The sequence below is a fragment of the Butyrivibrio sp. NC3005 genome, assembly GCF_000424545.1.
GTDB lineage: Bacteria > Bacillota > Clostridia > Lachnospirales > Lachnospiraceae > Butyrivibrio.
Genome location: NZ_AUKC01000004.1, coordinates 115,343 through 162,699, shown reverse-complemented (window position 1 = coordinate 162,699; position 47,357 = coordinate 115,343). Strand labels below are relative to the sequence as shown.

At 35.5% G+C, this 47,357-nt stretch carries 47 protein-coding genes, 2 pseudogenes and 1 riboswitch (1 of these 50 cut by a window edge); of the genes and pseudogenes, 43 read left to right on the top strand and 6 right to left on the bottom strand.

What is annotated here, in order from left to right:
- A pseudogene (locus tag G634_RS21930) lies at nucleotides 1–190 on the bottom strand (transposase); the annotation flags it as partial.
- A gap of 159 nt (nucleotides 191–349) precedes the next feature.
- On the opposite strand from G634_RS21930, the gene G634_RS21480 reads away from it, so the two are divergent.
- From G634_RS21480 to G634_RS0101670, 8 genes are all read left to right on the top strand, one after another.
- Nucleotides 350–694: a hypothetical protein gene (locus G634_RS21480; RefSeq protein ID WP_026503840.1), complete on the top strand. Its 345-nt coding sequence runs from the start codon at nucleotides 350–352 to the stop codon at nucleotides 692–694.
- 71 nt (nucleotides 695–765) lie between these two features.
- Complete coding sequence (locus tag G634_RS21475) at nucleotides 766–1,020, top strand: hypothetical protein (protein ID WP_242826744.1); 255 nt, start codon at nucleotides 766–768, stop codon at nucleotides 1,018–1,020.
- A 229-nt stretch (nucleotides 1,021–1,249) separates the two neighbouring features.
- Nucleotides 1,250–1,975, top strand: a complete 726-nt coding sequence (locus G634_RS0101695; protein WP_026503838.1) for a MerR family transcriptional regulator — start codon at nucleotides 1,250–1,252, stop codon at nucleotides 1,973–1,975.
- Nucleotides 1,976–2,107: 132 nt separating this feature from the next.
- Entirely contained in the window at nucleotides 2,108–2,287 is a 180-nt protein-coding gene (locus G634_RS0101690; protein WP_026503837.1) for a hypothetical protein, read from the top strand.
- Nucleotides 2,280–2,453: a hypothetical protein gene (locus G634_RS21470; protein WP_242826743.1), complete on the top strand. Its 174-nt coding sequence runs from the start codon at nucleotides 2,280–2,282 to the stop codon at nucleotides 2,451–2,453. The genes G634_RS0101690 and G634_RS21470 overlap by 8 nt, the downstream gene beginning before the upstream one ends.
- Nucleotides 2,450–3,385 carry a DUF1848 domain-containing protein gene (locus G634_RS0101680; protein ID WP_026503836.1) on the top strand — a complete coding sequence of 312 codons (936 nt, stop codon included), beginning with the start codon at nucleotides 2,450–2,452 and terminating at the stop codon, nucleotides 3,383–3,385. Before G634_RS21470 ends, G634_RS0101680 begins: the two co-directional genes overlap by 4 nt.
- Before the next feature lie 70 nt (nucleotides 3,386–3,455).
- Nucleotides 3,456–4,799: an O-antigen ligase family protein gene (locus G634_RS0101675; RefSeq protein ID WP_026503835.1), complete on the top strand. Its 1,344-nt coding sequence runs from the start codon at nucleotides 3,456–3,458 to the stop codon at nucleotides 4,797–4,799.
- The gene (locus tag G634_RS0101670; RefSeq protein WP_026503834.1) at nucleotides 4,796–6,205 is read left to right on the top strand and encodes an NlpC/P60 family protein; all 1,410 of its coding nucleotides are present in this window, start codon (nucleotides 4,796–4,798) and stop codon (nucleotides 6,203–6,205) included. The genes G634_RS0101675 and G634_RS0101670 overlap by 4 nt, the downstream gene beginning before the upstream one ends.
- An 85-nt stretch (nucleotides 6,206–6,290) precedes the next feature.
- On the opposite strand, the gene G634_RS0101665 is transcribed toward G634_RS0101670, so the two are convergent.
- Both G634_RS0101665 and G634_RS0101660 read right to left on the bottom strand, forming a co-directional pair.
- Nucleotides 6,291–6,764, bottom strand: a complete 474-nt coding sequence (locus G634_RS0101665; protein ID WP_026503833.1) for a UPF0236 family transposase-like protein — start codon at nucleotides 6,762–6,764, stop codon at nucleotides 6,291–6,293.
- A gap of 30 nt (nucleotides 6,765–6,794) precedes the next feature.
- The gene (locus G634_RS0101660; RefSeq protein WP_026503832.1) at nucleotides 6,795–7,469 is read right to left on the bottom strand and encodes a hypothetical protein; all 675 of its coding nucleotides are present in this window, start codon (nucleotides 7,467–7,469) and stop codon (nucleotides 6,795–6,797) included.
- Nucleotides 7,470–7,706: 237 nt separating this feature from the next.
- Between G634_RS0101660 and G634_RS17580 the strand changes: the two genes are divergently transcribed.
- Together G634_RS17580 and G634_RS0101650 are read left to right on the top strand one after the other, a co-directional pair.
- Nucleotides 7,707–8,735 carry a dicarboxylate/amino acid:cation symporter gene (locus G634_RS17580; protein ID WP_051233620.1) on the top strand — a complete coding sequence of 343 codons (1,029 nt, stop codon included), beginning with the start codon at nucleotides 7,707–7,709 and terminating at the stop codon, nucleotides 8,733–8,735.
- Nucleotides 8,736–8,818: 83 nt separating this feature from the next.
- A riboswitch (Fluoride riboswitch) is annotated at nucleotides 8,819–8,896 on the top strand.
- A gap of 45 nt (nucleotides 8,897–8,941) precedes the next feature.
- Nucleotides 8,942–10,117 carry a cation:proton antiporter gene (locus G634_RS0101650; RefSeq protein ID WP_026503831.1) on the top strand — a complete coding sequence of 392 codons (1,176 nt, stop codon included), beginning with the start codon at nucleotides 8,942–8,944 and terminating at the stop codon, nucleotides 10,115–10,117.
- 51 nt (nucleotides 10,118–10,168) lie between these two features.
- Here the strand turns inward: G634_RS0101650 and G634_RS0101645 are convergent, their stop codons facing one another.
- Entirely contained in the window at nucleotides 10,169–10,714 is a 546-nt protein-coding gene (locus G634_RS0101645; protein WP_026503830.1) for a hypothetical protein, read from the bottom strand.
- Nucleotides 10,715–10,891: 177 nt separating this feature from the next.
- On the opposite strand from G634_RS0101645, the gene G634_RS0101640 reads away from it, so the two are divergent.
- From G634_RS0101640 to G634_RS17570, 10 genes are all read left to right on the top strand, one after another.
- Nucleotides 10,892–11,893 (top strand): HD domain-containing phosphohydrolase, encoded by a 1,002-nt coding sequence (locus tag G634_RS0101640; protein WP_026503829.1) that lies wholly within the window; start codon nucleotides 10,892–10,894, stop codon nucleotides 11,891–11,893.
- 14 nt (nucleotides 11,894–11,907) lie between these two features.
- Nucleotides 11,908–14,847: a response regulator gene (locus G634_RS20030; protein WP_051233619.1), complete on the top strand. Its 2,940-nt coding sequence runs from the start codon at nucleotides 11,908–11,910 to the stop codon at nucleotides 14,845–14,847.
- Nucleotides 14,844–16,145 (top strand): ABC transporter substrate-binding protein, encoded by a 1,302-nt coding sequence (locus G634_RS0101630; protein WP_026503828.1) that lies wholly within the window; start codon nucleotides 14,844–14,846, stop codon nucleotides 16,143–16,145. The genes G634_RS20030 and G634_RS0101630 overlap by 4 nt, the downstream gene beginning before the upstream one ends.
- Nucleotides 16,146–16,516: 371 nt before the next feature.
- Nucleotides 16,517–16,942, top strand: a complete 426-nt coding sequence (locus tag G634_RS0101620; RefSeq protein WP_026503827.1) for a hypothetical protein — start codon at nucleotides 16,517–16,519, stop codon at nucleotides 16,940–16,942.
- Entirely contained in the window at nucleotides 16,930–17,667 is a 738-nt protein-coding gene (locus G634_RS0101615) for a GH25 family lysozyme (protein WP_026503826.1), read from the top strand. Before G634_RS0101620 ends, G634_RS0101615 begins: the two co-directional genes overlap by 13 nt.
- Nucleotides 17,668–17,749: 82 nt before the next feature.
- Nucleotides 17,750–18,907, top strand: a complete 1,158-nt coding sequence (locus tag G634_RS0101610; protein ID WP_026503825.1) for an MFS transporter — start codon at nucleotides 17,750–17,752, stop codon at nucleotides 18,905–18,907.
- 183 nt (nucleotides 18,908–19,090) lie between these two features.
- Nucleotides 19,091–19,543, top strand: a complete 453-nt coding sequence (locus G634_RS0101605; protein WP_026503824.1) for a GNAT family N-acetyltransferase — start codon at nucleotides 19,091–19,093, stop codon at nucleotides 19,541–19,543.
- Between the two features lie 65 nt (nucleotides 19,544–19,608).
- Nucleotides 19,609–20,259 (top strand): CatA-like O-acetyltransferase, family 3, encoded by a 651-nt coding sequence (locus G634_RS0101600; protein ID WP_026503823.1) that lies wholly within the window; start codon nucleotides 19,609–19,611, stop codon nucleotides 20,257–20,259.
- A gap of 138 nt (nucleotides 20,260–20,397) precedes the next feature.
- Complete coding sequence (locus G634_RS0101595) at nucleotides 20,398–20,994, top strand: histidine phosphatase family protein (protein WP_026503822.1); 597 nt, start codon at nucleotides 20,398–20,400, stop codon at nucleotides 20,992–20,994.
- 259 nt (nucleotides 20,995–21,253) lie between these two features.
- A complete protein-coding gene (locus G634_RS17570; protein WP_035798496.1) occupies nucleotides 21,254–22,021 on the top strand; it encodes a hypothetical protein in 768 nt (255 codons plus the stop codon).
- Nucleotides 22,022–22,388: 367 nt separating this feature from the next.
- Here the strand turns inward: G634_RS17570 and G634_RS0101585 are convergent, their stop codons facing one another.
- Complete coding sequence (locus G634_RS0101585; protein ID WP_026503820.1) at nucleotides 22,389–23,900, bottom strand: DUF6056 family protein; 1,512 nt, start codon at nucleotides 23,898–23,900, stop codon at nucleotides 22,389–22,391.
- A 259-nt stretch (nucleotides 23,901–24,159) separates the two neighbouring features.
- On the opposite strand from G634_RS0101585, the gene G634_RS0101580 reads away from it, so the two are divergent.
- The 4 genes from G634_RS0101580 to G634_RS0101565 all read left to right on the top strand — a co-directional run bounded on the left by G634_RS0101580 (nucleotide 24,160) and on the right by G634_RS0101565 (nucleotide 27,856).
- On the top strand, nucleotides 24,160–24,978 hold the full coding sequence (locus G634_RS0101580; protein ID WP_035798493.1) for an MBL fold metallo-hydrolase: 819 nt from the start codon (nucleotides 24,160–24,162) through the stop codon (nucleotides 24,976–24,978).
- A gap of 252 nt (nucleotides 24,979–25,230) precedes the next feature.
- Nucleotides 25,231–26,271: a hypothetical protein gene (locus tag G634_RS0101575; protein ID WP_026503818.1), complete on the top strand. Its 1,041-nt coding sequence runs from the start codon at nucleotides 25,231–25,233 to the stop codon at nucleotides 26,269–26,271.
- 61 nt (nucleotides 26,272–26,332) lie between these two features.
- Nucleotides 26,333–26,668 carry a DUF3784 domain-containing protein gene (locus G634_RS0101570; protein ID WP_026503817.1) on the top strand — a complete coding sequence of 112 codons (336 nt, stop codon included), beginning with the start codon at nucleotides 26,333–26,335 and terminating at the stop codon, nucleotides 26,666–26,668.
- A 24-nt stretch (nucleotides 26,669–26,692) separates the two neighbouring features.
- Nucleotides 26,693–27,856 (top strand): macrolide family glycosyltransferase, encoded by a 1,164-nt coding sequence (locus G634_RS0101565; RefSeq protein ID WP_026503816.1) that lies wholly within the window; start codon nucleotides 26,693–26,695, stop codon nucleotides 27,854–27,856.
- 582 nt (nucleotides 27,857–28,438) lie between these two features.
- Here G634_RS0101565 and G634_RS0101560 read toward each other — a convergent pair.
- Nucleotides 28,439–29,566: a tyrosine-type recombinase/integrase gene (locus G634_RS0101560; protein WP_026503815.1), complete on the bottom strand. Its 1,128-nt coding sequence runs from the start codon at nucleotides 29,564–29,566 to the stop codon at nucleotides 28,439–28,441.
- A gap of 452 nt (nucleotides 29,567–30,018) precedes the next feature.
- Here G634_RS0101560 and G634_RS0101555 point away from each other — a divergent pair, with 452 nt between their 5' ends.
- The 19 genes and pseudogenes from G634_RS0101555 to G634_RS0101460 all read left to right on the top strand — a co-directional run.
- Nucleotides 30,019–30,588 (top strand): transcription termination/antitermination NusG family protein, encoded by a 570-nt coding sequence (locus G634_RS0101555; protein WP_026503814.1) that lies wholly within the window; start codon nucleotides 30,019–30,021, stop codon nucleotides 30,586–30,588.
- A gap of 198 nt (nucleotides 30,589–30,786) precedes the next feature.
- Complete coding sequence (locus G634_RS21745; protein ID WP_026503813.1) at nucleotides 30,787–31,248, top strand: carbamoyltransferase N-terminal domain-containing protein; 462 nt, start codon at nucleotides 30,787–30,789, stop codon at nucleotides 31,246–31,248.
- Nucleotides 31,223–31,966, top strand: coding sequence for a carbamoyltransferase N-terminal domain-containing protein (locus tag G634_RS21740; protein ID WP_081676410.1), 744 nt, complete (start codon nucleotides 31,223–31,225; stop codon nucleotides 31,964–31,966). The genes G634_RS21745 and G634_RS21740 overlap by 26 nt, the downstream gene beginning before the upstream one ends.
- A gap of 24 nt (nucleotides 31,967–31,990) precedes the next feature.
- Nucleotides 31,991–32,578: pseudogene (locus G634_RS20010) on the top strand (carbamoyltransferase C-terminal domain-containing protein).
- A gap of 321 nt (nucleotides 32,579–32,899) precedes the next feature.
- Nucleotides 32,900–33,079, top strand: coding sequence for a hypothetical protein (locus tag G634_RS0101530; protein WP_196805270.1), 180 nt, complete (start codon nucleotides 32,900–32,902; stop codon nucleotides 33,077–33,079).
- Between the two features lie 13 nt (nucleotides 33,080–33,092).
- Nucleotides 33,093–34,067 carry a hypothetical protein gene (locus G634_RS0101525; RefSeq protein ID WP_026503808.1) on the top strand — a complete coding sequence of 325 codons (975 nt, stop codon included), beginning with the start codon at nucleotides 33,093–33,095 and terminating at the stop codon, nucleotides 34,065–34,067.
- Nucleotides 34,068–34,129: 62 nt separating this feature from the next.
- The gene (locus G634_RS21070; protein ID WP_155830486.1) at nucleotides 34,130–34,288 is read left to right on the top strand and encodes a hypothetical protein; all 159 of its coding nucleotides are present in this window, start codon (nucleotides 34,130–34,132) and stop codon (nucleotides 34,286–34,288) included.
- 82 nt (nucleotides 34,289–34,370) lie between these two features.
- Entirely contained in the window at nucleotides 34,371–35,768 is a 1,398-nt protein-coding gene (locus G634_RS0101515) for a hypothetical protein (protein ID WP_026503807.1), read from the top strand.
- Nucleotide 35,769: 1 nt separating this feature from the next.
- Nucleotides 35,770–36,846 carry a Gfo/Idh/MocA family protein gene (locus tag G634_RS0101510; RefSeq protein WP_026503806.1) on the top strand — a complete coding sequence of 359 codons (1,077 nt, stop codon included), beginning with the start codon at nucleotides 35,770–35,772 and terminating at the stop codon, nucleotides 36,844–36,846.
- Between the two features lie 2 nt (nucleotides 36,847–36,848).
- The gene (locus tag G634_RS0101505; protein WP_026503805.1) at nucleotides 36,849–37,988 is read left to right on the top strand and encodes a DegT/DnrJ/EryC1/StrS family aminotransferase; all 1,140 of its coding nucleotides are present in this window, start codon (nucleotides 36,849–36,851) and stop codon (nucleotides 37,986–37,988) included.
- Nucleotides 37,989–38,003: 15 nt separating this feature from the next.
- Nucleotides 38,004–38,573 carry an acyltransferase gene (locus G634_RS0101500; protein WP_026503804.1) on the top strand — a complete coding sequence of 190 codons (570 nt, stop codon included), beginning with the start codon at nucleotides 38,004–38,006 and terminating at the stop codon, nucleotides 38,571–38,573.
- 193 nt (nucleotides 38,574–38,766) lie between these two features.
- Nucleotides 38,767–40,041 carry a radical SAM/SPASM domain-containing protein gene (locus G634_RS0101495; protein WP_026503803.1) on the top strand — a complete coding sequence of 425 codons (1,275 nt, stop codon included), beginning with the start codon at nucleotides 38,767–38,769 and terminating at the stop codon, nucleotides 40,039–40,041.
- Between the two features lies 1 nt (nucleotide 40,042).
- The gene (locus G634_RS0101490) at nucleotides 40,043–41,473 is read left to right on the top strand and encodes a hypothetical protein (RefSeq protein ID WP_026503802.1); all 1,431 of its coding nucleotides are present in this window, start codon (nucleotides 40,043–40,045) and stop codon (nucleotides 41,471–41,473) included.
- A gap of 126 nt (nucleotides 41,474–41,599) precedes the next feature.
- Nucleotides 41,600–42,166 (top strand): formyltransferase family protein, encoded by a 567-nt coding sequence (locus G634_RS20005; protein ID WP_196805269.1) that lies wholly within the window; start codon nucleotides 41,600–41,602, stop codon nucleotides 42,164–42,166.
- Between the two features lie 53 nt (nucleotides 42,167–42,219).
- Nucleotides 42,220–43,641, top strand: a complete 1,422-nt coding sequence (locus G634_RS0101480; RefSeq protein ID WP_026503801.1) for a glycosyltransferase — start codon at nucleotides 42,220–42,222, stop codon at nucleotides 43,639–43,641.
- A 5-nt stretch (nucleotides 43,642–43,646) separates the two neighbouring features.
- Nucleotides 43,647–44,060, top strand: a complete 414-nt coding sequence (locus G634_RS0101475) for a hypothetical protein (protein ID WP_026503800.1) — start codon at nucleotides 43,647–43,649, stop codon at nucleotides 44,058–44,060.
- Between the two features lie 18 nt (nucleotides 44,061–44,078).
- Entirely contained in the window at nucleotides 44,079–45,995 is a 1,917-nt protein-coding gene (gene asnB / locus G634_RS0101470) for an asparagine synthase (glutamine-hydrolyzing) (protein WP_026503799.1), read from the top strand.
- The gene (wecB, locus tag G634_RS0101465) at nucleotides 45,988–47,070 is read left to right on the top strand and encodes a non-hydrolyzing UDP-N-acetylglucosamine 2-epimerase (protein ID WP_035798488.1); all 1,083 of its coding nucleotides are present in this window, start codon (nucleotides 45,988–45,990) and stop codon (nucleotides 47,068–47,070) included. The genes asnB and wecB overlap by 8 nt, the downstream gene beginning before the upstream one ends.
- 177 nt (nucleotides 47,071–47,247) lie before the next feature.
- Nucleotides 47,248–47,357: the start of a nucleotide sugar dehydrogenase gene (locus tag G634_RS0101460; RefSeq protein ID WP_026503797.1), read on the top strand. It continues 1,210 nt past the right edge of the window; the window shows 110 of its 1,320 coding nt (coding positions 1–110); its start codon is at nucleotides 47,248–47,250; its stop codon lies off the right edge, out of view.

Sequence of the window (47,357 nt, the reverse complement as noted above, 5' to 3'; positions counted from 1 at the left end):
ATTTGAGTTTTGGGAGAGGTTCTTCGACAATAGGCAACTTGTCTATTTTAAACTTCTGGTACTTCGGGGAATGTGCATCATCAAAGGCCCATTGCTTTAACGGTATATATTTGCATATAAAGTTAATAAGCCAGCAATTCTGCTGATAAAGTTGGTGGATGATTTGAAGTAAATAAAGTATAATGTTCATGAGCATTGTTTCCTTTTTGGAGTGTTTTCTTGGTCGTTAACATTATACCAAAAGGGAGGTCAATGCTCTTTTTATTTAAACCTCCCGAAAATAAAGGTTTTAGTAACAAAAAGGGGGTGTCAGATTTGACACTACCCATTCCTAAGAGGAGGCTTTTTAATGACGAAAGAACAACTTCATAAATACGTTTCTGAAAGCACCAGAAACGAGAGTAACATTTGCCAGATTTATGCGATTAAAGAAGGGCTGGATGTTTATGACGACTGCTGGCACGGATTTAAGACCTTAAATGCTATGAATGTCAATTCTGTTACCAAAGGAATTATGGCGTTACTTGTGGGAATTGCGTTGGACAAGGGCTTTATCAAAAACGTGGATCAAAAGGTGATAGATTTTTTCCTTGATTACATTGTAAAGCGTGGGGAGAAGACCATATATGAAGTCACAATCAGGCATCTGCTCACTATGACAGCTCCAAAGAAGATCAGTTTGAGTTTTTCATGAATAAGAATCCAAGGAAATATGAATGGTACAGCGACCCTCGGGGCTGCGTTACTGCGGGCTGGGGTTTATGTATGTCAGCGAAAGATATGGCTGTAATCGGCGCTATGGTGTTGAATGATGGCCTGTATAACGGAAATAGAATAATCTCAGAAGAATATCTGAAAGATATGCTCTCTCCCCATCTCAAGCTAGGCGAACGGTTTGGCTTTATGAACTATGGCTACTTATGGTACAAACCCTATGATGATAAAGAGGTATATGCGGCGATTGGTGACAGCGGAAATATCATCTATATAAACAAAGAGAAAAAGTATCTGTTGGAGTGACAGGTACGTTTAAGCCGAGGATATTTGACAGAGTGGATTTTATCGAGCAAAAGGTATTGCCTGCCATTGGCGTAGGATGACAATTTTTGAATTCGAAGTTAAAACTCCGATGCAAGGAATTCAGAAATGGATTTGAGGCCGATCTTTTTTGCAAAATTATTTATTTTTGCTTGACTATGACGTAACGTAATAGTTTATGATGTAATCACACGTGAAGGAGATGATAGCCATGAAGACAGTAAATGAAGTGAGTAAACTGACTGGAGTGAGTATACGCACGCTGCAGTATTACGATAAGATAGGACTTTTAAAGCCGGCGGAGTATACCGAGTCCGGATACAGGCTGTATGACGATGCGGCGCTGGAGAGACTTCAGCAGATTTTACTGTTTCGTGAGCTTGAGTTTCCTCTTAAGGATATCAAGGATATCGTAACCAGATCTGATTTTGACAAGAGATTGGCACTTGACCAGCAGATAGAAATTCTAGAATTAAAGAAGGAACACATCGAAAATCTGATTATTATGTGCCGTGGTTTAAAACTGAGAGGAGTGAGACATTTGGATTTTACAGCATTTGATTCAAGTAAATTAGACGAATACGCCAAGCGCGCAAAAGAACTGTGGGGTAATACTCCGGAATATAAGGAATTCGAAGAGAAGAACAGGAAGAGTTCAAAGAGCGAGGAAGAAAGTATGATGGCCAATTTCATGAAAATCTTTGAAGAGTTTGGATGTATGAAGGATCAGGATCCTGCTTCTGCAGAAGTACAGAATCAGGTAAGGAAGCTGCAGAGTTTTATTACCGAGCATTTTTATAAGTGTTCTAATGAAATTCTTTCCGGACTTGGTAAGATGTATGCCGGTGGCGGAGAATTCACCGAGAACATTAATAAGATGGGTGGAGAAGGAACTGCTGAATTTACTCACCGGGCGATACAGATCTACTGCGGATGATGCATTTCCGGTTTCAACGGCTATGATCCTTGGAGTCGCCGGTGGAAATGGCTTGGCTATAAGATTTTTCGTGATGATGGCAACAGATATTGGATGAAGAAAGATGAGATTCCTGTTGCGGGATAACATATTATGAGCGATATAAAGAAAGGGAAGTTCATTTATAAAAATGAAGACAGCATGAAGAAGATGCATGAGTTCTATGATAAGACTCTTGCATCTAATGAGAGGGCTGCAGAGATCGCGGTTCAGAAAGTTCGTGATTACCGTACGGAAACAAATAGCAGCATCGAGGTGATATTTAATGTTTGAAAGGATATCGACTATGAAATCTACCGGCAATTACTCGGATGAGATAAAGAAACTGAAGAAGGCTATTGAAGAAGCAGATGCTATTGTAATCGGGGCGGGAGCAGGCCATCTGTATCGATGGGGATATCGGTACGGTAATAGACGAATTGAGGAAGTGATTTCATGATCATAAATACGGGGATGCGAACGGACATACCGGCGTTCTACCATGAGTGGCTGATAAACAGAATAAAAGAAGGCTTTGTGCTGGTGCGTAATCCCTACAACCCGTCTCAGGTGACCAGGTACAGCCTGTCCCCAGAGGTTGTGAATCTGATTGCATTCTGTACGAAGAATCCGGCACCGATGTTGCCTCATATGGATACATTAAAGCCATACGGACAATACTGGTTCGTTACTATTACGCCGTATGGGAAAGATATCGAGCCTAATGTTCCGGACAAGCAGAAAGTGATGGAAGACTTTAAGAAGCTTTCTGATATCGTCAGTATAGACAGCGTTGGTTGGCGATATGATCCGATCTTTGTGGATGATAAGCATTCTGTGGATTGGCATATAGATCAATTCGAGCAGATGACCGCAACACTGTCAGGATACACGAAGACCTGTGTGATCAGCTTCATCGATATCTATAAGAAGGTGGAGCGGAACTTCCCGGATGCAAGAGAGGTTTTTAAGAAGGACAGACTGACGATTGGCAAAGCTTTTATTGAGATCGCAAAACAGCATGATATGATCATCAGACCGTGTGCTGAGGGAAATGATCTTGCATCATATGGTGCAGATTGTTCCGGCTGTATGACGGTAAAGACTTTTGAGACTGCTCTCCATGCAAGACTCGATGTTCCTAAACGAAGCAGGAATCAGAGGAACAATAAATGCGCCTGCCTTATGGGGGCAGATATCGGAGCATATGATACTTGTGGACATCTTTGCAGGTACTGCTATGCCAATACGAATGCGGCACTTGTGAAAGAGAACGTAAAGAACCACGATCCTAAGTCGCCGTTCCTGATCGGGAACAGTCAGCCCGGGGATGTGCTACACGGTCTGTTCTTAACATCTAAATATCTGTTACGTTATCAAAGTAAAACGTAATATTGACAACATTATTATAATATAGTTAAATAAAAATTGGACGAAATTTGGTTGGGGAAGGGTTTCTATTATGATAACTGCTATGAGAAACACGGGGTTACTACAACGCGTAGTAGTTGTTTTTATCAGCGTTATAGTCCTTATCTATTCTTTTGAAGGCATCTGGGGTACAAGAGATGTTAGACTTTATTTATATATGGCACCGATTGGCGCTATATTAATGATTACAGGTGTAGTGTTGAAACGTTTGTATCAGAATCTTGATACATGTCTTATTGTCTTATTTTTAGCTCTATCTTGGATTTCAACGATTTTCAGCCTGGGACTTTCTGCAGATTTTTTTACATCGCGCTTTTTTTGCGCCTTTATGATATTTCTAGGGTTGTATTTTATCATTCAGATTGTTCCTGATCCAATAAAAATTTTCAAATATTTTTCAGAAATATATACGTTAGGTATGAGTTTGATGTGTCTGTATGTACTAGCTCATGCAAGTTGTTTCTTGCTGTCCGAAGAGCCATGGGTAGATTTGGCCAAGGGATGTATCAAAAACGGAAGATTATGTGGTCTTAACAATGCCAACAGCATGGGAATAGCCAGTGCTTCCATGATTATAGTGGCTATTTATGGATTGCTTGTTTCAGAGAAAAAGATAAGGTGTTTCTATGTCCTTGCTTCTTTTCTGGGATGGTTTTGTCTGGGACTTACAGGCTGCAGAACAGGTACAATAGGGATTTGTTTTGTAGCCGGTATTTATTCTTTTGTGCTCTTATATAAGAAACTGGATCGTATTAGGATAAGATACAGGTGGGGCAGAATTTTAGCTTTAATGCTGCTGTCTATCACGATAATGGTGGTAGTTCTTAAATCTTTTCTTTTACCAACATATATTTATAGAATAGTCATGATTGCAATTGCCAGGATTACAGGCAGATGCTGGGCGATTCCCGCTATATCAGGTCTTGCAGTTAGAAAAATTGTAGATGATGATGGAACCTTGTCTGACAGAACGCTTATCTGGTCTTCGTGCATCAGGCAGTGTACTAGGACGCTTAGGCGTTTTCTTCTTGGAATCTCGCCTCTTAGCAGGGAAAGTGTCTGTAACATATATAACGGGCGCCATGATATCAAAGCACCTCATGCTCACAATATGTATCTGGAACTTTTTAGAAAACATGGGCTTTTGGGTTTTGCAACATGGATGATGTTGATTGCTAGCTGGTGCATTGCTGGGATTAGAACTCTCTTTTCAAAAAATGAAAGAGAATCGTTGAAGTATCTGTGCATTGGTGCAGCGGCGATTCTTTTGATGGGGATGGCTGAGCCTGTGCCATTTTTTCCTTCTTTGTGGTGTTATTCGGGAATTCCTTTTTTTATGATATGTGGATATTGCATTAGGGTGAGGAGATCATGAGTTTGAAGATGAAGAAAAAGACATATATTGCAGTCTATGGCGCTGTTGCGGTGCTTGTCCTTGGTGCTGCTTTTTTTCAGATATATAGTACGAACAATAACGCTGCGGGGAGTATGGCGACCATGGATGTTGATACTTATAGCAGCGATTTGGTTCAGACGATTGATGGAACAAATGTGGATATGCTTGCACCGGAGTTTTGGATAAGGGACAGAGGAAGTGAGGTTCTCTTTTCGCAAGAGGAGATTGAAGATTACAACAGTAACAATCCATCTTACGTTGAGTATTATAGCAAAGAAGATTCCAGAAATTATAAGCTGTTCATGTACAATCTTCCAGATAGTATCCCAGGCAATGTTGTTAAGGCACTTATGTATTCTGGTATGGATGAGGAAAAAGATTCGAATCTGGACGTGGATATACCGGATACTGTAATTCCCAAGTATGCCATTTGCATAGACAGATCTGTTGCCAAAAAGCTTCCAAGTGATGAGTTCGTGTCTGATGATGAGGATGAGATTTTTTTCAACGATTTGATAAGTGCTGAAGTTATGCCATTTACAGGAGTGGTCGTTTTGGGTGAAAGTAGAGACGGTGAGTGGGTTTATGTTCTTGATGGTTCCTATCTTGGATGGGTGAAAAAAGATACTCTTGCTATATGCACAGACAAAAAGCAGTGGAGTAGTATATGTCAGCCGGAGGATTTTCTTGTTGTAACGGGGAGTGAGATTGTGATGGATGAAACAGCAGTTTCAACTAATTCGTCAGGGAAGATACTGCCTATGGGAACAAGGGTGAAGCTTTCCAAAGGCAATGGAAATATAAACGGCAGGAGTAGCCTTGGCGCATACGTGGTCGAAATCCCATATCGCGGCGAAAATGGATATGTGCAGATGGAACAGACGCTTATACCTGTATCAAAAGATGTTCATGCTGGTTTTATGACTATGACTTCCGAGAGTGTCATAAGGCAGGCTTTTAAGTTTCTGGGACGAGTTTATGGCTACGGTGGATCTCTTTCATCAAATGATTGTTCCGGATTTATACGTCAGGTATATAGCTGCTACGGTTTAGACCTTCCGAGAAATGCGGCAGCAATCGCCCAAAGGTCAGATCTTGGGAGCATAGAGTGCAGTCTAATGACTCCTGATAAGAAAAAGAGCATCATGGCAGATATGACACCAGGGCTACTTGTGTACATGGAGGGACATATCATGATGTACCTTGGTATGGAAAAAGGGGAGCCTTATGTTATAAGTTCTTGTGCAACCTGCATAGAACCTGGGCATGATACGGAAGATATTGTGGATACGTTCTGCGTTTTTGTTTCAGGGCTTAATCTTGTAAGAACAAACGGTAATACATGGCTTGAAGATATAAATTATATACTGTGGAAAAAGTATTGAAATTAATGAAACAGAGCTGTTTCTTCGGAAATTTCTTGAGGTTGAGTTGAAATACTTACTCGACTGAGAGGTCGGAATTTCTCAATTAAGAGAAATTCCCCCTACTCGATTGTAGCGTAAAATTTACAAGAATGTTATAAAGATAGCCTGGCAGATTTACCAGTTTGTTACGTTTGCTTCTAGGAGCTTCGGGCTCAATCCCCTCATAAACATAAATCATTTTTGTCATGGCTCCATTATTCTTTCTACCATTTTCATCTATTTTAATGTCACCAAGTTTTTCTCTAAACTGTAAATGATAGTGATCTTCATCTGCATCAATGTACAGATAATCCACCTGTTTCTTTTTCTCTGGAATTTGAAAACTCTTAGGGAATTGTGTGTTGTGAAGAAGATTCTTTACAGTCTGTTTTGTTATCCCTTCTGGAGTGCTTTCAACACCAGCTTTTCGATAAGATGTTTCGACTGATTCCTCATATATTTTGGCAACTACATCCTCAGTCATAGATTGATTCTCTTCCAGTTCCAGGAATTTATCATTTATCTTATTACGAATCATATGACTTCTTGCTGAGATTTAGGATAATCATCAGCAAGGATTCTGCTTTGCAGGACAAAATTTCTTTCTTATTCTTGCAAGTATTCCTATGATTATTACAGCACCTACTATTGCTAATATAGAATTAGCTTTAATCTGTTTATACTCTGACTCGCTGAGTTCATTCACAGCATTATATATTTCATTCTTTATATCAGACATACTCTCATATATTTCATCCGGAGTTCGATTACATTTTTTGTAAAAATACTGTTCATCACACTCTTCCAAATCCCCTTCGCCTTTCTTATAAATATAATCGAAAGGTTTTTTCTTGAATTTATCTAGTTCGAACAATGAACAACTTACGTAAATATCATCCACAATATGATAATTTATATTGATATATTCCGGTAATAACTCATTATTATAACAAGTTATTTTGTAATCCTCAGTTTCAAAACCATAATAAAACGTCGGATTGATAGGATCATCAACATATTTGGTATATCCTACTTTGGTACCTGTCCATAAATTGCTCTTAGGAAGCAGATACCAGAATTTTTTCTGAGTATTGCTCTCCTTTGTTGAAAGCATCACACTTTTTATCTTCCATATAGGCTTATCTCCACCAGGTGCATCAATCATAAACACAAACCTATACAACACCGACACTGCAATAACCAAAAGTATTGCTGATAGAACATTTAACTTTTTTACTGACATTTTTCCTCCACCTTTCCATACTAATCTCCCAGAATCTTTAAGACTATAACATTAATACTTTGAGATTCCTTTTTTTAATCTCCCGCTTTTCTACCCCAAAAAGCTTATCATTCCACTTAAATAATGCGGAACTTCATGTTTCTCCACAAAAAACACATTACGTCTTTCAAAAATGCTTGTCAAGAGCCTTTTCCCTAATTTGCTAAGTAAAATGTGATAGGAAATCTTTATGAGAAAATGATTAGAAGAGCAGAAGATGATGGCTTCGAAACTCTTATTGAAAAAACGGTTGATGATCTTGAATCTGAGATGTTTTCTATTATCACAGAGGGGTACATTGGATTTGCTCCAGAAAGTCAAAAGCTGGCTGATTATGGAGAGGTGATTCTTGTATTTGGAATTATAGTAGCCATTTCTTACAACAAGGTTTATAGAAAAGATGAGTCAGTAAAGCCTTTCAAAGTATTTGTTGATGCTGCAAATAAAGTTCTTGGCAGAGCAGTTGCTTTTCTTGTTGGTCTTACACCATATGCAGTTACATCACTTATTGCAAGAGCAGTAGGGAGAAGTCAAGTGGCAGATTTATTGCCATTACTTGGTACTTTGGTTTTGGCATATGTTCTTTGCGTTATTCAGCTCTTTGGAGTAGAAAGCATACTTGTAGCAGTTATTGCAAAGCTTAACCCTGTTACATTTATTAAGAAAATAGCACCTGCAGCTGTTGTGGCATTTACTTCACAAAGTAGTGTTGGTACACTTCCGGTTACGGTAAGTAAACTAAAAGATGATATTGGTGTAGATGGGGATGTGGCAGCATTTACAGCCGGTCTTGGTGCAAACCTTGGTATGCCGGGATGTGCAGGTATTTGGCCGGTTCTTCTTGCGGTATTTACAATAAATCAGCAAGGAATCCATTATTCAATCGGTCAGTTTGCTCTTCTTATTGTTTTGACACTTCTTGTATCAATTGGAACAGTTGGTGTACCGGGAACAGCCACTATCACTGCAACAGCACTTTTTGCAGCGTCAGGACTTCCAATAGAGTTTATAGTTTTATTTGCTCCAATTTCATCAATTGTTGACATGGCTAGAACAGCTACAAATGTAGTTGGTGCAGCTACAGCTACAGTGCTTACTGCCCAAACAGAAGGCCTTCTTAACAATGATGTTTACAATAATTTTGTGGTTGAAGAAAAAGAAGAGAAATTAGATAAAAATGAATCAGGATTTATAAGAAAAACGGTTTTGACTTTACTGGTGAGGTGAGATTACAGTGGAAGATGACTGGATTACTTTGAAAAAAATGGCCATTTAATGTTGCGGTAAAAGAATCAATATGATACCATATTTCTATATAAGGGAATGAAGTTCTCCCTAAGTAATTATTACTGAAACCGCTGATTAAAGCTGATGACTTCTGCGATTATAATTACGCAGAAGTTGTCAGTTTTTTTGTGTCTAAAGGAGGGCAAATGTTATTTAGTATTTCATTAATTTTTATTATCGGTATGCTACTGGGCTATTTTTGCAAGAAGCTGAAACTTCCAAGTCTTATAGGACTTCTTATAACGGGAATACTATTAGGACCGTATGTATTTAATCTTATTGACAGCAGTATTCTTGGTATATCAGCCGAACTGCGAAAGATTGCTCTTATTATCATTCTTACAAGAGCTGGATTGGGGCTTGATTTATCTGGATTAAAAAAGATTGGAAGACCGGCGGTTTTAATGTGTTTTGTTCCGGCAACTTTTGAGCTTATTGGAATGCTGATATTGGCACCGGGATTACTGGGATTAACGCGCCTGGAAGCGGCTGTTTTGGGGGCTGTTCTGGCGGCAGTATCGCCTGCAGTCGTAGTGCCTAGAATGGTTAAACTTATGGATGAGGGGTATGGAGCCAAAGAAGGCATTCCTCAGTTGATATTGGCGGGAGCTTCTGTTGATGATGTGTATGTAATAGTGCTGTTTACTACCTTTACAGGAATGATGCAGGGACATGGGGTATCAATTATAAGTTTTGTTAATATACCGGTATCAATTATTTTAGGAGTTGTTATTGGGCTGGCAATAGGAATAATACTGACAGTCTTTTTCCAAAAATTTCATATGCGAGATACGACAAAGGTGCTGATAATACTGTCTGTTTCCTTTGTTTTGGTATCTGCTGAAGATTCTTTGAAAACGCCTATTACATTTTCCTCTCTCATAGCCATTATGTTTATTGGTATCGGTTTACAGAAAAAGAGAGAAAATGTAGCCAAAAGACTTTCAAAAAAATATGAAAAACTTTGGGTTGCCGCTGAAGTACTCTTGTTTGTTCTTGTAGGAGCAGCTATTAATATTAGTTACATTGGAAAAGTTGGAGTAGTAGCTGTTTTGCTTATCATTGGAGCGCTCGTATTCAGAATGCTTGGTGTATTTCTTTGCCTTGTTGGAACAAATATTACAAAGAAAGAGCGATTATTTGTAATGATGGCATATACACCAAAAGCCACTGTTCAGGCTGCAATTGGAGGTATTCCTCTTGCACTTGGATTTGCATGTGGTGATACTGTTCTTACTGTAGCAGTTTTGGCGATAGTTATAACAGCGCCTATAGGAGCATTTGCAATCGATAGAACATATAAGACTTTATTATCGGTATAAAAATATCATAGAATAATTATTATCATTAGATATTTTTGTTTGATTAAGTAGTCACACAGACTTTTTTATTTTGTTTGCCAAAGTCCTGGCCTCGTCATAGTCCAGTTCATTTACCAGGTCGGAAAGCTGCTTAAGTTTTTCATAAAACTCCTTATCGCATTGATAGGTAAGGAGTTTTTTTGTTGCCGTTTCGGCTCTTAATATATCAAAGTCCGCAGCAGATAATTCAACTTCCTCAAGGAGAGAATAAATTTCAGAAGCAGAAAAATGCAAAGCGGGTTCGCTATCTGTATTAATATATGGCATTAGTTCTAATTTTAATTTTCTAAATCTGTCAAGTATATTAGGTGTAAGTTCACGTACCTTACTTAGTGCATCATAGGTTTCAGACTTTCCCAGCATTTCCAATTCCAGAAAGTCCTCCGATAGTTTCTTTTCTCCCATCATTCTGCAGGTGGTTTTTAAGGAATGAACTACAATGGTGAAATTCTTAAGGTCACCATTTTCAAGGTGGCTTTCTACTTCGGCACATTTTTTATCAATAATCAAATAAATATCAGAAAGAAGTTCAGTATCCATATCATTGAATTTTTTCATTGAAATATCATCTCCTTGTTACCATTTTGATTATAGTTATCTAGTGAAAAACACTATATATAATCTATTATAATATATTTAGAGATTTTGACTGTTTATATTCAAAAAAAGCGTGTCTGAGACGAAATATACAAATAGCAAAACGTTTTATGTTGTTCTGTGAGGAGATAAATATTTATGGCCGAGAGGATTATCGTTATTGATGACGATCCTGTTATTTTAAAAGAAGCTTTAAGAAGCCTAAAAGGTGCAGGAATGAAGACTGTTGCACTTAAGTCCGGAGAGCAGCTTCTTGAATATATATCCCAAAATGAGAGTCCAGAGCTTATTCTGTTAGATATTAAAATGCCGGGTATGGATGGCTTTGAAACCCTTATCAGACTTAGAAAAATGGAAAATAAGGGAAATGAAACACCAGTTATCTTTTTGACGGGACAAGAGGATGAGGAGGCAGAGATTCGAGGCCTTTTACTTGGAGCTATGGATTTTATATCAGGAGTTCTTAATCTTCGGGTAAGACATGCAGTAGAGTTGATTAAACTTCAGAAAAATCTTGCCAAAGAGGTTGAAAAGAAGACTAAAGAAAACGAGGAATTATTTCTGCAGGTAGTGGCATCACTTGCAGATGCAATCGATGCTAAGGATGCATATACTAAAGGTCACTCAGGTCGTGTGGCTGCTTACGCCAGAGAAATAGCAAGAAGATGCGGTTATGACGAAGCACAGCTCGATGCTGTCTATATGATGGGATTACTGCACGATGTGGGAAAGATCGGAGTCCCTGACAATATCATTAATAAAACAGGCAGGCTTACCGATGAAGAATTTGCAAAGATCAAGAAGCATCCGGAAATAGGCGGTCGTATTCTTGAGAATATTCAAAAAATGCCTGAACTGGTATGTGGTGCCAAATGGCATCATGAGAGATTTGATGGGAAAGGATATCCTGACGGATTATCAGGGTTTGACATTCCTGAAACTGCACGTATCATAGCTGTGGCAGATGCTTACGATGCTATGACTAGCAACCGCAGCTACAGAAATGTACTTCCACAGGCAAAGGTACGAGCTGAGATTGAGGAAGGAATGGGACGACAGTTTGACCCTCGTTTTGCCGGAATAATGCTTGAAATGATTGATGAAGATAAAGACTACACTATGCGGGACAGACCTGATTAAAGAAGAGGTGCCTAGTGAAAAGAGGATTTACAATTATTGTAAATATAATCATTATTACCTTCATTATCTGCTTTATTGTTGAGCACACATCAAATAAACGGGAAGATAGCAATGATCATGAATTACAGGTATTTCAAAACACTGCAGAGACTGCAGGGCAGATTATTGCCAATTATCTTGAAGATGAACAGCATTTATGTGATATTTGGGCTAGCTACATAAATCACTATGCCCTAGATGAAGGAAAGCCTATGACTATAGAAGAGGCAGTTGACTTTACTCGCAGGGCATCAATTTCTGATAAAGTTGATGCACATATTATTTTTTATGATGATAAATCTTTTGCCGGACTTTCACGGTGTGAAAGTCTCAAAGAAGCAGGGAATTATTCGGTTTCCTATAAGAACTATTCTCTGTTTTCCGATTTTTGCGAAGAAAATCTAAATAATGAAATCAGACAGACGAAGGCTTTTGCAAATCCTCAAAATGGCGTTCTTTCGATGGCATTTTTAAATACTCTAACTTTATGTGAAAAGGATTCGTCTAAAATTAGAAAAGCGCTATTAATGCGTATCATCCCTATTAGTGAACTTAGTAGAAAGCTTGTATATTTAAAGGGTGAGTATGAGGATGTAGATCTTGCTATTATCGATAATGTCGGCAACTATATGGTTCATGGGAGTTTACTGAAAAATTCTAATCTATTCGAGTATTTTAAATCCTATAATAATACAAACTATATGAGTCAAAAGGAATTTGAGGAGAAGGTAATAGGTGAAACAGGACTTGTAGAATTAACAGATTCTAAAGGGAGGGGGTGCGTTGTTGCGCATACTCCGGTAACCTTGGATAAAGACTGGTTTCTTATTAATGCTATTCCCAAGTCAAGCCTTATTTTAGATGTTGTGGACTGGGTCCTTCTAGGCGGTACAATTGGTGCATTGGCTGCTTTGCTCATTTTTAATATGGCTGCGATGATGCTCTTTAACCGCAGGCTTGCAATTACAGCACAAGAGGCCAAAAAGGCAAATGCCGCCAAGTCAAATTTTCTTTCAATGATGTCACATGATATTCGCACACCTATGAATGCTATTACCGGATTCAATGAAATGATTGGTCGTGAAAGCCATGATCCAAATATTCTTAGATATTCTGAAGCTATTAGGATGGCTGAAAATACGCTTCTTGGCCTTATTAATGATATTTTGGATTTCTCCAAGCTGGAGGCTGGTAAGCTAGATATTGTGCCTGTGGAATATGATCTCGTAAATACGTTAAATGATCTTGTAAATATGATTCGTATTAGGACAGATGAGAAAAAGCTTAAGTTAAATGTAAATATATCCCCAGATATTCCCCGAAGGCTTTATGGAGATGAACTTAGAATTAAGCAGTGTATTTTGAATATTCTTTCCAATGCAGTGAAATACACTGATGAAGGATCTGTTACTTTTAATGTTACCTATGAATCTTTGTCAGTTGAAGAGAAAGAGATTTTGCTAAAGGTTAGCATTGCTGATACGGGAAGTGGCATTAAAGAGGAGGATATTCACAAACTCTTTATTGCGTTTAAACGTCTAGAGGAAAGCAAGAATCGGAATATCGAGGGAACAGGGCTTGGGATAAGTATTACGCAAAGCCTTCTAACTATGATGGACTCTAATCTGGAAGTATTCAGTGAATATGGTAAAGGCTCAGAGTTTTCATTTGCTGTTAGGCAGGGCGTTATGAGCAATGAAAAGGTTGGGGACTATCAGGAAGCGTATCTTCTTGAAACTGAATTAAAGAAAGGATATAGACAAAGCTTTATTTCGCCTTCTTCAAGAATTCTGGTAGTGGATGATACTCCGCTTAATATCAGCGTTTTTATAAGTCTTTTGAAAGACACCAGGATGAATATCGATACCGCATCAAGCGGTGCTAAAGCTTTGGAAAAGTGTACAAAGAATGCGTATGATATGATTTTTCTAGACCATATGATGCCGGATATGGATGGCATCGAAACTCTTTACAGGATGAAAGAAATTAAGAACAGCCCAAATAAGGACACACCTGTTATATGTCTTACCGCAAATGCAGTATCAGGTATGCGGGAGATGTTTCTTGCAGAAGGTTTTACTGATTATTTGGCAAAACCTATAGATTATGAGCGCCTTGAAGTGATGCTGTTAAAATATCTGCCGCATGAGAAGGTTGTTGTGGAGTATATAGCCAATGATAGTAGCAGTGATGTTAATGAGTGCATAAATCTTCCTAAGGGTATTGAAAAAGTGACAGGGTTAGATGCAAAGGAAGGCATTTCTCATTGCGAATCTGCAGAATCATATCTTGATACGTTAAAGCTGTATGAAGAGACTGTGAAAGAAAATAGTGCAGAGATTAGAGTTATGTGTAAAGATTTATTGCTCGATGATTTAACTATTAGACTACATTCTTTAAAGAGTACATCCTCTATTATAGGAGCCAAAGAGATAAGCCAACTTGCCAAAGAGCTCGAACGTTCAGGTAAAGATGGGACACTTGCAATTAGAATTGGAGATGTAGAGAAACTTTTAGAAATGTATGAATTATTGGGCAAGGAACTGGCAAAATTTTTTGAACCTCCAAAAATTCTTCTTGTTGATGATGACCCTATTTATCTAAAAATGTTAAGAGGGTGGCTTTCTGATAAATATCAGATTACTGCTGTTAAATCGGGAAAACAGGCTCTTTTGTTTCTGGAAAAGAACAAGGCGGATTTGATACTTTTAGATTATGAGATGAAAGATATGAATGGCTCTAAGGTTCTTGAACATTTGAGAGAAAATCCTGCTACAGAGAATATTCCGGTGGTTTTTTTAACAGGTGAAGATGATGAAGAGACGATTCATAAGTTGATGAAGCAAAATCCTAGAGGATACCTTTTAAAATCAATGGATAAGGAAACGATATTACAGGAGATTGGAAAAATATGAAACAAAAAGTGTGGTGTAATATTTTGGGTGTGATCCTTACTGTCTTTATAATTGTTACTGCATCAGGATGCAGAGATGTAAAAAACGATGATTCTTTTGTGCCAAAGCTTGATAAATCGCAAAGTTGTTCTATAAAGGTATACGGAAGCTATTCGAATTTTGAGGCTTTGGAAAGCGAATTTGACCGCTTCAATGAGTATTACCCAAATGTTGAGTTAAGCTATATTTATCTTGACGGCTATGGTGATTCTATTGGTAATTCATTGCTAAGTCAGGAAGCTCCTGATATTTATTGCACTTTCTATTGGATGTGGGGAAATCCTTCTTGCAGCGATATTTTTGAATCGGCAGCAGATTTGGCAAAAGAGGATACTGGCATTGATTTTTCATGTGTAAGAGAGAGTCTTATAAGGAAGACAGAGGATGGTCAGGTTCTTATGGCACCGGTTCTTGCTACTTCATTTGGAATGCTTGTAAATATAGATTTGTTTGAAAAAGAGGGGATAAATGTTCCTGTTACCTGGAACGATTTTGAAAATATCTGCAAAGAATTAAAGGAAAAAGGCTATTCATCGCCTATGATGGGTTATGTATCATCATCTTCAGGATCTTTTGAATACAATTTCGGATATCCATCTTTGGTGAATGCGATAATAGCAGAACCTTCTATGAGGGATGGTTTCAATGAATTAGATTCTCAATCAGGAAAAGTAATGCGGCCTTGTCTTGAGAAAATAAAAAAACTTGTAGATTCGGGATATATTGATGTTTCAAAGTGTACAAATGAAATATCAGATAATTATGACGCTGCCATCATGCGTTTTTTTGAGGGAGATGTGCCTATGCTGGTATGCTCAGCTGATGTGGCATCAGGTACCAAAAAAAGAGAGAGTCAGTCAGATAAGTTTTTAGCATCGCCATTTGAATACAAATTTTATCCGGTTCCCTTCGATGATAAGGGCGGTTTTGTAATCGATACTGTAGCCATGAACTTTTCTGTGAACAAGAATAGTCCAAATAAGGATATGGCTATGGAGTTTATGCGTTTCTTAATATCCAATAAGGAACTTGGAAACATGGCTTCTGTAAAGCGTCTTATAACTACGTCTAAGGATTTATCTTTGGACAGTATTTATTCTGCTCTTGGTAATACTCCATCAGAGCGCGTTATCTGTAGTACAAAGGCCGGGATAAACGACAATGCTGTTAAGCAGTTCAGATATGCGGCACACCACGTGCTATTAGGTGATATGACGGTAGATGAGGCTATAGAAAAGTTTGGGAAGTTGAAAGAATAAAACCAATAATCGGTTCAGACAATTGTATATGCCTGTAAGTCATAATAATATAACCTAAAAGTGTTATAAATTACAAAAAAGTAGCAGATAAAAGGCACTTAGGAGTAATTGTTTAAGTAGTTGTATAGGTGTAAAGTGAGTACATTAAGGCAATGGAGCTATATTTTAGCTTCATTGCTTTTTCTTTTTTAAAGCAAAATCCAGTCAAAAGGAGGAACTATAGATGAGCAATTTATGGTGGAAAAAGCTGTTTTTTCTTGGAAAAAATTCAAGGCGGCTTTTATTTTTTAGTAAAAACAGGTATGATTATCCATATGCAGCATAGAGATGCTTTTGCATCATTTTATGAAAAATAAAAAGGGGAGTAAAAAATGACTGTTAAAGAATTGTTTGAAAAATACTGTAGTAAGGATGAGTGGGGGTACTGTTGCAATGGTCATACTGTTAACATAACACCAGCTTCAGAAAAGGAAATAAAGGCTTTTAGAGATATGTGTGATAGATTCGGCGTAGAAAGAAGCGTTGTTTCAGAATTAGAGGAGTACTATAGACAGAATAACAACTTTTTTGAGTACTTTAAATGTGATGATTTGTGTTTGTTTGACTGGTGGGAGGGTGATGATCAGAAGTCTATATGGCTTGGATGTGTAGATGATGATAGTTTTATCTATGATGCTCTTACTCATAAATATGCTATAGGGGAAGCTGGCAGCAACTCTATTGGGGAGTATGATACCTTAATGGAAATGCTTGAAGCCTATCTTAAGGAAGGCTACGAAAACGGATGGAACAGTTAAAAAGAAAAATACTATTATCTATTGTAGCGCTAGTATTATTGATATGTTTGGCAATGATTCTTTTATATTACGGTGTTATTCATATCAATAATCCGTCAAAGAAAAAGTATCCGATTAAAGGTGTAGACGTTTCTCATTATCAGGGAGAGATAGACTGGGATAAGCTAAGTAAAGAAGATATAAAGTTTGCCTATATAAAAGCAACAGAAGGTTCACAACATAAAGATGAACAATTTGATGAGAACTGGAGTAAGGCACAGAATACAGATTTACGAATTGGAGCATATCATTTTTTTAGCTTTGATTCTTCTGGAACAGACCAAGCACAGAATTTTTGCAATACAGTAACTGTTGCCTCCAAAATGCTTCCACCTGTTGTAGATGTTGAGCCATATGGACGATACATAAATCTAAGTGATACTGACAAAGAAAAAATGATTGAGGAATTGCAAATCTATTTGCAAAGCGTAGAGTCTTTTTACAAGGTTAAACCCGTTATATATACTACTAATGAGTGGTGGGATGTACTAAAAAATAAGTTTAGTGACTATGACTTGTGGATTAGAGATGTATATGGTAAGCCGGATTCGTCACTTAACTGGACTTTTTGGCAGTATTCTAACAGACATGTGCTGTCAGGGTATTCAGGAACTGAACGATATATTGATATGAATGTATTTTGCGGCGATGAAAAAGAATTTTATGCGTATATTTCTGAAAAATGATAAAGAACTTTGTTAAAAGTTATGTTAGTATTTATGGCTTTATTTTCGTTTTACAAGAACGGAAGAAAGGAAATGGAGGGGAATGTTTTCTTTGTTACTTGCTGTTATTTATCTAATATTTATTAGTTTGGGACTTCCGGATTCTCTTCTTGGTTCGGGGTGGCCTAAGATGCAGATGGTATTTAATGTTCCGTCGTCTTACGCAGGATATGTGTCAATGACAATATCCTTTATGACTATCATTTCAGCACTTTTTAGTCCGAGAATCATTAAACGTTTCCATACAAAGTGGATAGTTATATTTTCTATAATGCTTACAGTGTTTGGTTTGTTAGGATTTTCAATTTCAAGTCAGTATGCAATGCTCTTTTTATTTGCAGTTCCCTATGGACTCGGGGCAGGTGCAATCGATGCATCAGTTAACCATTATGTAGCTAATAATTATTCTGGATCCGTTATGAATTTCCTTCATTGTTTTTATGGAGTGGGTGCTGTTATAAGTCCTTCAATTATGGCTCTTGCACTAAAGTATGCCAGATGGAACGAAGGATACAGGTGGACAGCTTATTTGCAGATAGGAATTTTGCTTGTATGTATTATGGCTTTGCCACTTTGGAAGAAGAATGATGAAGAAATAGATGAAGAAACATCTGATAGCGCAGGTATAAGACAGACTATTAAAGTTCCTGGAGTTGTACTTACACTGATTGGATTTTTTGCTTACTGCGCAGGTGAGGCAACATGCTTTCTTTGGACTCCAAGTTATTTTGCAGGGACCAAGACTGGGCTTAGCGATGAGCTTATAGCTTCGTTTGGTTCGCTTATTTTTGGCGGACTTATGTTGGGAAGATTAATATCAGGGTTTATTTCCAATAAGCTGGGAGACAGACTCCTTATAAGAATCGGTATAATCGTGGAAGTTGCAGGTATAGCTATGGTTTGTGTGAAGACTTATGGCTATCTACTTTCAGCTATAGGTTTCGTAGTCATAGGAACTGGAATGGGACCAATATATCCGGCAATTCAGCACATGGCACCAACAAATTTTGGTAAAAGATATAGTGCGGCAGTTATAGGCTTGCAAATGGCGTCTGCATACGTTGGAAGCACCTTTATGCCAATGGTGTTTGGACATCTTCAGCAGAATATAGGTATTGGAATTATGCCGGTTTATCTTTTGATATTTGCAGCACTTAATATCGGAATGCTCGAACTGACATATAAAACGATAAGAGTCTGAGTCTTGATATTTCTAAATATGACGTTGTACAAAATAAGGCACTTTCAGAAATCAAGAAAATATTACAATGAACCATAGTGAAAAATTATGTAGAGTATCAGTTGTTTGTGCGTTACAGATTGAAGTTTGTAGAGCCTTTGTTGTAATGACGTTCAGGGATAGAGTTTGTGGAGGTTAATTCGAATGGCAATAGAGTACAAAAAGCTTACTGCAACTGAACTGGATATATTTATTAAAATGAGGATAAATCAACTGCGAGAAGAAGGTGCAAAAGAAAATATTGATTTAGTACCAGCGCTGATGGATTATTATAGCAGACATATGGCAGATGGAACCTTTGTCTCATGGTTAGCAATAGATGGAGACAAAATCATAGGAACTAGTGGTATGTCTTTTGTTGAGAAACCACCTTACTTTGGATGTCCAACAGGCAGGATTGGATTATTATCAAGCATGTATACTGATCCTGCATACAGACGTAAAAAAATTGCAAAAAATCTTCTTGATAGAGTTATAAATGAGGCAAAAGCGTATGGGTGTGGAACAGTTCAAATAACCGCATCAGACATGGGTGTGAAGTTATATACAGCTTATGGATTTGTTCACAATGGTAATTTCATGCAATTTAAGCTTTGAATTGTGGTGTTTATTGATATTGCTATGTTTGTGCGTAACAAATTGAAGATTGTAGGGGGATAATAATGAACTATAAGATAATTGATAAAGAGACTTACTATAGAAAAGGTGTGTTTCGGCACTTTTCGGAAGATTGTAAATGTTCAACATCAATAACTTCTAGAATAGATGTTACTGAACTTGTAGCATATTCTAAGAAAAATGGCACAAAGTTTTACATCAATTTTCTTTATATTCTTTCTAAGGTTTTGAATTCACGTGATGATTACAGAATGGGATATCTTTGGCAGACAGATGAACTAATCTGCTATGATGTGATAAATCCTACGCAGTATGTTTTTCATGAAGATACAGAAACATGTACGCCTGTATATACAGCGTATTATGAGGATTATGAGAAGTTTTACACTGCTGCTTTACATGATGTTGAAGAAGCAAAGAAGACTCGTGAATATGGGTTGGACATGGCAAACCATCCAAACTTTTTCGATGCATCTTATATATCATGGCTTTCGTATGATTCTCTTAATATTGAATTGCCGGATGGACATTTATTCTTTGCTCCTATTATCAATTGGGGAAAATACAGAGAAGAAAACAGCAGACTCGTTATGCCTGTAACTGTTCGTTTAAACCACGCGATTGCGGATGGTTATTTAGTCGCCAATGTATTTCGCCTTTTGGAGCAGGAAATCAAGGCTTTTGTTAAGTTGTAGTCGACAAATTTAACTTCGGGCAGAATATTCAGCATTAAGAGAGTATGAACAAATTAATAAACAAAACTTAGAGAAGCATAATTACAAGGACTAGTAAAAAAACAATTTACGATAGTGCAGATATTGCGAGGAAATAATATGATTATTTTAGTGATTCGTCATGGTGAATCTGAAGCTGATATACTCAAGGTTCACGAAGGTAGAGCAGATTTTAGTCTTACGGAAAAAGGCCATAATCAAGCCAGGGCAATGGCTAAATATGTTGCGGAGAATTATCATATTAATCGCATCTATTGCAGTACTCTTAAACGAGCATCGCAGACTGCAGAACACTTATCTAGAGAGACTGGAGCGTCTATTGAGTATGATTCTGATTTGATGGAGTTTAATAATGGGTTATTGGCAGGGCTATCTTATGAAGAGGCGGATAGATTATATCCTCCCATAGAAAATCTTCCAATTGACCAGTCCGTATATAATCAAGAATCAAAGGTTGAATTTCGAAATAGAGCAATTAAATTTTTGGATAAGCTCCTTTCAGAGAATGAGTTAGATGATTGTATCGCACTAGTTACACATGGAGGTATGGTGAACCAACTATATGGAGCTATGATGCATATTCCAATCGGAGAGAAGTTTTTCTTTAGTACATCTGATACAGGTATTCACGTTTGGGAATTAACAGAAAATGGCTGTTATGTAAGAAAAGCAAATTTAGATAATCATGTAAACTAAAATATAGTAAAACGGACTATAGATTGTATCTTTCTTCAGGAAAATTTTTGCCATAATACAAGTATTGAGAAAATTTGAGGAATATAAAAAAAGCCAGTCTCCGACAAAGTGACTGGCTTTTTTGGTGAAGTCTGATATTACATTAAATAAAAAAATAAATGGAAAAGTTAGCCAAAACTAACAATAAGTAGTATTATGAAACATAGTGGTTGTGTTATGAAAAACAAGTACATATGTCATAGAAAGAGGAACTAATAAAATGCAATTTGATGAAATTGGGAACATGTCAGGAAAGACGCTTATGCTACTTCCAGGAACGTGTTGTGACTATCAGACTAACTTTGGAACTGTTATTGATGACTTATCTGAGAAGTACCATCTTATTTGTGTAAACTATGATGGCTTTGATGGAAGTGATGTTATATTTCCAGATATGATTACAGTTACCAAAAAGATTGAAAAGTATATAATCGAGAAACATGATGGAAGGCTTCACGGTGCGATAGGTTCATCTCTTGGTTCAAGTTTTGTAGGTCAGCTTGTTATGCGTAAAAAAGTACACCTTGATCATGCCATTTTTGGAAGCCCTGACCTTGATCAAAGCGGAATAGTTGCAGCAAAGCTTCAATCAATGCTGGTAGTACCACTTCTTACAAGTTTTACCAAAAGCGATAAGAAAAGGAATAAGACTAAGAATAAGTTAAAGAATTTTTTAAAAATGAGTGAAGAGACTGCTGAGAAGTTTATGAACTGTTTCTCTAAGTTTAATCCGGAGTCTATTAAAAATGAGTACTATTCAGATCTTCTTACTCATCTTGAAGATGATATAAGTGTAGAGCATACTAAAGCTCATTTTATCTACGCTAATAAAATGGGTGAGAAGTATTTGAAACGATATAAAAAGTATTTTCATAATCCTGATATAAGGGAATTTAATATGCAGCATGAGCAGTGGCTTTTTGGAGAAAAAGAGTATTCAATACCGGTGCTCAAAGTGATAGATGAATTTATGGAAATGGAAGTGTAGTCTTAGAATATTTAACAATACAATTTAATAATCTATACTTTATTGTTACTTATATTTGATAAATGAGTTTTGCTGGCTTGTAATATTTCATGAGCAGAACTGTATATAAACGTTGGTACTTAGGTTCTGTATTTTAGAACCTTATGTACCATTACGTTTATAATCAAGCGAAAGCGTGTCTGCGACGAAATATACAAACAGCAAAACGGATTACATAAAACAATAAGTATAGGTTCTTGTTTTCATCAGGAAAACAAGTAAATGTACCAAATTAAAATTTGTTGTCAGATATGTTTTGTTCTGAAAAGCAATATTCTTGCTGATGATTATCTTAAATCTTAGCAAGAATACTGCTTTTCAAGATTACTCAATCGTATATTTTATGCCAATCATCGGCAGCTAAACCAGTTACAGAATCTTTTCCATAAAATCTAGCTATTACCCGACTGTTCCATGAATTAGAATCTGGTGTAACTGACATATTTATAATAGGACCATTACGGCCATTAGTTGATGGCAAAACTAGTGTTTTTTCGTCACCACTTAAAAGTTTTTGTTGTAATAATAATTCATTTTTAAAATCCTGAGCATTTCCACTTGTAACAAAATCATAACAAATATATGCTGTAGAATATTTTAAGGGATGTCTACATACAAAAACAGTTATGCAAATAAGTAAAAAGGCAGTTGCTTTTGTAAATGAATTTATATAATATTTTTCTTTGCTCAATATTTTAGTTGATTCCATTAGCCAGCCCATTGTATATATTACAATTGAAAAAATCGAAATTACAAAAGAGAAAAAATATGTATTATCCACGCCTTCACTTACACTTACTCCTGCATATATTTCTGGTGCATATACACATGTGTCCCATAAAAAAACAAATAATATAAATAAAAGCGGATTTTTGAAAAGTTTTTCTCGAGGTGTCTCTTCTGGCTTTTTATATAAAAAAATAAATAAAAGTACCGATGCAAATAATATAGCAATGATAAAATGTTCTTCTTTTAAATAGCGCAATGTATGTGTTACGCATTGTACAAAACTTTGCCAAATCGTATAAATAACAGTAGAAAAAGAAAAACCAAATTTTTCTCCGCCTCTAACTTTATTTCCCGGTGCTAATGCACTGATTACTAAACCAATTAATTCTAGAATCAATGGTACTAATAAAGTACAATCTTTCTTTTGGGCATATCTTCTATGGCTAATACGGCGAAAAAGAAGTATCAAACATATTCCTACTGGTGCTGCTAATGCAGCTGGATAACTCATACCTCCAAGAGCCAACATTAGAAATGATAATATAATTAAGTCTTTTTTATGGGCAGACTTTAAATATTTACTGGCACTTACTAATGAAAGAAGCATCAATGAATACGGGACAGTATAGTGTAAAGCACCATTAAACCAAAAAATACCGAATGGCTTAGATGGAAGCAATTGAATCATACTAGATAGAATAAATATAGTAAGAATAATACCTGTGTTTTTTTCTATACATAGATTTTTTATAAAAAAATGATTACAAAAATGCCATAACGAAGATGACATTATAAATAGCATTATCCAAGGAACCACAACATAAGCTCTATCATTAAAAACTTCCGGATGTAATCCAAATAAAAAACATGATAACCATGTTCCTTGCCAAGTATAGTAAATATCTGCTGTATGCTGTGCTGAGGCTTTTATTGCGGCTATGATACTATGTGAATTCTGAAATGCCAAATGTGCATATGCTCCAAATGCATAATCATCACCTGTTGCAAAATCATATTGAGATACGTATAAAATTGGTATCAATGAAAAAGCAAATAGTAAAAAAATTCCAATCACTAAGATGTTTGTTTTTTTGTTATTTTTTTTAACCATATGACGTTGAAACTTTCACCTTTCTATTAAGTTTTTCAAATTATAAATTTTTAGTGGGAGAATTTTCATATCCTGTAAATTATACCTTACAAGCATATCTTCTTCAATATGGATATTATAGATTGGTTTTGTTTTTTGTATTCCTTGAATAGCATAGATTAGGTATAATATAAATCAGTGATATCTATAAAATGTAGTTGAAGAGGGAAACTATTATTTTTTTAAATTCTTTGGATAATAATTAGATAGAGGGGTGCTCATGAAAACAGAAATAGTAGTAATAATAGATAATAAATCGAATGAAACGCTTTCTGGAGAATGGGGGCTATGCCTTTTAATAAAATATGGTGATAAGAATATTTTAGTGGATGCAGGATCTTCAGATTTATTCTTGAAAAACTTGAAAGAATTGGGAGAAAACATAGAGACGATAGATTTTGCAGTTTTAAGCCATGCACACTATGACCATGCAAATGGAATACCTGCATTTCTTGATAACAATTCAAAAGCTAAATTATATGTAAGGGATACAGTGGATGCTGATTGTTATGTTAAAAGCTTATTTTTCAAAAAATACATCGGAATACCTAAAAGAATGCTCGATGAATATAATGACAGAATCGAAAGGGTTTCTGGTAATTATCAGATAAGTGAAGGCATATATTTAATTCCTCATAGTACAAAGAATCTTTCTAAGATAGGCAAAAACGAAAAAATGTATAGGCATACGAAAAAAGGCTGGATGCCTGATGATTTTTCTCATGAGCAAAGTCTGGTTCTGGAAACTGATAAGGGATTGCTTATTATTAATTCTTGTTCTCACGGTGGTGTGGTTAATATCATAAATGAAGTTAAAAAAGCTCTTCCTGACAAAAAAGTATATGGATATATAGGTGGGTTCCATCTGTTCAATAAAAGTGACGCAGTGATTGAAGAAGTTGCTGATAGTATTAAAGCTAGTGCAATTGATTATGTCTGCACCGGACATTGTACCAAAGAAAGAGCCTTTGCCATATTGAAAGAGAAACTTGGAGATAAGATTGAGCAATTGCAAGTGGGATTACGAATTAATATTTGAAGATTGATCGTTCTCTAAAGCTTAATTTGTCAATTATAGTATTTGAATTTGTGCTTACAATAGTATTTGCATTGTTATATAACAAATCTAAAGATTCTAAATATAAATTACGAAGGGCGATGAGGGTTAGATTATGAAATACTGTATATTCAAAGCTTGATTCAAAGCAGAGAAATAATTGGTGAGCTATAATTAATTGTTTTTTGCGTTTTGTAGTGCAATTATATTGGTATTTAATGGGAGGACTATGAAATGGATATGGTATTGCCTGATAATAACACAGAAAATATTCAGTTAGGTTCTAATGGTAATGAAGCAACTCAAACTGAGTTTGATAAATTCGTATATGGATATATTACTAAGATAGTCAAAAAGTTAGAACCGAAGGATTTTGTACAGGATCATCTTGCTATAGAAATCGAAGTCAATGGATATAATGAAGGAACATTTTACCTTGAGGTTAAAACCGATGATAGCACAGGGAATAAATCTATAGATGTCAAAACATATAATTACAATGATCATGATATTCGTATAGAAGGTGATTATGATGATATAATACAGCTTCTTAAGAAACATAGTGTTATGAATGAAGAAATTCAAAAGGGAAAACTTGTAGTTACTACAAAACTAGATGGAAAAGAAGCTCAAAAACTGATAAATCAATTATCATATAATCTTTCTCCTGGAGATATTTACAGCTTTTTTAAAACTAATCTTTTTACTAATCTAAAGTTTATAATTGTCGTAATTGCTGCAGCATTTCTTGTATGCTCGGTACTTTCACTTTTGATAAGCAGAGATAAAAGCGGTCAATTAACTACAAATACAGTGGCTATATTTTTGGCTATTGGGATGACTCCATTATTAATGCTTAATCAATCGTTATTTAAGAAGTTACCGTATTTTCTTATTAATATGGCTTTTTCTATGATTGCTCTTTTAACGTCATTTCTCTTATTTATGGAGTGTTTTACTCGCTATAATGATACTTATAACAATTATAAGACAGTTTCAGTACGCTTTTATTTATTTATGACGGCTATGCTTTTAATAGCATGTTTAGTCTTTTGTTATTATGTATTGGTAATTTTATATGGGGTATGGGGCTTGATAAGCAAAGCATGTTTCAAACTATTTACGTTCAGAAAAACAGAGGATGGTAAGAATATTGAATTATCAGTTAAGAGTCAGATGCTTATTAAGATAATTGCAGTAATTAGCACAATCTTAGCAGTTGTAGCATATATAACTCCAATAATAGCAGCTATACTAGATTTGTTAAAAAAATAAAGAAGTATAGAGAAAGACAAGACATTTATAGTGATTCACAAATAGTAGAAAGGATGAAGTTATGAATATTGGAGCGTGGATGTGCGGAGTACTTGTAGTACCATTTGCAATAATAGGATTATTGTTTGGAGTATTCAAGGAAAGAGCAACGAAGTTTGTTGCAGGTTTTAATATGTTTTCAGAAAAAGAACAGGCTATGTATGACAGAGCTGCTATTTCAAGGGACATAAGAAATCAGTGTTTTGTATGGTCTGCAGTTATGCTGATAGGAACATTTCTTTCTTATTTTTTTACTGCCTATATGGCAATTCCAACTTTTATTATCTGGTGTTTTCTGTTTTTCAAGGACGTGCATATTGATGCATATAAGGCTTTTGAGAAATACTTAAAGAAATAACAGGAAAGGCAGGAATAATACACTATGAAAATAGCATGGTTTTGCATTCCGGCGCACGGACATACTAATCCGACTCTAGGACTTGTTAAAAATCTTACACAAGCGGGGCATAAAGTCTGGTATTTTTCATTTGAAGAGTTCAGAGAAAAGATTGAAAGTGCAGGTGCAACGTTTATAGGTTGTGATGGATACGATTTTGAGATGGAAGATAAGGATAACGCTGACAGAGTTGGTAAAGACAAGGTATTTGCTACCAAGATGCTCGTATCAGCTACTCTGGCACTAGATGAGATGAGTACTCGTATGATTAAGGAGATTAATCCAGATGTAATAGTGTCAGATTCTGTGGCATTCTGGGGAAAACTTGCGGCAATGAAACATAAAATTCCTTATGTTTCATCGACAACAACGTTTGCATTTAATCGATACTCGGCTAAATATATGCAGGAAAGCTTATGGGATATTTTAAAAATGCTAATGGCACTTCCTGGTATAAATAAGCAGTTGAAACGCCTTCGGGATAAAGGATATCCGGTAAATAGCTTATTAGATATTGTGCAAAATGATAATGATACCAATACCATTGTATATACTTCTAAATATTTCCAACCCTGTGCTGAGACATTTTCTGACAGATATCATTTTATCGGCCCATCTATAAGACCTATTATAAATAATTATAAAAAAATAGCAGATAAGACAGTATACATATCAATGGGTACAGTTAACCAGAATAAAGAATTTTATCGAAACTGTATCAGAGTTCTTGCCAAAACAAACTGGCAAATTATTATTTCTATGGGAACAAATAATGACCGCTTTGATAATCTTCCTGATAATATACAAGTCTATGAATCGGTAGATCAAATGGCTGTTTTATCTATAGCCGATGCTTTTGTAACTCACTGCGGTATGAATTCTGCTTCAGAAGGGTTATATTTTGGTGTGCCTTTAGTGCTATTTCCGCAGACGTCTGAACAGGATGCAGTGGCCAAAAGAACAAAAGAGTTAGGTGCAGGAGTAAGGCTTAATTCAATATCTGAAAATGATATTCTGGATTCTTTAACTGAGATTATATGCAATCCACAGTATAAAGAATGTGCAGATAGAATATCTGAAAGTTTCAAAAAATGCGGCGGAGTTGATGAAGCAAAATCTTTTTTGGAGCAAATAGCAAAAAGGGATTAATACCTGCTTAGATACTTTTCTATGGTATTTTTTATATCATCTAAGGAATCGGTCATTCCTTTGTCAACCCATTTGAAGATTATATTCCGTATGGCTCCGATGTTAAATGAGGTGATGTAGTCGGGGTCAAGGTCTCCTGTTTTATTAACGAAAGGATTCTTGCTAACATCTATAGTGCGAGTACATGCAGGGATTGATTCATTTAGTTTTAGCAGCAGTAGGTGTTGTGGTCAAGTGTTTTTGTAACGATCTGGTCTAAGTAATTGCTACAGGAGATGTTGAAAAAGCCTGTAAATAAGCGGAAGAGTGCTTGTTTAGGTGGATGAAATGCAGATTTTGTATAACAATCAAAAAGATTGTAAGGGAGTGGAAGCAGTTAATATTTACAATAGCATAGGATTCATTGGAGTAAGGGGATAAATCAGCCCATCTTCGGTGAACTACCAAGAGCAGGGATTTGTGATAATCATAATAGCCCTGCTCTTTTTATGTTCTTTTATAGACTTCGTAAAACTATTATTTTCATAAACAGAGTCGATAAATACTGAATTTATAAGCTTTTCTGGCTCTTCTGACCATTTTCTATACGCAGAATAAATCTGAGAGCATATTTACTCCGTCTTCTTTACTCTTCTTGTTGCTATGGACGTAGGTATTTAGCGTGGTAGCTACATTTGCATGTCCGAGGATCTCTGATAAGGTCTTAGGGTCCATTCCCCTCTCTATGCACCGGGATGCAAATGTATGTCTGGTGCTGTGAACACCGACTGGCTTCAGACCGCATTTCTTAAGAATGCTCTTAAAACGGTTCTCCATAGTCTTTGGCTCTATAAATTTCTCTTTATCTCCAGTCAGCAGAAATGTTCCGGGTTTATGGAACCTGCAGAGCACTTCTAATAAATCCTTATTTATAGGTATATCCCGAATTGAGCATTCACTTTTCGGCTTATCAATTGTAACCTTTGTTTTTTTATCTCCTCCGCTTTCATCCGGAAGGCGTTGCATGGTGGCACGGATATGAATCACTCCATCATCCAAGTCTATATTGTTGCAGTTAAGAGCACAGAGTTCACCTATACGGATGCCTGTAAACAGGCAGGTGAGAAATCCTGCTGCTGTCTCATCAGTGTTTGCTTTTAATTCAGCAACAAGTTTCTTCTCCTCTGCTTCGGAAAATACTGCTATTTCTGCCTTTTGGGTTCTAACTACAATACAGTCCGGGTTATATCGTACCTGATAATCCATTTTAAGAGCATGAAGCCGAATCTGCTTCAAAACTGTTAGTACAGACCTTGCTGTGCCTGCACCAACGGGTTTTCTGCTTGGCATTCCTTCTGTCTGAATCATAGATATAAAGGATTCAACTTCCGCTGTGCTGATATCAGAAAATTCATGCTTTCCGAAATACGGGAGAATATAGATGTCCAGCTTTTCCTGATAGCGGCATTTTGTAGAATTTTTCCATTTGTGGATGCTGTCCCTGATCCATGCTTTAGCGACAGATGCAACCGTTCCCGCTTTTGGCTGACCTTCACAGTTCATATCTGCCATCTTGAGCATTTCTTCTTGACGTTTTTTCTTGACTTCCAAGTAACTCCATGCATATACAGACCGGTATTTTGCCCGTCCGTTTGCATAACGGCCAACAATATATCTGGCCTCCCAACGTCCATCCTTTCTTTTGTAGATGTTTTCACCTTTTCTTGCCATATTCTGGTCTCCTTTATTGCTTGCAAATCATACGATTCTACTGACGGAGAATTGACTGATTTTCATATCACCTTGATATTCTCCGACCGCATGAAAAGCCTGATTTACAAATATTTTTAATTTGCACTAAAGAAATCGGGTAATTGTGCCGATGAAGAAATATGAAGTCAATCAACTTTCGCAAATCATTGGTAATTTGTTTGGATAATCAAGGACGTTAGATGGGATTTTTCGGCATATTTACTTGATTTTATGATTATTTGCTTGCGGAGTTGGCAAAAACGTCATATAATGATTTAAGAAACATTTGTGTACGTATTGACGATAGTAAAGAAATAATAGATTTGCGAAAGGCATAGGACAGCTAACGGTATCAGAGGGGATTTATCAAAAAAGACGGTATTTTCTACGAATAATGACAGTCAGATGGCATTAGCTGGAACAGTGATGATATGTGGTATGTGATACAGGCACTTAAAGGGAAAGAAAGCAAAGTTGCAGAGACTGTTGTTCGGGAAGTGGCAGATAAAGGTGAGAATGTTTTTGTATTCGAGTATGAGAAAGAGTACAGGATAAAAGGGGAATGGATAAAGGAGCGAAAGCCCTTTTTTCCGGGATATATCTTCGCAGATGTTGAGAAAAATATAGCTGAAGATTTTGATAGAAGACTGCGGAAGAACAAGCAAAAGCTTATGGAAGTAGATGGTATGATAACTCCCATTCGACCAGAAGAACAGGAATATCTGATGAAACTTGGCGGAGAAGAGCACGTTATTCATCATTCAGAAGGTTTCCGTGTGGACGATTATGTGGTTATCACATCCGGACCATTTATAGGATACAACGGAGAAATCCGAAAAATTGACCGGCATCATCGAAGCGCCGTGATATGTATGACGCTATTAGGTCGTGACATGGAAGTGGAGATAAATCTTGAGATTCTTGAAAGGAAAACGTTTCAAGAACTGGTAGCAGATGACGAAAACGATAGGCTGAATATGGCCAAGATTGTAAGGGATTAAGAAACTTCAGACCGAAATGTCGCTGTGAGCGCATGGAGGGAAGAAGCGGACATAGTGGATCAAGAGGGTGACTGAATGAAGTCATCATGGCGAAGCTATGTTTTAAATCATAGACAATCAGCAAATGATTTATATTGACTGCGATAGTTTGTGTGTTTTTTATGAATTCGAAATTAATGATTTTAGAAGGGAAGGGTCATGTATATACTTGGTATTTCGTGTTTATATCATGATTCAGCAGCGTGTCTTATTCAATATGGTAAGATTATCACAGCTGCGCAGGAAGAGAAATTCACAAGAATAAAGCATGATTCTCATATTCCAGAGAATGCTATGAAATATTGTCTGAAAGAGGCTGGAATTACTGCAGAGGAATTAGAGGCAGTTGCTTACTATGACAATCCGTTGTTGATGACAGACATATTTATGAGTAATTTGGCTTTTCTTGGAGAAGAGTGTGACAGTTTGTTAAATAACTCTTTCGACATGATATTTGCATGGAAACTGTGGATTCATGAAAAACTAAAAAATTCTCTTGGTTCATTGGGAAAATATGGAAAGCTTTTAGTGACAAAACGTCATATTTCCCATGCTGCATCAGCTTTCTATCCATCACCACATATGAAAAAGCTGTATCCTCACGCTAGATGGAGTTGGTGAATGGACCACAACAGCTATTGGTATTGGGCATGGCAACGAAGTAACAATAGTTGAAGAGATTAAGTATCCTCATTCTATCGGAATGTTCTATAGAGTTTTTACCTATTTCTGCGGATTTAGAGTTAATTTTGGCGAATATAAATTCATGGGTCTCGCACTGTATGGGAAACCATTATATTATGACAAGATTAAAGAAAATGTAATTAGCATCAAAGCAGATGGATTTTTTTGCTTAAACTTGTATTATTTCGATTTTTATCGTGGGACTACGATGATAAATGATAAAAAGTTTGAGGAGTTGTTTGATGGTCCAAGGAGACAGGCGGAAAGTAGAATAACCAGGCGTGAAATGGATATCGCTGCTTCTGTTCAGAAGATTACAGAAGAGTTGATTATAGGAATTGCCAAACATGCAAAAGAAAAATATGGTCAGAACATTGACAATTTGGTTTTGGCGGGTGGTGTAGCACTTAACTGTGTTGCTAACGGGAAACTATCAAAAGAAAAGATTTTTGATAATGTGTGGATTCAGCCAGCTTCAGATGATGCTGGAGGTGCATTAGGTTGCGCATTTTATACATATTATGAGTTCTTCAAGAACAAGCGTGTAGTAGAGTTTCCTGACAGCATGGGTGGAAGCCTGTTGGGACCATCTTTTACTGGGGTTGAGATAGAAAAAATTCTTAAGAAATACGATGCAAAGTATGTGAGATTTTAAGATAAGAATGCTTGGGCAGGGAAGATAGCTGAACAACTAAATGGTGAGAAGATAATAGGTCTCATGATGGGAAGACTGGAATTTGGTCCTAGAGCTTTAGGGGACAGAAGCATTATCGCTGATAGCCGTTTAGAAGAGATGCAGTCAAAGCTTAATCTTAAGATTAAGTATCGTGAATCATTTAGACCTTTTGCTCCAATTGTATTAGATGAGCGTAGAGATGACTATTATGATTTGCCATGTGATAGTCCTTAAATGCTTAAAGTGGGAAATGTGCTTAAAGATAGGCGGTTGCCTTTTGATATTGAGGATGAGTTGGAACGTTTTGATAATGACATGCTTAAGTCGGTGTCAGTTCCGAGATCGGATGTTCCTGCAATAACTCATGTAGATTACAGCGCCAGAGTTCAAATTGTGGATAAAAAAAGAAATCCAAATTTATATCTTATCATGGAGAAGTTCAATGAAATGACAGGATGTGGTGTTTTGGTAAACACGTCCTTTAATGTTGAAGGTGAGCCGATAGTGTATACACCAGAAGATGCCTACAAATGCTTCATGAGGACGGATAAGGATGAATTCTTAATACCGAAGTTTATTTACGTTTTTTAATAAACTCACGAATTGCATAGTGGCACTATAGAAGTCGCATTAATAGGGCGTATTTTTCATATATACAAACATATTTTGGAAATTATCATCCCGTATTTCTGATTGTGTATGGGGTTACAAAATCTTATACATTTGTTTAGAGCTCTAAGTGAGTTGAAAAAAGTAAGGGAGCTAGACATAAACAATATTGAGATACATTTTGTAGAAACAAAATCCGCATCTGAAGTGTTTGATAGGCAGATGAGAAGGTATTAATTGAAAGAATATTAATCACTCATGGAAAGCTTACTGGAAGGGAGAGAGAACTATAAGAGGACATTGGTGGAAGAAGGCACATCAATATGTGCTGATGCAACAATTGTATGTGGGGGGACAATATGGAAATACGCAATGATAGCAACTGGGATAGTTATTACGAAGGATGTCCCAGATAATACGATTGGTAGTGGAATGTCAGCGAAATATAAAAGGATTATGACTGAACAGGTCGAGAAAATTTGAAAGAGAGTGCTATATGAGTGCAAGATTTTTTAATACCTTTGGAGATTTGCTAATAAGATGTTGTGTAACTGATGGTAAGTATATATGGTTCACTTCAGATTATGTAAATGCTGTATTTAAGATGGAATTAGAAAATATGGTGATTATATCGGTAAAATTTTTGCCTTTCGGTTCTGCTTTTCAAATGAACACAGTGGGTATGATTGCTTTGGACGGAAATAAAATCACTATGTATTTAAAAAATACTGTGAGGGGACACAGAATAGTTTATTTTGATATAGATAGCGAAACGTTTAGTATTCCTTGCATAGAGTTCCCTGATACTGCATGGGGTGATTCATATGATCAAGATGAAGATTACTTATACATACCAACAGAAAATAGCTGTAAGATAGGTAAAATAAATAAACGTAATTACAGTGTAGAGTACATAGATTTAGAAAGTGAGTGTGGACATTTTTCTACAATAAAAAAAATAGGCAACGATTATGCGTTGGTTGGAGTGAAAAATAATGAATTCATAATATATGAAAGTGATGGTAAGACGAGAAAAGTTAGTATGAATATAGATGGATATAAAGTATCTATACCAGGAAATTTTCAAGCATGTGCAATTGTGTGTGTTTCTGATGAGGTTTTTATAATTCCACAATGGGCAAATTCAATTTTAAGAGTTAATATTCGTACGATGGATATAAAAATACATGGTCAATTGTATAATGACTATGATTTTTTAAGAATGCCCCTATTTACATCAGTACTTGTAAGAGATAATGGGAATATTATGGCTTATATGAATGGATATGGATGTTGGGTTGAGTTTGATTCATCCATGAATATCTTAAAAAAGAAGATGATGACAAATTTTAAGGAAAAATTAGAAGGAGCGATAGGAGATAACATTAGGAAAATCGTACCTCAAAATGACTACATAGTAGAAAGTAATATTGTAAGTTTAAAATTATTTATAAATGCTATTGAAGCATGATTTGATTTGGGAAGATAACAGTAGGCTTAAAACTTGTTTATGAGTATTGAAGGGATTGAAAAATGAAAACAGTATTGTGGGGAGTTAATGATGTTGCCCAGTTCATCAAATTTGACGGTATCTATATGGACATATGCCATGTATATGAAAGAGGGAATATGACTATTGCTCAATATATATATGATAGAGTAATTGATGTATATTTTCAAGAAAAGTGTTAGTAGGAAAGTGCATAGATTATCATTTAGATGTCATCGTCAGATTTGAAAAGCTTGGATTCTCATTTTTTGTGGAAAAGGATAGATGAGTGAAGCAATGCAAGAAATAGACTATAAAAAAAGAATCTTATTCATATGTAATTATTACGCACCTGACTCCACAATAGCGGCTATCCGAACCACAAAGATAGTTAAGTATCTTCGTCAATATGGATATGAAGTGGATTTTCTTACTGTAAAAAATAGCAGTTTGTCATGTGATGAAACGCTCGCTAGGGAAGCAGAAAGTGTAAAAATTACATATACACAAAATTCAACAACATACGTGAAGCTTGAACGGCTTATTAAGAAAGCCTTGGAGCCTGCAAAGCAAAAACGTATGGCTGATCTTTCCAATAGGAATCGAGTAAATCCGAAAACCGGACATGTAGAGTTTTATCCATTTGAAACAGCATACCCAATTGTTGGAAGTGTAGAGTATATCATTAATATATTTAAACAAAAAGATTTGTTTCATGGAATTAAGAATTGGATTAAAAAGGCTGATTCATATGACTATATGATAACTTCATATGGGGATGCCTTTTGCTATTATGCAGGAAGGTATTATCACAAAATACATCCAGAGACAAAATGGATCTTCGATATAAGAGATTCTATATATAGATATAAGTTCACACCTAAATATGTTTGCTTTATTCCCAAAATGATTGAAAAGAAAGTGTGGAAGGAGGCAGACGCAATTGTAGGAGTTTCAAAGGGAATTTGTGGCAGAGTATCATCGAAATATAGAGATAAGGTGCATCTGATAACCAATGGATATGATTTGGCAGATAGATATGAAATTAAGGAAGAGAAGCTGCTTTCAAATAAGTTGGTGCTTACATTTACTGGTTCTATGTATGGAGGTATACAAGATTTAACGCCTTTGTTTAAGGCGTTACGGGAATTAATTGATGCAGGTGAAATAGATATAAACAATATAGAAGCACACTTTGCAGGAACGGCTTCAGCTTCAAAGGTGTTTGAAAGACAGTTGAGTGATTACAACCTTCAAACCATTTTACGTTCTCATGGGAAATTAGATAGATATGACACTCTTAAGCTTCAACAAAAATCTGATTTGCTTCTTTGCCCGGCATATGATTATGAGAATAATAGGGAGGGAATGATTACTGGAAAGTTTTTTGAATATATGTCAGCAAAGCGTCCGATTTTAACGATAGTGACAGGTGATATTAAGAAGAGTGAAATCGCTGAAATAACAAGAAAGTGTAATATAGGTGTAGCCTATGAACAAGCTCATCACGAGAGTGATTATGTGGGATTAAAACAATTTATTATGAACGCATATTTGGAAAAGAACGAAAAAGGTGTGGTGAGTTACAATCCCAATGGGTGTGAAATCAAAAAATATGATTACCGAAATTTAACTAAACATATGATTAAAGTATTTAATGACATTTCTCGGGAGGGAAAATAATATGAAATATGCATTGATAGGATGTGGAAGAATATCTCCAAATCATATAGCAGCGGCACAGGCAAATGAATTGGATTTTGTGGCAATGTGTGACATTGATGAATCCTGTATGGAAGACAAGGCATTAAAGTTTAAACTTGGTAATGAACTTAAGCGATACACAGATTACATTCAATTGCTTGAAACTGAAAAACCAGATCTGGTAGCAATTTGTACGGAGAGTGGAAAACATGCGGCTATCGCACTTGACTGTATAAAAAGAGGGGTAAATTGCATAATAGAAAAACCTATAGCGTTATCTATTAAAGATGCAGACGATATCATAAAAGCTGCCGTAAAAGAGCATGTCAAAGTATGTGCATGCCATCAAAACAGATTCAATAGATCAGTGCAGATTATTCGTGAAGCTATTGATATGAATAGGTTTGGACGTCTTTTCTATGGAACGGCTCATATACGCTGGTGCAGAGATCATGAATATTATGATCGTGCAGCTTGGAGAGGAACCTGGGAGCAGGATGGTGGGGCATTGATGAATCAATGTATCCATAATATTGACTTACTAAGATGGATGATGGGGAGTGATATTGTTGAAGTGGTAGGAATGACAGATCAGCTTAATCATCCATATATTCAAGCAGAGGATTTAGGAATAGCACTTATTAAGTTTAAGAATGGGAGCTACGGAATAGTGGAAGGAACAACTGATGTTTATCCGAAGAATTTGGAAGAAACGCTATACATATTTGGTGAAAAAGGGACAGTGAAAGCCGGCGGACAGTCCGTTAATGTGATTGAAGAGTGGAATTTTTCTGATATGCTTGATGACCCCGCAACAATTAAAGAAAGATTTCATGAGAATCCTCCTTCAGTTTACGGATTTGGACATAAACCATTGTATGCGGATGTTATTCACGCTATAAAGCAGGATAGACAGCCTTATGTTAATGCTGTTGAAGGAAAGAAAGCACTTGAGCTTGTTCTTGGAATCTATAAATCGGCAGCAACGGGAATGCCAGTGAAATTCCCGTTGGAAGAATGCGCAACAACTGATTTCATTGGAAGGTTTGGTAACTGAGAATGGAGTTCAGAGATCTCAAAAGACAATATGAATATTTAAAAAGTGATATTGATAAAAATATACAGAGTGTTATCAACAGCACTTCATTTATTGGCGGTGAAATGGTCAGTCATCTTGAGCATGATTTGGCAGCCTATGTGAATGTAAAGCATTGCATCACTTGTGCTAATGGAACGGATGCACTGCAGCTTGCTTTGATGGCATGGGGGATTAGTGAAGGTGATGCTGTTTTTTTGCCGGATTTTACATTCTTCTCAACAGGGGAGGTTGTATCGGCTGTTGGAGCAACACCGGTATTTGTAGATGTTAGGACAGATACTTTTAATATTGATATCAATTCCCTCGAAGAGCAGATTTTAAATGTTAAAGAGCAAGGAAAACTGAATCCGAGAGTCGTTATTCCTGTCGATTTGTTCGGACAACCTGCTGAGTATGATGAAATCAGAAGGGTTGCTGATAAAGAGGGATTGTTTGTACTTGAAGATGGAGCTCAGGGATTTGGTGGGAGAATAAACGACAAGAAGACATGTTCGTTTGGAGATATATCAACTACCAGTTTCTTCCCGGCAAAGCCTTTAGGATGCTATGGAGATGGCGGAGCGATTTTCACAGATAATGATGAATTGGCAGAGCTGTTACGATCATATAAGGTTCACGGAAAAGGAATAAATAAATACGATAATGTTCGAATTGGAATGAATTCAAGGCTGGATTCTATTCAGGCGGCGGTGCTATTGGCTAAACTTCCCGTGTTTATGGCAGAGGAAGTGGAGAATGCTAATAGTATTGCTTTTAAGTATAGTGAGGAATTAAAAGAGGTAGTGAACACACCAGTAGTGCTTAATCTCTATACATCCAGCTGGGCACAATATACTATTCAGCTGACGAACCAAGAAACAAGAGATGGATTACAGGAATATCTTAGCGAGTGTGGCATCCCATCCATGGTTTATTACCAGAAACCAATGCACAGGCAAGGTGCATTTGAGAAGAATGGATATGAGTGTAATGATGATATGTTCTCAAATACGAAACAATTGTGTGAGACCGTTTTAAGCCTTCCGTTCCATCCTTATATGCAGGATGACGAGATTGATATAGTATGTTGCAATGTTAAAAAGTATTTGAGTAGCGTATAGAGGCATAGATAGAGAATGGAAAACAACATATTTGTACATGAAAGTAGTTATTTGGATGAAAATGTTGAAATTGGAGAAGGTACAAAAATCTGGCATTTCTGTCATATACAGAAAGGGGCTAAAATTGGAAGCAACTGTAATATAGGCCAAAATGTAAACATATCTAATAGAGTAATTGTTGGAAATTGGGTAAAGATACAAAATAATGTCAGTTTATATGACGGTGTAGAGCTCGAAGATTATGTTTTTTGTGGTCCATCGTGTGTTTTTACAAATGATTTAACTCCAAGAGCGAAGTATCCAAAAGGAGAGGATCATTATAAAAAAACTTTGGTTAAAGAAGGAGCGAGTATTGGAGCAAATGCTACCATTGTTTGTGGTCATACGATTGGGAGATATGCTATGGTAGCTGCAGGTGCTGTTGTAACAAAAGATGTTCCAGATTATACATTAGTTGCAGGAGTACCTGCTAAGGAAATAGGATTAGTGTGCGAGTATGGATATAGGATCATAGATGAGGAGAAATGTAATAAGTGTAAACAATATAATAGATGTGTAGAAGCAAAAAAATTCTTTTGTATGTGATAGTATGGATGGTTCATCTATATATAAAATTCAACCACAAATCTACTTTAGGTATAGTTACATTTGAAATATAAAGTGCTTATTTCTTTGAATTAGTGGGTGAGGAAATTATTAAGAATGTATGTATCCATAGTTCTGTCATGGAAAATGACAATATTTGTGAAATAAAGTGAAAAGCTGAAAAGGAATAAAGATGAAGGATTGGATTATATATGGTTTGGGGAAACAGAAAAGAAGTTTAGCAATGTATTTAATTGAAAACTTCGGACATAGGATAAGATTTGCTGTGGATTCAGATCCGTCTAGGTGGGGCAAAATAAATGATAAAATCGAAGTAGTGTCCCCAGATATTTTGTCACAATATATTGACGATGATGGCATTTCTATTCTTATTTCAGTATTTAACTATGTAGATGATATAAAGAACAAACTAGAGATGATTGGATTTCCAGAGAGTAGGATTCATGTAGTTTCTCAAGACTCTTCGATTGTGGAAAGTATAGAATTCGAATTATATATGAGAAATGTTAACTTGGAGAATCCGATACCAAGGATATTAAATCTCGAGTTATCAGGATATTGCAATTGTAAATGCGTGTATTGTCCGTTTCATGGAAAATTAAATCTAAAAAAAGACCATAAAGGTTTTATGAATTGGGAAACCATAGATAGAATAATCGAGTTAATTTGTAAAATTGGTACGATAAAGACTATAGATACAACTGGACCAGGAGAAATATTCTTAAATAAGGAATGGTCAGAAATGCTTTCGAAGATATTGCAAAAGACAAATATTGATGAAGTAATAATATATACAAACGGAATGCTCTTAAACGACGAAAACATTTGTAAAATTACTAATTTGAATGTACCAAAAATTGTAGTGGAAATCTCATTGGACGGAAAGAATTCTGAAGAAAATGATAAATACAGAGTGGGTTCCAAATTTGATGTTGTTAAAAGAAATATAATGAAGGCTATTGAAGCATTTAAAGGACAAAATATAGAGCTAATTATCACAAATTGCTATCCTACAGAAAAAACATACATAGAAGAAAATAATTACGTAATTGATTCAAAATATAATGAGTTACCGGAGTATTTATTGAAAGAATTTAAAGGATGCAAAATAGCTAGTCAAAAAACTTTTTGGTATGGTAAGAAAATTGAATTAGAAGGATGGGAAATAATAGATGTTGAATGGCCTAAATCTAAAAGGTTTTGCTTGAATCTATTTGATAGAATAGCTATCGACTATAATGGATCTCTACTTAAATGTTCATGTGGTGTAGCTGGAATACATGGCATAGCAAGTATATATAAAGATGATATCCTCACTGTGTGGAAAAATAATAAAGAGATGAATAAAGCTAGAGAAAATTTTAGAAATTACAAGTTAGAGGATGATTTTTGTACAGGTTGTCCCGGAAAAGGTAAAGGAAAGTATGGAGTACTAATTAGGAGATAAAATGAAGAGGTGTATTATTTTTGGATGTGGCAATATTGGAAAGGACAATTTGTATTTAAAAATCACAGATACCTTTAACATTATAGCTTATTCAGATAATAATAAAGAGCTTTGGGGAAAGACCGTTCATGGAATAACAATTATTCCACCAAAAGATATTGTACATATTCAGAGAATGAAAGATACGTGCATTATTGTTGCAATAGATGATATTAGGAAAAGTATAGATATTATAGAACAGTTACAGCGAGAAGGAATAAGAGATATATCAGTTTGGAAGGGCGGATATTTGTATGAGTATAATAGAAGGGATGGTTTAAAACCATATGTTGGATATTACTCTCCATATATCTTAAGTACGGATACAATGAATATACTGTATGTGCAAAATGAGGCGTGTATTAGAACTCATAAAATAGCAAAAGGGATGAGTGATTGTGGATATAATGTATATTTGGCATATACATATAATACGCCTATTGAGCGATTTAAGGAGTATGCATCTGTTTATAAAAGAATTATTCCGATACATTCGAGCAATGATTTAATATCTCTAACAAACTCGTGTAATTTTGATTTAATCCATAGTTCGAATGAACCAGATTATCTGTCAGCGGCGTTAAACAAATCTAGTGTGGCGGTTGTGCATGATTGTCATGACTTAAGCAGTCTATATAAATCTATGACTCCTGAAGAATTGGTGATGGAGTATATAGCAAACAAATACTTGGATGGGGTCATATACTCCTCTAATGAAGTTAGAGAAATCGCACTAAAAATGTTCAAAAACGCATATGAAAGGACTTTTGTATTAGAAAATTTAATATCAAAAGAACTGAAGCCAAGTTGCAGGTTTGAAAAACTTAGTAGTAAGGATGGAAAATTACATGCTGTATATGAGGGTGGTGTTGTAAAAAACAAAGATAGCCATAGATTTTTCGAAGAAATATGGCAAAAAATTGCAAAATGTAATGTTAATATTCATTTTTATACTAATTGCGACTTTGAATATTGTAAATATTTAGAAAGCTTAAGTCCTTATATTCATTATGAAGGAAACATGACATCTAAAGATTTGGCTAATGAAATGAGTAGGTATGATGTGGGTTTATCCATATTGAATGTTACATTTGAAAATAAGAAATACTTAGAATCGAGCTTTCCAAATAAGATACAGGAATATATAAATGCAGGATTGCCGGTTGCAGTAGGAAACAACATACAAAGCCAAATCGATTTTGTTAAAAGATATCGTGTAGGTGATCTTATAGATTTTAATGATGATATCCATAGTCAATTGAGCAGGATTAGTAAGATTTGTATCGATGATGACAACTTAGAGAAGAATGGACTTGTTCTTGAAGTGAAAGTGAAGAAACTTGCTGATTTTTATAAGAATTGTATTAATTATAAACGGAATAAAACGAGGTAAGGTGTAAGCTTACAGAAGTTAAGATTGGTGTATTGACATATCCGATAAAACATAGAAAACACATATGATGTCCTGAGCCTATTAAAAGCTAAAGGCTATTCTGATGTAAAAGTATATGCTATCCCTATGACATATCAAAAAAAGAACTATCCTCTTGTAAGTCATCGCCCAGCGATGACTTACAATATCCTGGAAATAACTGATGTTTGTAAAAATTTGGGATATAAATACGAAGAAACAGATATTAATTGTGCGATTGTAGAGATTGATAGAATTTGTCTGATCGCAGGAGCAAATATTATTCCAAATGATTTTGTGCGTGAGCATACAATAATAAATTCACATCCGGGATATATACCGAACTGTAGAGGATTAGATTCGTTTAAGTGGGCTATCGTCGAAGATCAACCAATTGGTGCTACAACCCACATAGTTGGTGAATATGTTGATGCTGGATTGGTGATTGAGAGAAGAAAAATCCCAATATTGAAATATGACACATTTCATTCCGTGGCTCAGCGTGTATATGAGAATGAAATATCAATGTTGGTTGATGCGATTGAAAGATACAAACAACAAGAATGTATAAATATACTTCCAGGCGATTCTATCGTTCATAAAAGAATGCCGAAAGAAATAGAAGTGAATATATTTGATTTATTTCAAAAGTATAAAGATAAGCATCAAGAATAAAATGGTAAAGCTATGATATATAATAATATTTGCGAGCGGATTGGAGATTATTAATGATATTTAAACGAATAATTCTATTTGGTGCTGGTTATTATGGAAGATGTGCATTTCATCAGTTGAGTAATAAGTTTCATATAGCATACTTTGTTGATAATGATGATCGTATAGCCGGGAAATATGTTGAGGGTGTAGAAGTATTATCTTTTGAACAATTTAAGGAAATAAATATAAGCGATTATACAATTATTATTGTTTCAAAGGCATACCACGCAATTGGTTTGCAGCTTGGTTTTGTTGGTGTTAAAAATTATTATGTTATGTTGGAAGGTTTTTTATATCACACAGATGAAAATGTGACGATGATGCCTGTGGAATTGAACGAGATCTGCTTTTTTAAGAAAACGAATGATAGGAAAAGCATTTTATTTGTTCAAAATACACCGTGTATTAGGACCAATAAGATAGCTGAAATGATGAAGCATAAAGGATTTAGTGTATATCTTCTTTATACATTGATGTCACCTGAAGTTCTTTATCCAGAGTATGCTTCAATTTATGATGGCTTATTTTCCTTTTCTACAATGGATGCGATTTTAAGATTTGTAAATGGTTCGGACTTTGACATAATACATTGTTCGAATGAACCAGATATCTTAACAGTGATTCTTCAAAACTCCAATAAGCCAATAATACATGATTGTCATGATCTAAGTAGTGATTATCTTAGTATGTCAATAGAGTCACTTGATTTAGAGTTTATAGCTAATAGTTATAGCGATGGCGTAATTTATACAACAAAATTATTCAGAGATAAGGTTCTAAAAAAATATGATGTGAGTAAAGAGAGGACTTTTGTTCTTGAGAATTATATTGCAGATAACATGATTCCGTGTGAGCGACTACCAAAGATAAGTGAACAAGATGGGTGCATTCATTGTGTATACGAGGGAAGCGTTTCCAACGATCCTAGTAACCTGAGATATTTTAATGAGGTATGGAAAAAAATGGCCGAAAATGGCATTATAATTCATTTTTATTCAACTTCAACAGAAAGTATATGCAGGGAGCTTTCAGATGTACACAAGAATATAATTTATGAAGGAAAGCTCCCAACAAGAGAACTTATAAAGGAGATGACAAAATACGACATAGGATTATGTATTTATAATGTTACAGAAGATAATAGATTTATTATAGATTATGCATCTGTAAATAAGCTACAAGAATATATAGCCGCTGGCATACCGGTTGCTGCTAGCAATGTAGAATCACTGATAAGTGTGTTGACAAAACTTTCAGCAGGTCGTTATGTTGATTTTTCAAAAGATATTTTATCACAATTTAATGAAATCAAGGGCATTAAAGTTGAAGAAATGATTTTAAAGAAAAAAGGATTAACAATGGATAGCCAGGCTGAGGGATTAATAGATTTTTATAATAGCGTAATACAGAATTATAAAGTTTTACGAGGATAATTAGAATGAAAATTCTTATTCTAAAAACATCGGTTGATGCAACCTTTGATAATCTAATTGGTGATTTGTGTAATAAGAATCACAGAATTATATGTTTAGTACCTAGTAGCCATTATGCAAAATATAAAACAAAGTATAGTTATGTGAAGCTTATTGATATAAAAAATGAAGGATTCTATGACTTGCCAATAAGTGTAATGAAAAAATTGAAAAATCAAAAGTTTGATGAAGTATATATTACTCTTTCTGGGGTTGTAGGACACAATTACGGAAATGTGATAAGTATTCTTGAATTATTAAAGTTTAAGAAGGCATTTTTTTACAATTCAAATGGAGATAGAATCGAAATACCAAAGCAGAATTTGCTGTTTGATTTTTTGTGTGGATTTTATATCTGTTTATTAAACAAAATATGCTGATGAGGAAAAAACGTATAAATGTGTGGTATAGCTGGATTTTTTTCTAAGAATAATGTAAATAAGCCAGATAAGGATAAGCTCAAAATAATGACTGATTTACTTGCACATCGTGGACCAGATGCAGAAGGTCAATGGTGTGATGGATTAGTTGGATTAGGGCACAGAAGACTTTCTATTATTGATTTAAATGAACAAAGTAATCAGCCTATGCTTAGTCATGATGGGCGGTTTGTGATTACTTATAATGGGGAAGTTTACAATTATAAAGAGTTGCGAGTAGAACTCGAAGAGCATGGGGCAGTATTTAATACTGAAAGTGATACAGAAGTCATAATAGAGTCCTACCGCTACTGGGGTAGAAACGCATTCAACAAATTGAATGGTATGTGGGCATTTTGTTTATATGATGTCGAAAAGAAAGAATTGGTTTTATGTAGAGATAGATTTGGCATTAAACCTTTATTTTATATAGACCGTGAAGATGTATTTGCATTTTCATCAGAAGCGAAGGCTATTTTAGGACTGTTGCCTGATGAAAAAATACCAAATGAAACATGTATATATAGGTATTTGGCTGGTACACTTAATGAAGATGTAGATGAAAAGAGCTTTTATAAGAATATAAAGATTTTTCCGGCTGCGCATTATATGACGATAGACGCGCAGAATGGGGAAAGTAGTATTAAACCTTATTGGGAAGTTGATGAGAAAAAGTTCAGACATAAATGGATAAAGGGAAAAAACCCTATAAAGACGTTCAAAAAGCTTTTTGAGAACTCTGTTGAATTAAGATTAAGAGCAGATGTTGAGGTTGGTGCATGTCTATCAGGAGGTATTGATTCGAGTGCAATCGTTGGATGCGCTTCTAAGAAGTATGGAAGGAAGATGCATACTTTTTCGTCTATATATGAAGATCCGGATTGTAATGAAGAAAGATACATTACGGATGTTAATAAAAAGTGGAATACTAAGGCTCATTTTATAAAACCTGATGAATACGAGAATGATTTTGTTGAATATGTTAAGAAAATCACATATCATCACGATCAACCCTTTACAGGAGCATCTTTGTTTTCACAATATATGGTCATGAATTCAATATCTGGTAATGTTAAGGTTGTGTTGGATGGACAAGGAGCAGATGAACTTTTTGCCGGATATATTCCGTATTATTCGCATTACATATATGATCTATTGGATAAAGGGACATTGTGTGCAAGGTTAAAGGCAATTAGGCTTTTAACAGTTGTAAACAAATACTGGCACGATATTATTGGAGCGATAAGTACTGATTCAATAGTGAGGTTGGTAGGGATAAAAAACAGCTTTCGTTTTCAAAATAATCAAAGAATTGCTGAGCTTAGAATTAAACGTACATCAAAAATGTTCACAGATTCTTTCATGGGAAGAGTACATGAAGATTATAGTAGAAAAGATATAAAATTATCTTCAAAGCTCAATACTAGATTATGCAATGATGTTATAAATAAGTCAATTCCTGCATTGCTACATAATGAAGATGGAAATTCTATGGCGTTTTCCATAGAGTCAAGGGTTCCATTTTTAGATTATCGTATAGTTGAGTTTGCAATGGCATTGGATGGGAAGTACAAAATTAGAGATTCATGGACAAAATGGATAGTCAGAAAGGCATGTAGGGAGTATCTGCCTAATTCTGTATACAAAAGGAAAAATAAGATGGGATTCCCGGCTCCTTTTTCTAGATGGCTTCGGCAAGGAAAAAGTAAAGAGGAAATAAAAAAAATCATTTATGAGTTTTCTGAGAGAGGTATTGTTCCAAAAGACACGGTATTGAGTATTTATAATTCTCACATGAAGGGGGAAGGCGATTATTCCACTATTTTGTTTAGGATGTTTAATCTTCAACTTTGGCTCGTTATGAATGATATGAAGGAGAATTATTCTAATGCATGAAAAAAAGATAGTTACCGTTGTAGGGGCAAGGCCACAGTTTATAAAGGCAGCAATGGTATCAAAAACCTTAAGAATTCATAATAATGAAATTCTGCTGCATACTGGACAGCATTATGACTATAATATGTCAAAGTTGTTTTTTGAAGAGATGGAAATTCCTGAACCAGATTATAACCTTGGCATTTCAGGTGGTTCTCACGCGCGTATGACGGGTGAAATGATGATTGCCATAGAAGAGGTACTGTTAAAGGAGAAACCAGATGGGGTTCTTGTTTATGGCGACACCAATTCAACGCTTGCAGGTGCGCTTTCCGCTACAAAACTTCATATTCCGGTTTACCATGTAGAAGCCGGAACAAGAACACATTGTAGAACAAATCCTGAGGAAATTAACAGGATATGTACAGATCATATTTCTAGTGTTTTATTTGCCTGTACGGATCTTAACATGAAAGAACTAATTAATGAAGGACTAGAGAAGAGTTCCATTATAAGTGGAGACTTGATGTTTGATGCTTATTGCCATTATTCAGGTTATAAAAGAATAAGTGATTTGCAGTTTCCAAAATTGAGCGGGGGATATACATCAGTTAATGAAGATGAGTATTATTATCTCACATGCCATCGAGAAGAAAATACGAAAGATGATGATTGTCTACTTAATATTTTAAAAGCAATGAATAGTTTGAGTTATAATACGATTTATCCTGTTCATCCGCGAAATAAAGAAAGAGCCGAACGGCTTGTCAGAGAGAATCGATTGGAAAGAATAATACTTATTGAACCCGTAGGATATATAGAAAGTCTTGCTCTGTTAAATGGCTGCAAGGCTGTAGTTACTGATTCTGGAGGACTGCAAAGAGAAGCTTTTTTTGCAGAGAAGAAGTGTGTAACTGTTTTGAATTTTGCTGTGTGGCCAGAAACTCTAGTTGATGGGAGAAATTCATTAGCTAGTCCTGAGAATATAGTTGATAGGCTGTTTGAAAAACAAAAGATCAATAAAGGATACCTACCTTTTGGTGATGGTAAGGCATCAGTGAAAATAGTGGACGAAATTAATAGGTTTGAATTGTAGTTATAATTAGAGCCATATGATTATATGTCGGGCAATCTGAATATTAAGGATCATATTAATTCATGGGTTCATTGTTTTTATGGGGATGGCTTGATGATGTGAGCAGTAAAGTAAAACAGAAGACTGTATAGGAATACAATGATTTATATAAATCATGATGGATAGAGGAATAAAGCGATGTCTTTATATGAGAATATTGTTGGAAAAAAAGAGAAGATTGCAGTTGTGGGGCTCGGATATGTAGGGATGCCTATTGCACATTCTTTTGCAAAAAAAGTGAATGTGAT

Coding starts and splice junctions, on each gene's coding strand:
- G634_RS21480 (WP_026503840.1), top strand. CDS start 350: ATGACGAAAGAACAACTTCATAAATACGTTTCTGAAAGCACCAGAAAC.
- G634_RS21475 (WP_242826744.1), top strand. CDS start 766: ATGTCAGCGAAAGATATGGCTGTAATCGGCGCTATGGTGTTGAATGAT.
- G634_RS0101695 (WP_026503838.1), top strand. CDS start 1,250: ATGAAGACAGTAAATGAAGTGAGTAAACTGACTGGAGTGAGTATACGC.
- G634_RS0101690 (WP_026503837.1), top strand. CDS start 2,108: ATGAGCGATATAAAGAAAGGGAAGTTCATTTATAAAAATGAAGACAGC.
- G634_RS21470 (WP_242826743.1), top strand. CDS start 2,280: ATGTTTGAAAGGATATCGACTATGAAATCTACCGGCAATTACTCGGAT.
- G634_RS0101680 (WP_026503836.1), top strand. CDS start 2,450: ATGATCATAAATACGGGGATGCGAACGGACATACCGGCGTTCTACCAT.
- G634_RS0101675 (WP_026503835.1), top strand. CDS start 3,456: ATGATAACTGCTATGAGAAACACGGGGTTACTACAACGCGTAGTAGTT.
- G634_RS0101670 (WP_026503834.1), top strand. CDS start 4,796: ATGAGTTTGAAGATGAAGAAAAAGACATATATTGCAGTCTATGGCGCT.
- G634_RS0101665 (WP_026503833.1), bottom strand. CDS start 6,764: ATGATTCGTAATAAGATAAATGATAAATTCCTGGAACTGGAAGAGAAT.
- G634_RS0101660 (WP_026503832.1), bottom strand. CDS start 7,469: ATGTCAGTAAAAAAGTTAAATGTTCTATCAGCAATACTTTTGGTTATT.
- G634_RS17580 (WP_051233620.1), top strand. CDS start 7,707: ATGATTAGAAGAGCAGAAGATGATGGCTTCGAAACTCTTATTGAAAAA.
- G634_RS0101650 (WP_026503831.1), top strand. CDS start 8,942: ATGTTATTTAGTATTTCATTAATTTTTATTATCGGTATGCTACTGGGC.
- G634_RS0101645 (WP_026503830.1), bottom strand. CDS start 10,714: ATGAAAAAATTCAATGATATGGATACTGAACTTCTTTCTGATATTTAT.
- G634_RS0101640 (WP_026503829.1), top strand. CDS start 10,892: ATGGCCGAGAGGATTATCGTTATTGATGACGATCCTGTTATTTTAAAA.
- G634_RS0101630 (WP_026503828.1), top strand. CDS start 14,844: ATGAAACAAAAAGTGTGGTGTAATATTTTGGGTGTGATCCTTACTGTC.
- G634_RS0101620 (WP_026503827.1), top strand. CDS start 16,517: ATGACTGTTAAAGAATTGTTTGAAAAATACTGTAGTAAGGATGAGTGG.
- G634_RS0101615 (WP_026503826.1), top strand. CDS start 16,930: ATGGAACAGTTAAAAAGAAAAATACTATTATCTATTGTAGCGCTAGTA.
- G634_RS0101610 (WP_026503825.1), top strand. CDS start 17,750: ATGTTTTCTTTGTTACTTGCTGTTATTTATCTAATATTTATTAGTTTG.
- G634_RS0101605 (WP_026503824.1), top strand. CDS start 19,091: ATGGCAATAGAGTACAAAAAGCTTACTGCAACTGAACTGGATATATTT.
- G634_RS0101600 (WP_026503823.1), top strand. CDS start 19,609: ATGAACTATAAGATAATTGATAAAGAGACTTACTATAGAAAAGGTGTG.
- G634_RS0101595 (WP_026503822.1), top strand. CDS start 20,398: ATGATTATTTTAGTGATTCGTCATGGTGAATCTGAAGCTGATATACTC.
- G634_RS17570 (WP_035798496.1), top strand. CDS start 21,254: ATGCAATTTGATGAAATTGGGAACATGTCAGGAAAGACGCTTATGCTA.
- G634_RS0101585 (WP_026503820.1), bottom strand. CDS start 23,900: ATGGTTAAAAAAAATAACAAAAAAACAAACATCTTAGTGATTGGAATT.
- G634_RS0101580 (WP_035798493.1), top strand. CDS start 24,160: ATGAAAACAGAAATAGTAGTAATAATAGATAATAAATCGAATGAAACG.
- G634_RS0101575 (WP_026503818.1), top strand. CDS start 25,231: ATGGATATGGTATTGCCTGATAATAACACAGAAAATATTCAGTTAGGT.
- G634_RS0101570 (WP_026503817.1), top strand. CDS start 26,333: ATGAATATTGGAGCGTGGATGTGCGGAGTACTTGTAGTACCATTTGCA.
- G634_RS0101565 (WP_026503816.1), top strand. CDS start 26,693: ATGAAAATAGCATGGTTTTGCATTCCGGCGCACGGACATACTAATCCG.
- G634_RS0101560 (WP_026503815.1), bottom strand. CDS start 29,566: ATGGCAAGAAAAGGTGAAAACATCTACAAAAGAAAGGATGGACGTTGG.
- G634_RS0101555 (WP_026503814.1), top strand. CDS start 30,019: ATGTGGTATGTGATACAGGCACTTAAAGGGAAAGAAAGCAAAGTTGCA.
- G634_RS21745 (WP_026503813.1), top strand. CDS start 30,787: ATGTATATACTTGGTATTTCGTGTTTATATCATGATTCAGCAGCGTGT.
- G634_RS0101525 (WP_026503808.1), top strand. CDS start 33,093: ATGAGTGCAAGATTTTTTAATACCTTTGGAGATTTGCTAATAAGATGT.
- G634_RS21070 (WP_155830486.1), top strand. CDS start 34,130: ATGAAAACAGTATTGTGGGGAGTTAATGATGTTGCCCAGTTCATCAAA.
- G634_RS0101515 (WP_026503807.1), top strand. CDS start 34,371: ATGAGTGAAGCAATGCAAGAAATAGACTATAAAAAAAGAATCTTATTC.
- G634_RS0101510 (WP_026503806.1), top strand. CDS start 35,770: ATGAAATATGCATTGATAGGATGTGGAAGAATATCTCCAAATCATATA.
- G634_RS0101505 (WP_026503805.1), top strand. CDS start 36,849: ATGGAGTTCAGAGATCTCAAAAGACAATATGAATATTTAAAAAGTGAT.
- G634_RS0101500 (WP_026503804.1), top strand. CDS start 38,004: ATGGAAAACAACATATTTGTACATGAAAGTAGTTATTTGGATGAAAAT.
- G634_RS0101495 (WP_026503803.1), top strand. CDS start 38,767: ATGAAGGATTGGATTATATATGGTTTGGGGAAACAGAAAAGAAGTTTA.
- G634_RS0101490 (WP_026503802.1), top strand. CDS start 40,043: ATGAAGAGGTGTATTATTTTTGGATGTGGCAATATTGGAAAGGACAAT.
- G634_RS20005 (WP_196805269.1), top strand. CDS start 41,600: ATGACATATCAAAAAAAGAACTATCCTCTTGTAAGTCATCGCCCAGCG.
- G634_RS0101480 (WP_026503801.1), top strand. CDS start 42,220: ATGATATTTAAACGAATAATTCTATTTGGTGCTGGTTATTATGGAAGA.
- G634_RS0101475 (WP_026503800.1), top strand. CDS start 43,647: ATGAAAATTCTTATTCTAAAAACATCGGTTGATGCAACCTTTGATAAT.
- asnB (WP_026503799.1), top strand. CDS start 44,079: ATGTGTGGTATAGCTGGATTTTTTTCTAAGAATAATGTAAATAAGCCA.
- wecB (WP_035798488.1), top strand. CDS start 45,988: ATGCATGAAAAAAAGATAGTTACCGTTGTAGGGGCAAGGCCACAGTTT.